This is a genomic window from Actinomadura vinacea (assembly GCF_039532545.1).
Lineage (GTDB): Bacteria > Actinomycetota > Actinomycetes > Streptosporangiales > Streptosporangiaceae > Spirillospora > Spirillospora vinacea.
Window position 1 is genome coordinate 1 of the sequence record NZ_BAAARW010000039.1, and the last position, 57,671, is coordinate 57,671.

46 protein-coding genes and 1 rRNA gene (1 of these 47 running past the window's edge) are annotated in these 57,671 nt (G+C 73.2%); 35 read left to right on the forward strand and 12 right to left on the reverse strand.

The features are described 5' to 3' along the window. The 3 genes from rrf to ABD340_RS41285 all read left to right on the forward strand — a co-directional run. Window positions 1–72 (forward strand): 5S ribosomal RNA (rrf, locus tag ABD340_RS48215); the annotation flags it as partial. A gap of 1,059 nt (window positions 73–1,131) precedes the next feature. Next, window positions 1,132–2,139, forward strand: a complete 1,008-nt coding sequence (locus ABD340_RS41280; RefSeq protein ID WP_344596818.1) for a prolipoprotein diacylglyceryl transferase — start codon at window positions 1,132–1,134, stop codon at window positions 2,137–2,139. Between the two features lie 221 nt (window positions 2,140–2,360). After that, window positions 2,361–3,530: an alkaline phosphatase PhoX gene (locus tag ABD340_RS41285; RefSeq protein ID WP_344596820.1), complete on the forward strand. Its 1,170-nt coding sequence runs from the start codon at window positions 2,361–2,363 to the stop codon at window positions 3,528–3,530. Between the two features lie 40 nt (window positions 3,531–3,570). Here ABD340_RS41285 and ABD340_RS41290 read toward each other — a convergent pair whose 3' ends face one another. Further along, the gene (locus ABD340_RS41290; RefSeq protein WP_344596822.1) at window positions 3,571–4,503 is read right to left on the reverse strand and encodes an MBL fold metallo-hydrolase; all 933 of its coding nucleotides are present in this window, start codon (window positions 4,501–4,503) and stop codon (window positions 3,571–3,573) included. Between the two features lie 103 nt (window positions 4,504–4,606). Here ABD340_RS41290 and ABD340_RS41295 point away from each other — a divergent pair, with 103 nt between their 5' ends. Continuing rightward, on the forward strand, window positions 4,607–4,951 hold the full coding sequence (locus tag ABD340_RS41295; RefSeq protein WP_344596824.1) for a single-stranded DNA-binding protein: 345 nt from the start codon (window positions 4,607–4,609) through the stop codon (window positions 4,949–4,951). Here ABD340_RS41295 and ABD340_RS41300 read toward each other — a convergent pair. Together ABD340_RS41300 and ABD340_RS41305 are read right to left on the reverse strand one after the other, a co-directional pair. Then, on the reverse strand, window positions 4,926–5,327 hold the full coding sequence (locus ABD340_RS41300) for an NUDIX hydrolase (protein ID WP_344597523.1): 402 nt from the start codon (window positions 5,325–5,327) through the stop codon (window positions 4,926–4,928). The two genes, ABD340_RS41295 and ABD340_RS41300, sit on opposite strands and share 26 nt — an antisense overlap. 691 nt (window positions 5,328–6,018) lie before the next feature. Continuing rightward, window positions 6,019–7,299, reverse strand: a complete 1,281-nt coding sequence (locus ABD340_RS41305) for a DUF1015 family protein (RefSeq protein WP_344596825.1) — start codon at window positions 7,297–7,299, stop codon at window positions 6,019–6,021. Window positions 7,300–7,373: 74 nt separating this feature from the next. On the opposite strand from ABD340_RS41305, the gene ABD340_RS41310 reads away from it, so the two are divergent. The 3 genes from ABD340_RS41310 (at window position 7,374) to ABD340_RS41320 (ending at window position 10,026) form a co-directional block, all read left to right on the forward strand. Next, window positions 7,374–7,826: a tetratricopeptide repeat protein gene (locus tag ABD340_RS41310; protein ID WP_344596826.1), complete on the forward strand. Its 453-nt coding sequence runs from the start codon at window positions 7,374–7,376 to the stop codon at window positions 7,824–7,826. Window positions 7,827–7,847: 21 nt separating this feature from the next. Continuing rightward, entirely contained in the window at window positions 7,848–8,852 is a 1,005-nt protein-coding gene (locus ABD340_RS41315) for an HAD-IIA family hydrolase (protein WP_344596827.1), read from the forward strand. A gap of 94 nt (window positions 8,853–8,946) precedes the next feature. Beyond that, the gene (locus tag ABD340_RS41320; RefSeq protein ID WP_344596829.1) at window positions 8,947–10,026 is read left to right on the forward strand and encodes a glycerophosphodiester phosphodiesterase family protein; all 1,080 of its coding nucleotides are present in this window, start codon (window positions 8,947–8,949) and stop codon (window positions 10,024–10,026) included. An 877-nt stretch (window positions 10,027–10,903) separates the two neighbouring features. On the opposite strand, the gene ABD340_RS41325 is transcribed toward ABD340_RS41320, so the two are convergent. Continuing rightward, window positions 10,904–11,245, reverse strand: a complete 342-nt coding sequence (locus ABD340_RS41325) for an SCP2 sterol-binding domain-containing protein (protein ID WP_344596830.1) — start codon at window positions 11,243–11,245, stop codon at window positions 10,904–10,906. Between the two features lie 111 nt (window positions 11,246–11,356). Here ABD340_RS41325 and ABD340_RS41330 point away from each other — a divergent pair, with 111 nt between their 5' ends. From ABD340_RS41330 to ABD340_RS41380, 11 genes are all read left to right on the forward strand, one after another. Beyond that, window positions 11,357–11,632, forward strand: a complete 276-nt coding sequence (locus tag ABD340_RS41330) for a hypothetical protein (RefSeq protein WP_344596832.1) — start codon at window positions 11,357–11,359, stop codon at window positions 11,630–11,632. Continuing rightward, window positions 11,632–12,441, forward strand: a complete 810-nt coding sequence (locus ABD340_RS41335) for a TlyA family RNA methyltransferase (protein WP_344596834.1) — start codon at window positions 11,632–11,634, stop codon at window positions 12,439–12,441. The genes ABD340_RS41330 and ABD340_RS41335 overlap by 1 nt, the downstream gene beginning before the upstream one ends. Window positions 12,442–12,585: 144 nt before the next feature. Continuing rightward, window positions 12,586–13,530 (forward strand): NAD kinase, encoded by a 945-nt coding sequence (locus tag ABD340_RS41340; RefSeq protein ID WP_344596835.1) that lies wholly within the window; start codon window positions 12,586–12,588, stop codon window positions 13,528–13,530. Window positions 13,531–13,680: 150 nt separating this feature from the next. Next, on the forward strand, window positions 13,681–15,390 hold the full coding sequence (gene recN, locus ABD340_RS41345; protein WP_344596837.1) for a DNA repair protein RecN: 1,710 nt from the start codon (window positions 13,681–13,683) through the stop codon (window positions 15,388–15,390). Between the two features lie 439 nt (window positions 15,391–15,829). Further along, entirely contained in the window at window positions 15,830–17,002 is a 1,173-nt protein-coding gene (gene steA / locus ABD340_RS41350) for a putative cytokinetic ring protein SteA (protein ID WP_344597524.1), read from the forward strand. After that, entirely contained in the window at window positions 16,999–17,958 is a 960-nt protein-coding gene (locus tag ABD340_RS41355) for a copper transporter (RefSeq protein ID WP_344596839.1), read from the forward strand. Before steA ends, ABD340_RS41355 begins: the two co-directional genes overlap by 4 nt. 5 nt (window positions 17,959–17,963) lie before the next feature. Beyond that, the gene (locus ABD340_RS41360; RefSeq protein ID WP_344596841.1) at window positions 17,964–18,917 is read left to right on the forward strand and encodes a hypothetical protein; all 954 of its coding nucleotides are present in this window, start codon (window positions 17,964–17,966) and stop codon (window positions 18,915–18,917) included. Between the two features lie 320 nt (window positions 18,918–19,237). Next, window positions 19,238–20,845, forward strand: coding sequence for a murein biosynthesis integral membrane protein MurJ (murJ, locus tag ABD340_RS41365; protein WP_344596843.1), 1,608 nt, complete (start codon window positions 19,238–19,240; stop codon window positions 20,843–20,845). Between the two features lie 79 nt (window positions 20,846–20,924). Continuing rightward, entirely contained in the window at window positions 20,925–22,112 is a 1,188-nt protein-coding gene (locus tag ABD340_RS41370) for a glycosyltransferase family 4 protein (protein WP_425547527.1), read from the forward strand. 272 nt (window positions 22,113–22,384) lie between these two features. Continuing rightward, the gene (locus ABD340_RS41375) at window positions 22,385–23,422 is read left to right on the forward strand and encodes a TerC family protein (RefSeq protein WP_344596846.1); all 1,038 of its coding nucleotides are present in this window, start codon (window positions 22,385–22,387) and stop codon (window positions 23,420–23,422) included. A 108-nt stretch (window positions 23,423–23,530) separates the two neighbouring features. After that, window positions 23,531–25,732 carry an acyl-CoA dehydrogenase family protein gene (locus tag ABD340_RS41380; RefSeq protein WP_344596847.1) on the forward strand — a complete coding sequence of 734 codons (2,202 nt, stop codon included), beginning with the start codon at window positions 23,531–23,533 and terminating at the stop codon, window positions 25,730–25,732. Between the two features lie 47 nt (window positions 25,733–25,779). Here ABD340_RS41380 and ABD340_RS41385 read toward each other — a convergent pair whose 3' ends face one another. Continuing rightward, window positions 25,780–26,118, reverse strand: a complete 339-nt coding sequence (locus ABD340_RS41385; RefSeq protein ID WP_344596849.1) for a hypothetical protein — start codon at window positions 26,116–26,118, stop codon at window positions 25,780–25,782. 141 nt (window positions 26,119–26,259) lie between these two features. Here ABD340_RS41385 and ABD340_RS41390 point away from each other — a divergent pair, with 141 nt between their 5' ends. The 3 genes from ABD340_RS41390 (at window position 26,260) to ABD340_RS41400 (ending at window position 29,092) form a co-directional block, all read left to right on the forward strand. After that, complete coding sequence (locus tag ABD340_RS41390) at window positions 26,260–26,748, forward strand: hypothetical protein (protein ID WP_344596850.1); 489 nt, start codon at window positions 26,260–26,262, stop codon at window positions 26,746–26,748. Between the two features lie 8 nt (window positions 26,749–26,756). After that, window positions 26,757–27,641, forward strand: a complete 885-nt coding sequence (locus ABD340_RS41395) for an AAA family ATPase (RefSeq protein WP_344596851.1) — start codon at window positions 26,757–26,759, stop codon at window positions 27,639–27,641. A gap of 71 nt (window positions 27,642–27,712) precedes the next feature. Continuing rightward, window positions 27,713–29,092: a vWA domain-containing protein gene (locus tag ABD340_RS41400; RefSeq protein WP_425547528.1), complete on the forward strand. Its 1,380-nt coding sequence runs from the start codon at window positions 27,713–27,715 to the stop codon at window positions 29,090–29,092. A gap of 13 nt (window positions 29,093–29,105) precedes the next feature. On the opposite strand, the gene ABD340_RS41405 is transcribed toward ABD340_RS41400, so the two are convergent. Beyond that, complete coding sequence (locus ABD340_RS41405; RefSeq protein ID WP_344596854.1) at window positions 29,106–30,500, reverse strand: MFS transporter; 1,395 nt, start codon at window positions 30,498–30,500, stop codon at window positions 29,106–29,108. A gap of 109 nt (window positions 30,501–30,609) precedes the next feature. On the opposite strand from ABD340_RS41405, the gene ABD340_RS41410 reads away from it, so the two are divergent. Continuing rightward, the gene (locus ABD340_RS41410; protein ID WP_344596856.1) at window positions 30,610–31,110 is read left to right on the forward strand and encodes a winged helix-turn-helix transcriptional regulator; all 501 of its coding nucleotides are present in this window, start codon (window positions 30,610–30,612) and stop codon (window positions 31,108–31,110) included. Window positions 31,111–31,165: 55 nt separating this feature from the next. Next, a complete protein-coding gene (locus tag ABD340_RS41415) occupies window positions 31,166–32,758 on the forward strand; it encodes an adenylate/guanylate cyclase domain-containing protein (protein WP_344596858.1) in 1,593 nt (530 codons plus the stop codon). Window positions 32,759–32,761: 3 nt separating this feature from the next. Here ABD340_RS41415 and ABD340_RS41420 read toward each other — a convergent pair whose 3' ends face one another. After that, a complete protein-coding gene (locus ABD340_RS41420; RefSeq protein WP_344596859.1) occupies window positions 32,762–33,538 on the reverse strand; it encodes a hypothetical protein in 777 nt (258 codons plus the stop codon). Window positions 33,539–33,629: 91 nt separating this feature from the next. Then, complete coding sequence (locus ABD340_RS41425) at window positions 33,630–35,081, reverse strand: DHA2 family efflux MFS transporter permease subunit (RefSeq protein WP_344596860.1); 1,452 nt, start codon at window positions 35,079–35,081, stop codon at window positions 33,630–33,632. Window positions 35,082–35,173: 92 nt separating this feature from the next. Here ABD340_RS41425 and ABD340_RS41430 point away from each other — a divergent pair, with 92 nt between their 5' ends. Beyond that, a complete protein-coding gene (locus ABD340_RS41430) occupies window positions 35,174–35,842 on the forward strand; it encodes a TetR/AcrR family transcriptional regulator (protein ID WP_344596861.1) in 669 nt (222 codons plus the stop codon). Window positions 35,843–35,939: 97 nt separating this feature from the next. Here the strand turns inward: ABD340_RS41430 and ABD340_RS41435 are convergent, their stop codons facing one another. Together ABD340_RS41435 and ABD340_RS41440 are read right to left on the reverse strand one after the other, a co-directional pair. Further along, window positions 35,940–36,464 carry an ATP-binding protein gene (locus ABD340_RS41435; protein ID WP_344596863.1) on the reverse strand — a complete coding sequence of 175 codons (525 nt, stop codon included), beginning with the start codon at window positions 36,462–36,464 and terminating at the stop codon, window positions 35,940–35,942. A gap of 223 nt (window positions 36,465–36,687) precedes the next feature. Next, the gene (locus ABD340_RS41440) at window positions 36,688–37,353 is read right to left on the reverse strand and encodes an MBL fold metallo-hydrolase (RefSeq protein WP_344596865.1); all 666 of its coding nucleotides are present in this window, start codon (window positions 37,351–37,353) and stop codon (window positions 36,688–36,690) included. Between the two features lie 209 nt (window positions 37,354–37,562). On the opposite strand from ABD340_RS41440, the gene ABD340_RS41445 reads away from it, so the two are divergent. Together ABD340_RS41445 and ABD340_RS41450 are read left to right on the forward strand one after the other, a co-directional pair. Continuing rightward, window positions 37,563–38,090 carry a hypothetical protein gene (locus tag ABD340_RS41445; protein WP_344596866.1) on the forward strand — a complete coding sequence of 176 codons (528 nt, stop codon included), beginning with the start codon at window positions 37,563–37,565 and terminating at the stop codon, window positions 38,088–38,090. A gap of 3 nt (window positions 38,091–38,093) precedes the next feature. Further along, the gene (locus tag ABD340_RS41450) at window positions 38,094–41,873 is read left to right on the forward strand and encodes a tetratricopeptide repeat protein (protein WP_344596867.1); all 3,780 of its coding nucleotides are present in this window, start codon (window positions 38,094–38,096) and stop codon (window positions 41,871–41,873) included. 26 nt (window positions 41,874–41,899) lie between these two features. Here the strand turns inward: ABD340_RS41450 and ABD340_RS41455 are convergent, their stop codons facing one another. Continuing rightward, window positions 41,900–42,643, reverse strand: coding sequence for a maleylpyruvate isomerase family mycothiol-dependent enzyme (locus tag ABD340_RS41455; protein ID WP_344596869.1), 744 nt, complete (start codon window positions 42,641–42,643; stop codon window positions 41,900–41,902). A gap of 95 nt (window positions 42,644–42,738) precedes the next feature. Between ABD340_RS41455 and ABD340_RS41460 the strand changes: the two genes are divergently transcribed. The 7 genes from ABD340_RS41460 (at window position 42,739) to whiA (ending at window position 52,696) form a co-directional block, all read left to right on the forward strand. Further along, window positions 42,739–43,566, forward strand: a complete 828-nt coding sequence (locus ABD340_RS41460) for an MBL fold metallo-hydrolase (RefSeq protein ID WP_344596871.1) — start codon at window positions 42,739–42,741, stop codon at window positions 43,564–43,566. A 304-nt stretch (window positions 43,567–43,870) separates the two neighbouring features. Continuing rightward, window positions 43,871–46,708, forward strand: a complete 2,838-nt coding sequence (gene uvrA / locus ABD340_RS41465; RefSeq protein WP_344596872.1) for an excinuclease ABC subunit UvrA — start codon at window positions 43,871–43,873, stop codon at window positions 46,706–46,708. Window positions 46,709–46,973: 265 nt separating this feature from the next. Next, window positions 46,974–47,501 carry a Rieske (2Fe-2S) protein gene (locus ABD340_RS41470; protein ID WP_344596873.1) on the forward strand — a complete coding sequence of 176 codons (528 nt, stop codon included), beginning with the start codon at window positions 46,974–46,976 and terminating at the stop codon, window positions 47,499–47,501. A 168-nt stretch (window positions 47,502–47,669) separates the two neighbouring features. Then, a complete protein-coding gene (gene uvrC / locus ABD340_RS41475; RefSeq protein ID WP_344596874.1) occupies window positions 47,670–49,691 on the forward strand; it encodes an excinuclease ABC subunit UvrC in 2,022 nt (673 codons plus the stop codon). After that, window positions 49,688–50,566, forward strand: coding sequence for an RNase adapter RapZ (rapZ, locus tag ABD340_RS41480; protein WP_344596876.1), 879 nt, complete (start codon window positions 49,688–49,690; stop codon window positions 50,564–50,566). The genes uvrC and rapZ overlap by 4 nt, the downstream gene beginning before the upstream one ends. A 105-nt stretch (window positions 50,567–50,671) precedes the next feature. Then, window positions 50,672–51,655 carry a gluconeogenesis factor YvcK family protein gene (locus tag ABD340_RS41485; protein WP_425547519.1) on the forward strand — a complete coding sequence of 328 codons (984 nt, stop codon included), beginning with the start codon at window positions 50,672–50,674 and terminating at the stop codon, window positions 51,653–51,655. 60 nt (window positions 51,656–51,715) lie between these two features. Then, window positions 51,716–52,696, forward strand: a complete 981-nt coding sequence (gene whiA, locus ABD340_RS41490; RefSeq protein WP_344596877.1) for a DNA-binding protein WhiA — start codon at window positions 51,716–51,718, stop codon at window positions 52,694–52,696. A 13-nt stretch (window positions 52,697–52,709) separates the two neighbouring features. Here whiA and ABD340_RS41495 read toward each other — a convergent pair whose 3' ends face one another. After that, on the reverse strand, window positions 52,710–54,581 hold the full coding sequence (locus tag ABD340_RS41495) for a heparinase II/III domain-containing protein (RefSeq protein WP_344597527.1): 1,872 nt from the start codon (window positions 54,579–54,581) through the stop codon (window positions 52,710–52,712). Between the two features lie 290 nt (window positions 54,582–54,871). Between ABD340_RS41495 and ABD340_RS41500 the strand changes: the two genes are divergently transcribed. After that, on the forward strand, window positions 54,872–56,695 hold the full coding sequence (locus ABD340_RS41500; protein ID WP_344596879.1) for an asparagine synthase-related protein: 1,824 nt from the start codon (window positions 54,872–54,874) through the stop codon (window positions 56,693–56,695). Window positions 56,696–56,887: 192 nt separating this feature from the next. After that, window positions 56,888–57,671, forward strand: partial view of a type I glyceraldehyde-3-phosphate dehydrogenase gene (gene gap / locus ABD340_RS41505; RefSeq protein WP_344596880.1) — the 5' portion only. Its footprint extends 221 nt past the window's final position; only the first 784 of its 1,005 coding nucleotides appear in the window; the start codon lies at window positions 56,888–56,890; the stop codon falls past the right edge of the window.

Consider the following 57,671-nt stretch of genomic DNA (forward strand, 5'->3'; position numbering starts at 1 on the left):
CCGGAAGTTAAGCCCTCCAGCGCCGATGGTACTGCATGGGAGACTGTGTGGGAGAGTAGGACGCTGCCGGACATTTATTGATCGAGGGTCGCCCCGGTTTCTTGGGGCGGCCCTCGACGTGTGTCTTGGACCTGTCAAAATGGGTGGAACAGGTCCACGGAACCACCGAGAACAGTGACGGACGTGATGAGCGCGGAAGACGACGGCCGCAGCGACGACAACCGCGAGCGGCGCGGCAGGGACGGGGGACGCGGTGCGTCTCCCCGTCGCGGGGGGAACGCCCGTGGTGGCGGCCCCGGCGGTTCGGGGTACCGCAAGAGCGGTGGCCCGCGCGACCGTGGCTCTCAAGGCAACCGTGGTGGCCACCAGGGCGCTGCCGGTGGAGGCGGGCGGCCGCAGCAGGGCGGCGGTGGCGAGCGCGGTCGCTCGTTCGGCGCGGGCCGTTCTGGGTCGGGCGGCGGGTGGAAGAACCGGCCGGACCAGAAGAAGGATGACCGCCGTTCGGAGCGTCCGTTCAAGCGCTCGGGTGAGCGTCGAGGACCAGGAGCATCGGAGTCCGGTTCGCAAGAGCGGGAGTTCCGCTCGAGAGGTTCACGGGATTCACGTCCTTCAGGGGGTTCTCAGGCAGGGGGTTCCCAGGGGGAGCGCCGGTTCTCATCGCGTCCACAAGGCGGCAAGGCGCCTGGCGGTCCCAAGGGGCGTGATGGGGGCCCGCGCAGGGACGACCGTTCCCGTCCACCGCGTGATGACCGTTTCCGCCGCGAGGGCCAGGCGGGTCGCGCTGACCGCGATGGGCGTCCGCGCCGTGATGAGCAGACGGCACGTGGCGATCGTCCGCGTCGTGACGACCGGACGAGCCGTGACGAGCGCTTCCGGCGTGATGATCGTTCGCCGCGGGACCGCTTCCCCGGTAAGGACCGTCCCCGTCGCGATGACCGCGCGGGACGTGGCGAGCGTCAGGGGCAGGGTGCCGGTGGGCGCCGGTTCGAGGGGCGTGGGCCGAAGCGGCCGCAACAGGGCCCTGGCGGGCGTTCCTTTGGGCCGCCCCGTGACCGTTCAGGGCGCGGGGAGCGAGTCCAGGCCGAAGAGCGGCCGGCGCCCAAACACGACGATCCGCTGCTGCCCGACGACGTGACGGGTGAGGAACTGGATGTCGAGGCACGCGCGGAACTGCGCACTCTGCCGAAGGATCTCGCCGGGCGTGTGGCACGCCACCTGGTGATGGCGGGGCGGCTTGCGGAGGAAGAGCCCGAGACCGCCTACCGGCACGCCAAGGCGGCGCGCCGGCTGGCCTCGCGGGTGGGCTTGGTGCGTGAGGCGGCCGGGCTTGCCGCCTATCACGCGGGGGAGTGGGCGGAGGCCCTTGCCGAACTGCGTGCCGCGCGTCGCTTGAGCACCAGTGAGGACGCCTACCTTCCCGTCATGGCGGACTGCGAGCGCGGCTTGGGGCGCCCCGAGCGGGCGCTGGATCTAGTCAAGGCCCCTGAAGCCAAGAGGCTGGACCAGGCGGGCCGCGTAGAGTTGCGGATCGTCGAATCGGGGGCGCGGCGTGATCTGGGACAGGTCGACGCGGCCGTCGTAACGCTGCAGGTACCTGAGCTCAGGGACCGCAGGCTACGTCCGTGGTCGGCCAGGCTGTTCTACGCGTACGCCGACGCCCTCGCCTATGCGGGACGCACGGACGAGGCCTCCGAGTGGTTCGCGCGGGCCGCGGCAGCCGACCGAGATGGTGAGACGGACGCGGCCGAGCGCTACGCGGAGCTGGAGGGCCTGCACATTCTCGACACCGAGGATGGGGAGGCCGAGGAACGCGACGACGTTCCAGGCGACTCGGCCGACTCCGGGGCGGCGGACGCGGCGACCGCGGTCGAGGAGCCTGAAACCGAGGTCGACGGTGCCGCGTCCGATGAGGACCCTGCCGAGGACGCCGCTCCGACGAGCATCGCGTTCAAGGCGGCCGAGCCCGAAACGGCTCCAGAAGTCTCCTCTGGAGCCCCGGAGGACTCCGCTGAGGGGGCGTTGTCCGGCATGAAGGCTCCGGAGGCGCCGGCGCTCTTCCTGGAGCCGCAGGCGGCCGACGAGCCCGACGAGCCCAGCGGACCCGAGGAGCCCGGCCGGCAGGATCCCGCCAAGGACTGAGGTTTCACCACGACGAGTACGAGCCCGCCCGCCGGAGTTCCGGCGGGCGGGCTCGTTTTCGCGTGCTCGGAGACCTGGGAGCGGCGCGGCAGGCCCGGTGGGCACCTTGACGAATGTAGCGATTCGCCCGATATTCACATGAATGTGCCAATCGGGGGGTGAGGGAGTCATCCAGGTGTGATCGATTCCCCATGGTCCTGGACGATCGCGTGAGGAGCGTCATGTCCGCCCCCTTGAATCGACGCACATTCCTTAGGGCCACGACCATCGCCGGTGGAACGACCGCCTTCTCGGGCGCGTTGTGGCATCAGGCGTTCGCCGGACCGGCCCAACCGGGACCCGGCCCCTACGGGCCGCTTCTCGCCGCCGATGGGAACGGCCTCCGACTACCCAAGGGCTTCACCGGCCGGGTTGTTGCGCGTTCCATGCAGCGCGTGCCGGGCACCCGGCACACCTGGCACCCCGCTCCCGACGGCGGCGCCTGCTTCCGCGACGGGGACGGCTGGGTCTACGTGAGCAATTCCGAGGTCCCACTGGTAGGAGGAGCATCGGCCGTGCGCTTCGCCGCCGATGGCACCGTCAATTCCGCGTACCGCATCCTGAACGCAACGACGCTCAACTGCGCTGGAGGTGCCACCCCGTGGGGCACATGGCTCTCCTGCGAGGAGCACGACTACGGGTTGGTGTACGAGACCGACCCCATGGGCAACAGAGCGGCGCGCGCCCACCCCGCGATGGGGCGCTTCAAGCACGAGGCGGCCGCCTGCGACCCGGAACGCCAGGTCGTCTATCTCACCGAGGACCAGCCCAACGGATGCCTCTACCGCTTCCGCCCCACCACCTGGGGCGACCTGTCCGAAGGCGCGCTTGAGGTGCTGCTTGGAACGGACACGGGCCCTGTCCGCTGGGCGCAGGTGCCCAACCCGCGTCTTTGGATCACCCCTATCCGCGACCAGGTGCCGGGCGCCATGCGCTTCAACGGAGGCGAAGGCTGTTACTACGCGGGCGGGATCTGCTACTTCACGACAAAGGGTGACAACCGGGTGTGGGCCTACGACGCGGCAGCCGAACGCCTCGACCTCACTTACGACGACGACCTCGTCACCAATGGGGAGCCTCCCCTGACCGGAGTCGACAACATCACCGGTGCCTTCTCGGGCGACCTGTACATCGCCGAGGACGGGGCCGACATGGAGATCAACCTCATCACCCCGGACGGCACGGTCACGCCGTTCCTGCGCGTCCTCGGCCATGACGAGTCCGAGATAACCGGCCCCGCCTTCTCACCTGACGGCACCCGCCTCTACTTTTCCTCCCAGCGTGGCAAGAGCGGATTCGCCGCGGGCACGGACGGTTACACCTACGAAGTGGCCGGCCCCTTCCGGCGCTGACCCCCTGGCCCCATGGACACGCGGATACCGTGGCCGGGGCTCAGGCGTGCTGGTCCAACGAGTGCATGATTCCCGCGACGTTGGCTTCGGCGCTGCTGAGCACCTCGTACTTCGCGCTCAGTTCCGGGTCGGCCCCCTTGCGCGTCACCGCATAGCGCTCGTGGGTGCGGTCACGGACCATCGCCACCGCATGGTCCAGGTCGAGGCCCAGGTCCCGTGCATCGCGCACCGCGTCCACCCACACCCGCAGTTCCTCGGCCGAACGCTCGAGCGTGCCGTCCACCTCGGACACGGGGCCGAAGTGCGCGAACAGCAGGCGCTGCGGGCCCAACTCCTGGAACTTCCGCAGCGACTTGAGCGCCGCGTCCAGGTCGAAGTCCGGCGGTGGCGTGGCGGGCCGCACGTCCTGCGTCTCGGGGATGTACACGCCGGCCGCGTCACCCACGTACAGGTCACCGCTTTGGGAGTCCAGCAGCCCCACATGATGCTTGGCGTGGCCGGGGGAGTGGTACGACTCCAACCGGCGCCCTCCACCCAGATCGATCACGCCGGTGTCCTCGACCGCGCGGATGCGGGCCGCCTCGGTCGGCTTCAGCTCCCCGAACAGCGTGTCCAGGCTGTCGCCGTACACCATGCGGGCACTGCGCATCAGCCGCTCCGGAGAGGCAAGGTGGCGCGCCCCCTTCTCGTGCACGACGACCTCTGCCTCGGGATACATCCCGGCGATGTCTCCCACACCACCCGCGTGGTCCAGGTGGATGTGCGTGACGACCACCGTCGCCAGATCGGCCGCCCCCACCCCCAGCTCACTCAACGCCTGCCGTACCACGGGAGCGGAACCCGCCGTTCCCGGCTCCACCAGGCAGGGCCGGTCGGACAGGATGAGGTACCCGGCCGTGATCCCGGTGTAACCCGCCATCCGCGTGTCGATCTCGTAGACGCCGTCGCCCAGGGGGTTGATCGTGGTGTCCATTCCGCGATCATCTCGCGCCCCTGACCGAGTTATCCACAGTTCGCGCCGGGCCTTCCGCGCGGCCCGGCGATCAGGAAACGTGGACGTCGTCGAGAGGAGCGCCATGCATGTCAACGCAGTCACCCTGGTCGGCCGGCTCGCCGAATTCCCGTCCCGTCGCGCCCTGCCCGCCGGCGGCGACGTGGTGTCCTGGCGGCTGATCGTCGACCGCCCGCGCGAGGGGGACGGGCGGCGCACGGTCGACGCGATCCGCTGCGCCGCCTTCGACCGGCGGATCGGCGACCGCACCGCCACCTGGCGACCAGGCGACCTGATCGAGGTGCGGGGCTCGCTCCGCCGCCGCTTCTGGAAAACGGACGCCACCCGGCTCGGCCGCTACGAGGTCGAGGTGCACGAAGCCGAGACGGTCGAGTTCAGGCCGTTCAGTCCAGCCGGCCCGTCCCCTTGAGATCGTCGAAGATCAGCTGATCGACGGGCGCGACCCGCGACCGGTCCGCGTAGGAGAGCCACACCACCTCCGCGATCTCGCTGGAGGCCGCCGGTGTCCCCTGGTAGTCCGCCGTGTAACAGCTCATGCGCACCGTCACGCCCGCCCGATGCCCGTGCGCCTGTGCCTCCCACACCCCGAGCGGCTCGGCGCTGCCGGGCAGGATCTCCACCGCCAGTTCTTCCCTGATCTCCCGCACCAGCGTGTCGAGGTCGCTCTCCCCGTCCTCCCGCTTTCCGCCAGGAAGGTAGAACACGTCCTTGCCGCGCGACCTGGTGCTCAGGACCTTCCCGCCCTCCAACCGAACCCACGCCACCTTGTCGATCAAGCACCCCACCTCCAACGCCAACCGATCTTACGCATCATGCAACCCGAGCCCATCTTCCCTGCACATCCGCACTGACTTCCCCGTGTGCACTGGGTGCGCTGCCCGCGCAGGCCTCCCTGCTTCACTGGCTTCCCTGTCCGCGCAGGCTTCCCCTGCACGCTTGCGCAGGCTTTCGGCACCCGATCCTCTGGGCGCCACCTGATCTCCGGGACGGTGGTTCATCGGCGGGGCACAGCCCAGGGCCAGCCCTGGGAAGCGGTCCAGCAGCCTGGCGAATGCGATGTGGGCTCGTGGCGCCGGCGCCACGCCCGGCGGCGTTGGTGCGGCGCCCGCCTACGCGATCTTCGAGACGGGTTCATCCCCGGGCACGGTGACGGTCGGGTCGGGTCGGGGCACGGGTCCGCGCATGCGGGATGGGGGCTTGTCGGGCCTGGTCGGTCTGCCCCGCCGGCGAGGGGTCGGCGGCGGACGAGTAGGCCGACCGGATTACGGTGCTCGACCTGGACCGGACCGCCGACGGCGATCCGGTCCCCGCGTGGCTCGGCGAAGGGGTCGCCAGGTGATCGAGGTCGAGGAGGTGACCGTACGGGTCGGCCACCGGGCTGGACCGTGGTGTCGCTCACGAGGACGAGGTGGTGGCTCTGGCCAGCCCCAACGGCGCCGGGAAGTCCACGTGGTCTGGAATGTTCGGTCGAGGTGATCAGGGGGTGTCTATCAAGCGGAGCACCAGGCCTGTGCGGGGTTTGGGGCCGAAGGAGGTGGATTTGCGGGGGACTCGTTCGCCCTCGGCGGCCACGGCCAGGACATCCTCGACTCTGAGAGGGGTGAGGACGACCGCGGTGCCGTTCGTACGGCGGGCGCGGTCCAGGGCGGCCTCGGGGTCGTCGTGGACCACTTCCACGCTGTGCTCGTCCTCGGGTACTTCCCAGACCTTCCTGATGAGCAGGTGGTCCAGGATCGCGGTGTCGAGGTTGCGCCAGCGGGCGGAGTGGGTCGCGGGCAGGGCGCGTTCGAGGAGGGTGGGGTCGGGGTCGGTGAGCAGGTACAGGGAGTCGCCGCCGCCCAGGAGAAAAGCGGGGCCGGGAGTGTCGCTCAGTGCGGAAAGGGCGTCGGGCCAGGCGAGTTCGGTCGTGCGGAATATGCCGTCGGCGCGTTGGAGGGCGACTTCGGGAGGAAGGTGGGGCAGGACGCGGTGGATGGCCCCCAGGTGGGGCGGGTAGCGCTTGGAGTCGACCAGGAGGGCGAGGCCGTGGTTCCAGGCCGGTTGGCGGTGGCGGGCCTGGAGGGCTCGGTAGGTGGCGTACCGGTGGTGGCCGTCGGCGATCAGCGCCTGGCGCGGGCGCAGGTCGGCGGCGATCCGGACGTGCAGGGCCGGGTCGGTGATGCGCCACAGGCGGTGCTGCTGGCCGTCGGCGTCGAACTCCATGAGCGGAGGCCGCTCGGCCGTGGCGTCGATGATCTGGGCGGTGTCGCCGTCGCCCGCGTAGACGAGGAAGATGGGCTCCAGGTTGGCGCGGGTCTCGTTCATCAGCGCGAGGCGGTCGAGCACCGGCCCCGGGTAGACGTTCTCGTGCGGGAGGACGACCTTGTCCGCCTCGGCGCGCAGGCCGAGGGCGCCGATCAGGCCGCGCTGCCCGGCGGTCTCGTACAGGTACAGCGCCGGGTCGGGGTCGGTGACCAGGGTGCCGCCGGCCAGCCACCGGCGGAGAGTGGCGGCGGCCTCGGCGTAGTCGTCGGGCAGGGTGATCCGGACGATGTTGCGGGCTTCGCCGGCCTTCAGGCGTTCGACCTGGTCGCGGTCCAGGAGGTCGTACGGCGGGCTGGTCACGGCGGCGGGATCGATCCCCGGGGCGAAGCGCACGCCGCGGAACGGCGCGAGCTCCAGACCGGCGCCCGAGCGCGGGGCACCGGTCCCGAAGATCCTGGCGCTGAATTCCTCCGGTCCCAGACCGGAGGGGAGGTCGCCGTCCACCATGGGCATGCTAATCAACGAGGGATGCGAGCCGGGAGGGGTGGGTACGGATTGTAGTGATCAACGTCCTAGGGGAGGTCCACATGGATGTTCAAGGATCGGGCCGATCGGACGATTCCCCGGGCGAGGATCCCCGCGGCGCCCATTTCGACCCCGCCGGACCGGACGGCGGGGTGTACGAGTGGTACACGCGCGGACTGCGGCTGCTGAGATCCGGGAGCGCCGCGGCCGCGGTGCAGCTGCTGACGCGGGCGGCCGCCGCCGAGCCGGGGTCGCGGTCCGTCCGGGAGGCCCTGGCCCGTGCCCAGTACGGGGCCAGGCGGTTTCAGGAGGCGGCCGACAACTTCCGGTGCATCGTCGAGGACGATCCGGCCGAGGACTACGCCCTGTTCGGGCTGGGGCTGTCGCTGAGCCGCCTGGGCGAGTTCGAGCGGGCGGTCGAGCCGTTGGCGCTCGCGGCGGCGATGCGGCCGGAGAACAGGGACTACGCCAAGGCGCTCCGCCATGCCCGGGCCACCCTCGAAGCCCGAAGATGATCTTCTCGTACGATGGCGGCGATGAAGAGTTGTGACCGGCCGCTGAGCGAGGCCTACGACGTCGCGCTGCTGGATCTCGACGGTGTCGTCTACATCGGCCACAGGCCGGTCCCGGCGGCCGCGGAGTCGCTCGCCAAGGCGCGTGCCGCCGGGCAGCGGCTCGCGTTCGTCACCAACAACGCCTCCCGCACGCCGTCGGCGGTGGCGGCCCTGCTGACCGACGTGGGCGTCCCGGCGACGGCGGGCGACATCGTGACCTCGGCGCAGGCCGCCGCGCGACTGCTGGCCGAGAGGCTGCCGGCAGGGTCCAAGGTGCTGGTCGTGGGGGGCATGGGGTTGCGGCAAGCGCTGTACGCGCAGGGGCTTCGCCCGGTCTCCACCTCATCCGAAGGCCCCGCGGCGGTCGTCCAAGGATTCGACCCCAGGCTGTCGTACGGGCTTCTGGCCGAAGGGGCCTCGGCGGTACGGAACGGGGCCTTGTTCGTCGGTTCCAACGGCGACCTCACCATTCCCGGTGGCGACGGACCGCCCCAGCCCGGCAACGGAGCTCTGCTCAAGGTCATCAGTTCCGCCACAGGCGTGGAGCCCATCGTCACGGGCAAGCCCGAGCGGCCGCTGCACCATGAGTCGATCCTCCGTACGGGGGCGCAGCGGCCCCTGGTCGTGGGGGACCGCCTTGACACCGACATCGAGGGCGCCCACAACGGGGGAGCCGACAGCCTGCTGGTGTTCACCGGCGTGACCGGTCCCATGACGGCCCTCACCGCACCCTCTCATCAGCGTCCGACCTACCTTTCGCATGACCTGTCGGGCCTGCTCGTACCGCATCCCGGAGTACACGCCGACGGCGACCGATACCGGTGCGAGGGCTGGACGGCGCACTGGGAGGGCGACCGGGTCGAGATCTCGGGCGAAGGCGAGGCCTTCGACGGGCTGAGGGCTCTGGCCGCCGCTGCTTGGCGGGACGAGACGTCCCCCGATCCCGAAGCGCTGCGCGGTGCCCTGGAACGCCTCGGGCTTGGCTGAGTAGCCGCGCTGTTAGGGCACACGTCGTCTCGCGTTGGCCCGGCGGCCATGAGTGAGTGGTGATCTCTCCTGAGTTGTCTTGGGAGAGGTACTCATGAGGCGTTTGGTGCTGGTGGGCTTGGTGGCCGCGGGGATCATCGGGGCCGCATCCCCCGTTTCCGCGACCGAACCCACGTCAGGTGGGCCCACATCGACGAAGAACACGTCCGGCGAGCGCAAGGCGTTCGACCTGCAGGCCCACAGGGGCGGGCTGGGCCTGGTCGTGGAGAGCACGCTCCCCGCCTTCGGCAACGCCCTGGAACTCGGGGTCAGCACCCTGGAACTGGATGTGCAGATCACCGAAGACGGGCAGGCCGTCGTCACCCACGACCGCCGTATCAGCGACCGCAAGTGCAGTGACACCGCGCCCGCGGTGCCGAACGACCCCGAGTTCCCCTACGTCGGCAAATACATCAACACCCTGACGCTCGAGCAGGTCCGCACCATGGACTGCGGTTCCCGGACGCTCTCGGAGTTCCCGGGGCAGCGGGCCGTCCCAGGCGCGAAGATGCCCCTGCTGCGCGAGGTGTTCGGGCTGGTGCACCGCTACCGGGCGTACGGCGTCAAGCTCAACGTCGAGACCAAGGTCGAGGCAGGCGCTCCCCACGAGACGGCGCCGCGCGAGCAGTTCGTCCAGGTGACAGCGAAGGAAGTGCGGCGCGCGCGGCTGCTGCGCCAAGTGACGATCCAGAGCTTCGACTGGGGCGCGCTCATGCGGATGCGCCAGGTCGAACGCCGGCTGCCGCTGGTGGCGCTCACCAACTACGACTTCCTGCAGACCGGTCAGCCGGGCAGGTCGCCGTGGCTGGGCGGCATCGACATCGACGATTTCGGGGGCGACCCGCTGAGCGCGGTCAGGTCGTTCGGCGCCGACGCGTTCTCGCCGGTCCACGGCTTCCCGCAGAACGGCAAGATCACCGACCCGGGCTACCGTCCGTACGTGACCAAGAGCATGGTCGACCGGGCCCACCGCCTGGGCCTCAAGGTCGTTCCGTGGACGGTCGACGACGAGGCCACCATGGAGAAGCTCATGGACGACGGCGTCGACGGCCTCATCACCGACTACCCCGACCGCCTGCGCGCCGTCATGGAGAGGCGAGGCATGCGCCTGCCCCGCCCGTACACCGTGCGCTGATCCCGTTGATCCCACTGCCCCGGAAGCCGGGGTAGGGGCCGCGGGCTCAACGTCCACCCGACGGTCGAGACAGAAGATCAGTCGCCGGTCCACCGGGCGGAGCGCCGCGCCGTGGAAGGCGGTTCGCGCGGTTCGCACAGTTCGCGCCCGACGCCTTCCAGGTCCGAATGAAGGCACCCGTCGGCGTCGGGCCGGCTGGCCGAGCACCAGCCGGCCCCTCGTTGCCGGCGTCGAGCGGCCTGGTCCGCGGGGCCGGTTCGACCCGGCTGTGTGTGGTGGAGCCACGGAGCATGGCGCTCAGCGTCGGCGGCACGGGTCGCTGAGCCGTATCGCCTGCGGCGGCTCGGCGACCGTGCCACGCGTCCGTACATCCGCTGGACGGTCCCAAGCGGGCCGTTGATCAGAATTTCGGCCGGCTGGGGTCGCTCGAGTATTTCATGCCCCTGGAGTTCTGTTGGCGTCGTGCTCCGCATTTCGGTGGACGGCTGGATGTGTTTTTCTGGTATTGGCCACCTGTTCGTCGCTGGATGGCGATCGAGTGCGTGCGGCGCGGACTTCGGATGGGTGAAGCATCCGCTGAACTGTGCTGGAAGGCCATTCCTTGTGAGTCTTGTCGAACTTTCGTTTAAACGTTGCCTGACAATTCTTCGGTTGGCCGGTGCCGCGTCCATGTCCTGTGATTCTGAAGCTTTTTAGGGGGCGGGGTGCCTTCGAAAAGGAGGGTCCCGAACGATCGCCTAGGAAAATCGGGTGAGCGGATGATGCGGTTCGGTGCCCGGGAGTCCGTATGGCGATGTCGGGCCGGCCTTTACGAAATTCGGCAGCGGTCCGGCGCGCCGAACTCGCGCCTCAGCCGTTCCGCGCGGGGAAAAGGGGCTCAGAGCAGTTTGCGGAGGCGGAGGAGGTCGAAGATGCTGGCCTCGATCTTGAGACGTCCCGTGGCCCACGCCTTGGCCGGGTTCAGCTCGTCACGGGCCAGGGCCACCAGGTCGTCGCTGCCCACGGTGAGGCGGACCTGCGCGCCCGCCGGGTCGTCGGTGCGTTCGAACGGGTCGAGCCCGCCCGCGTGGATCCGGGTCAGGTACGCCACCCGCAGGTCGGTGATCCGGCAGCTGATCGTGCGCTCCACCACGTGCTCGGCGAGCCTGTCGGACTCCACCTCCGCGAGGCGCTCGGAGATGCGGTCGAGCGCGCCGCGGCACTCCTCCTCGTTCGCCATGATCAGGCCGTTCCCCGTTCGGTCGACAACGATGTCGTGATGGGACGGTAGCGTTCTGACTGGGCCCGAAGCGACTCGTGGCAGGGGACAGGGCCCTTCTGGGAGGTAGACGTGATGTCCGACGAGGCCGTACCGGCGCCGGTCCCGCCCGGTCCCGGGCCGCGTCCGCGGCAGGCGGCGGTCCGCGAGCCGACCGGTGACGGGCGGGTGGACGAGGCGCTGGCCCGGCTGGACGAGCTGGACGCCGCGCCGGTCTCCGCCCACGTGGAGGTGTTCGAGGACGTCCACCGGCGGCTGCAGGAGCTGCTGGCCTCCGCCGGCCAGGACGACCCCGGCGTGCCGGGGCCTCCGGCCGGGGGCGCGCCGCCGTGGCGGGGGGCCGGCTGATGAGCCGCCGGCGGCTCGACGCCGAGCTGGTGCGGCGCGGGCTGGCCCGGTCGCGCGAGCACGCCGCCGAGCTGATCGCCGACGGGCGGGTGCGGGTCGGCGGGCAGACCGCGGGCAAGGCGGCGACCCAGGTGGAGGCCGGCGCGGCGATCGTGGTCGACACCGCCGACACCGGGCCCGAGTACGTCTCGCGCGGCGGGCACAAGCTGGCCGGGGCGCTGGAGGCGTTCGCCGATCTCAAGGTGGCGGGCCGGGTCTGCCTCGACGCGGGGGCGTCCACCGGAGGGTTCACCGACGTGCTGCTGCGCGCCGACGCCGCGCACGTGTACGCGGTCGACGTGGGCCGCGGCCAGATCGCCTGGTCGCTGCGTACCGACGAGCGGGTGACCGTCCTCGAACGGGTCAACATCCGCGACCTGACGCCGGAGACGCTCGGGCAGCCCGAGGCGGCCGCGCCGGATCTGGTGGTGGGCGACCTGTCGTTCATCTCGCTGCGCCTGGTGCTGGAGCCCGTGCTGCGCTGCGCGGCGCCCGGGGCCGACTACGCGCTCATGGTGAAACCGCAGTTCGAGGTGGGCAAGGAACTGGTCGGGGCGGGCGGTGTCGTCCGCGACCCGGAGCTGCGGGCCGATGCGGTGCGCGGCGTCGCGGCGCACGCGGCCTCGCTGGGGCTCGGGGTGCTGGGCGTGACGGCGAGCCCGCTTCCCGGTCCGGCGGGGAACGTCGAGTACTTCCTGTGGCTGCGGGCGGGTGCGCCGCCGCTGCGCGAGCCGGATCTGGGCCGTGCCATCGAGGAGGGGCCGCGGTGATCCTTCGTGCCGGGGCGGACGTAGAAGCGGGCGTGGACGTTATAGGGGACGTGATATTCCGAGCATGTGATCCGCGCGCGGGAGACGCGGCGGTGAGGGCGCGGCGGGCCGGCACGGCCGGTGCGGCCGCGGGACGGCGGGCACATGGGTGAGCGGTCGGTACTGGTCGTCACGCACACGGGGCGGCGGGAGGCGGTCCGCAGCGCGCAGCTGGTGATCGAGCGGCTCAGCGCGGCGGGCATCTCGGTACGGGTGCTGGAGGGCGAGGCCGAGGCCATCGGCTGCTCCGGCGTGGACGTGCGGCCGGGCACCGCCGCGGCGGCCGAGGACGCCGAGGTGGTGATGGTGCTGGGCGGCGACGGGACGCTGCTGCGGGCGGCCGATCTGGTTCGTCCGGCGGGCACCCCGCTGCTCGGCGTGAACCTCGGCCACGTCGGGTTCCTGGCGGAGGCCGAGCGGGAGGATCTCACCGCCACCGTCGAGCGGGTCGCCGCGCGCCGCTACGACGTCGAGGAGCGCATGACGATCGACGTGGTGGTCCGGATGAACGGCGGCATCGCCGGCACCACGTGGGCGCTGAACGAGGCCACCGTGGAGAAGGCCGAGCGGGAGCGGATGCTGGAGGTCGTCGCCGAGATCGACGGCCGCCCGCTGTCGAACTGGGGCTGCGACGGCGTGGTGTGCGCCACCCCGACCGGTTCCACCGCGTACGCGTTCTCGGCGGGCGGGCCGGTCGTGTGGCCGGAGGTGGAGGCGATGCTGGTCGTCCCGATCAGCGCGCACGCGCTGTTCGCCCGGCCGCTGGTGGTCTCGCCGCGTTCGGCGGTGGCGATGGAGGTGCTGCCCGGCACGCCGCGCGCGGTGCTGTGGTGCGACGGCCGCCGCACCCTCGACCTGCCGCCCGGCGCGCGGGTCGAGGTGCGCCGGGGCGCGCACCCGGTGCGGCTGGCCCGGCTGCATCTGACCCCGTTCACCGACCGGCTGGTGACCAAGTTCGGGCTGCCGGTGACGGGCTGGCGCGGCCGGGCCCGCAAACCGGCCCCGCCTCCCGAGGGCCCGGAAGCGGGGGGAGACGGTAGCGTCCCGTAGGGTGCCCGCGCCCGGGATGATCCGGGCGCGGAGCGGTGACCAGCGGCGACGCGGGCGAGGGGGGCCGGATGCGGGCAGGGGCGATAACCTCACCTCCGAGGCGCTGAACCGGGATCTGTTTTGCGAGGGGTTGTGACGCTGGTGCGTCCGATGGTCGATGAGGTGCGGATCCAGGGCCTCGGTGTGATCGACGAGGCCGTGCTCGATCTGTCCCCGGGGTTCAACGTCGTCACCGGCGAGACCGGGGCGGGCAAGACCATGGTGGTCACCAGCCTGGGGCTGCTGTTCGGCGGGCGCGCCGACCCGCAGCGGGTCCGGCCGGGTGCCGAACGGGCCACCGTCGAGGGCCGGATCGTGGTCGACTCCGGCGGCCGGGTGGCCGAGCGGGTCGAGGAGGCCGGCGGGGAACTGGACGAGGGCGCGCTGATCGTCACCCGTTCGGTGTCGGCGGAGGGCCGGTCCCGGGCCTACCTCGGCGGCCGGTCCGTCCCGGTCAGCCTGCTGATCAACCTCGCCGACGAACTGGTCGCCGTGCACGGCCAGTCCGACCAGCAGCGGCTGCTGCAGGCGGGCCGGCAGCGCGGTGCGCTGGACCGCTACGCGGGCGACGCGCTGACCAAGCCGCTGCGCGGCTACACCGCGGCCTACGAGCGGCACCGCCAGGTGTCGGCGCTGCTGGAGGAGCTCACCACCCGGGCGCGGGAGCGGGAGCAGGAGGCCGAGCTGCTGCGGTTCGGCCTGGAGGAGATCGAGAAGGTCGAGCCGAAGCCGGGCGAGGACGTGGAGCTGGCCACCGAGGAGGAGCGGCTGGGGCACGCCGACGCGCTGCGCGGCGCCGCCGACACCGCGCACGAGGCGCTGCTGGGCGATCCGTCCGCGGCGTTCGAGGCGGCCAACGTGGTGAGCCTGCTCGGCACGGCCCGCAACGCGCTCGACGCCGTCCGCGACCACGATCCCGCGCTGGCCGCGCTGGCCGACCGGCTCGCCGAGGCCGGCTACCTGGTCTCCGACGTCGCCACCGACCTGGCCTCCTACGCCGAGTCGGTGGACGCCGACCCGGCGCGGCTGGCGGTCGTCCAGGAGCGGCGCGCCGAGCTGACCGCGCTGACCCGCAAGTACGGCGGCGGGGAGACGCTGGAGGAGGTGCTGGAGTGGGCGCGGCGGTCGGCGGCCCGGCTGACCGAGCTGGAGGGCGACGACGACCGCATCGAGGAGCTGCGCGCCGAGCACGGGGAGCTGGCCGGACGGCTGGAGGCCGAGGCCGCCGAGCTGACCGCGGTGCGCACCAGCGCCGCCGAGCGGTTCTCCCAGGCCGTCACCGAGGAGCTGACCGCGCTGGCGATGCCGCACGCCCGCGTCCATGTGGGGGTCAACCCGACGGGCGAGTACGGCCCGCACGGCGCCGACGAGGTCGAGGTGCGGCTCGCCCCGCACCCGGGGTCGCCGCCGCTGCCGCTGCACAAGGGCGCCTCGGGCGGGGAGCTGTCGCGGGTGATGCTGGCGATCGAGGTGGTGTTCGCGGGCGCCGACCCGGTGCCGACCTTCGTTTTCGACGAGGTGGACGCGGGCGTCGGCGGCAAGGCGGCGGTGGAGATCGGCCGGCGGCTGGCGCGGCTGGCGCGCAACGCCCAGGTGATCGTGGTCACCCATCTCCCGCAGGTCGCGGCGTTCGCCGACCAGCATCTGCTGGTGGAGAAGTCCGACGACGGCACCGTCACCCGCAGCGGCGTGACGGCGCTCGACCGCGAGGAGCGGGTGCGGGAGCTGTCCCGGATGCTGGCCGGCCTGGAGGATTCCGAGCTGGGCCGGGCGCACGCCGAGGAGCTCCTCGAACTCGCCGCCCAGGAACGGCGGACCTGACGCCGCCGCGGCCCAGGAGAACGAGGCGGGCCGCCGAACGCAAGAGTGGCGGGGCGGTGATTCCGGTCACACTGGGGGCGTCGCCGCCTGCGAAGCAAGCGAAAACCACAGAGAGTGCACGAACGGACACGCCTGGCCGATCGTCGTTACCGGTGTCGCCCCCCGTGCTCTGGCAGGATGTCAAACGATGAATGATCCGTCTCCGACCACCGAGCGGCCTGCCGAGCCGTCCGGCGAGCCGTCCGCGGAGCCGTCCGGCGAACAGGCGGCCGGGCGGCCCGCCGAATCGTCGGCGGCGCCGCCGGCGGACGCGTCCGAGGCGCCCTCGGGCCCCCGGACGCCCCTCGCGGGCCAGGCGGCCGGTCCCGGGGGGCGCACGGCGTCCGAGGACCTTTCCGCCGCGCGCCGGGCGTGGCCCGTGCTGCGGTTGCCGCGGGTGCTGCCGCTGCGCAGGGGCCGTGAGGACGCCCGCAACGGGGTCAGCGCCACGGCGCGGCTCGACCGCCGCACCAAGAACCTCACCAAGCGGCTGCAGCCCGGCGAGATCGCTGTGATCGACCATGTCGACCTCGACCGCGTCAGCGCCGAGGCGCTGGTGTCGTGCGAGGTGGGCGGCGTGGTGAACGTGGCGCCCAGCATCTCCGGGCGCTACCCCAACCTGGGGCCGCAGATCCTGGTGGAGGCCGGGATCCCGCTGGTCGACGACGTCGGCCCGGACGTCTTCACCCGGCTCCGCGAGGGCGAGCAGGTCCGGATCGAGGACGAGGTCGTCTACCGCGGCGACGAGGTGGTCGCCAAGGGCACCGCGCAGAACGCCGAGAGCGTCGAGGCGGCCGTGGTCGAGGCCAAGGCGGGCCTGTCGCACCAGATCGAGGCGTTCGCCGCCAACACGATGGAGTACATCAAGCGCGAGCGCGACCTGCTCATCGACGGCGTCGGCGTGCCGGACGTCACCACCCGGATCGAGGGCCGGCACGCGCTGATCGTGGTGCGCGGCTACCACTACCGCGAGGACATCGCCGCGCTGCGCCCCTACATCCGCGAGTACCGCCCGGTGCTGATCGGGGTGGACGGCGGCGCGGACGCGCTGCTGGAGGCCGGCTACCGGCCCGACATGATCGTCGGCGACATGGACTCGGTCTCCGACGACGCGCTGACCTGCGGCGCCGAGATCGTGGTGCACGCCTACCGGGACGGCCGGGCGCCCGGCCTGAAGCGGGTGCACGAGCTCGACCAGGAGGCGGTGGTGTTCCCGGCCACCGCCACCAGCGAGGACATCGCGATGCTGCTGGCCGACGACAAGGGCGCCTCGCTGATCGTGGCGGTCGGCACGCACGCCAACATGGTGGAGTTCCTCGACAAGGGCCGGGCCGGGATGGCCAGCACGTTCCTCACCCGGTTGCGGGTGGGCAGCAAGCTGGTCGACGCCAAGGGCGTCAGCCGGCTCTACCGCAGCCGGATCTCGACCGGCTCCCTGCTGTTCCTGGTGCTGGGGGCGTTCATCGCGATGACCACCGCGGTGTCGATGTCGCCCGCCGGGGACGTCATCCGTCCGCTGCTTGCCGACCGCTGGCACGCGTTCCTCTTCTGGCTGACCGGACTTTTCACGTGATCGATTTCCGTTATCACCTCGTCTCCATCGTCGCGATCTTCCTGGCGCTGGCGCTGGGGATCATCCTGGGCTCCACCACGCTGTCGCAGCAGGCGGTGACCAAGGGCCTGCAGCGGCAGACCTCGGCGCTCGCCAAGCGCAACGACGAGTACCGCCGCACGCAGCTCCGGCTGGAGGCCCAGGTGGAGGGCGATGAGAACTTCGCCCGCACGATGGGCCCGCAGCTGGTCGCCGAGCGGCTGAAGGGCCAGTCGCTGGTCTTCGTGGAGACGCCGGGCGCGAGCAACGACAGCATCGAGCAGCTGAGCAACCTGGCCAAGAGCGCCGGCGCCGCGGTCACCGGCCGGGTGACGATCCAGAAGAAGTTCCTGGACGACAACCAGGTCGGCACCGTCGACGAGCTGGCCGGGCAGCTCAAGCCCGGCTCGATGGCCTTCCCGCCGGGCGCGGGCGCGTACGAGAAGGCGGCGGCGGTGCTGGCCGGCGCGGTCGTGACCAAGGACGCGGCCAAGACGGGGCGGGAGGACGGCTCCGCGGCGGCGGTCCTGGCCGGTTTCCGGCAGGCGGGTTACGTCACCACCAGCGGGAAGCCGGGCCAGCACGCGACGCTCGCGGTGATGATCGCGCCGTCGTCGCAGTACGCCTACGAGGGCGGCGACACCGACAACAAGGCGCTGCTGGCCTTGGCCGCGTCGCTGGACGGCGCGGGCCGGGGCGCGGTCCTGGGCGGCCCGTCGACCGCGGCGCAGGAGGGCGGGCTGGTCGCCGCGCTGCGCGACTCCGACACCGACAAGGCGGTGTCCTCGCAGGACACCGTGGACACCGCGTCCGGCCAGGTGGTGACGGTCCTGGCGTTGCAGAACGAGATGGGCGGCAAGGCCGGCCGGTACGGGACGGGCTCGGGTGTGAACGGGTACCTGCCGTCGCCGGTGCCCGCCGCCGGAGGGAACGGGTGACCCCCATGATCCGACCGACGGTCCGGGTGCTGGCCGGCGCGGCGCTGGGCGCCGTGGCCGCGCGGAGCGCCTATCGCGCGCTGGTCCGCCGCCCGCCGGGGCTGAACGGGCTGCCGGGCGAGGAGGCCTGGGGGCGCACCAACCACCGCGGGGAGCCGGTGACGCTGCTGGAGGGGCCCGCGTTCGTGGCGGGCGCCGCGGCGGCGGGGCTGCTGGCGCCCGGGGCGGGCGGCCGGGTGCGCTTGGCGGCGCTGCTCGCCGGGGCGGGCGCGGGCGTGCTCGGCGGTTACGACGATCTGGCGGGTTCGGCCGGCTCGCGCGGCTTCAAGGGGCACCTGGGCGCACTGGCGCGCGGGGAGGTGACCAGCGGCGCGGTGAAGATCCTGGGCATCGGCGCCACCGGGCTGGCCGCCGCCGCGATCGCCGGGTCGCCGGCCCCGTCGCGTGCCGGGCGGGCGTTCGACACGGTGCTGGACGGCGCGATCGTGGCCGGGAGCGCCAACCTGATGAACCTGTTCGACCTGCGTCCGGGCCGGGCGATCAAGGTGGGGCTCATCACCGGGGTGCCGCTGGCGCTGACCTCTTCGGGGTCGGCGGTGGTCGCGGCCCCGCTGGGCGCGGCGACCGCGCTGCTGCCCGAGGACCTGGGTGAACGGGCGATGCTCGGCGACACCGGCTCGAACGCGCTCGGTGCGCTGCTGGGGCTGGCCGCGACCCGGCTGGCGCGCGGGCCCCGGCTGGCGGTGCTGGCGGGATTGGCCGGGCTGAACGCCGCGAGCGAGTTCGTCAGCTTCACCAAGGTGATCAGGGAGATCCCGGCGCTGAACTGGGTCGACATGCTGGGCCGCCGGCCTCCGGAGGTGCCCGCGGCGGGTGCGGTTCCGGCCCAGCCCGGTCCGGTGGACGCCGCGGCCGGGACGGGCGCGGACGCCGGCCCGCTTGGCGACCCCGCCCCCTGAGAGGTCCCGAAGACGCTGAGACGCAGGCCGGACGCGTCCCGGAATCGCCCGAATCGGAGACACGCCCCCGAAGAGGGCGCGTGCGACCCCTCCGCCTCTGAGATCATCTGCCTCTGAGACCTCCCGCTCCAGGGCCCCGGCGGACGGCGTGCTCCATCGCGCGTGCCGGCTCCGGCGGCTCCCCGCGCGGGGTCCCTGCCGGCCGGCCCCTTCCGGCCGGCAAGAACCGAGAACCTCCCGACCGCCCGTCCGAACGCCAGTTGTGAGCCCCGAGACCCGTGACCCCGACCGACCCGCCGCCATCCCCCCCGGGGCCTGGCATGACGCCGCGGCTGCGCCGGCTGACCGGCGGGCTCGCCGGAGCCGCCGTGATCATCGGTGTGATCACGGTGCTGTCCCGGCTGGCCGGGTTCGGGCGCACCTACGCCTTCTCGCAGACCGTCACCACCTCCTGCCTCGGCCAGGCCTACTTCACCTCGACGCAGCTGCCGAGCATCGTGTACGAGATCGTGGCGGGCGGCGCGCTGGCCGGGATGGTCGTCCCGGTGCTGGCGGGTCCGGCCGACCGCGGCGACCGCGAGCAGGTGCGCCGGATCGCCTCCGCGCTGCTCACCTGGATCGTGCTGCTGATGGTGCCGCTGTCGGCGCTGCTGGCGGTGCTGTCGCGGCCGCTCATGGGCCTGCTGGTGGGCGGCGACCTGCAGGGCTGCTCGCGGTCGGCGATCGTGTCGGTCGGCGCCGACATGATGGCGATCATGGCGCCGCAGATGGTGATGTACGGGGTCGCGGTCGTGCTGTACGGGCTGCTGCAGTCGCATCGCCGGTTCGTGGCGCCGGCGCTGGCCCCGCTGATGTCGAGCCTGGTGGTGATCGGTGCCTACCTGGCGTACGCGCCGCTCGGCCGCGGCTTCGAGAACGACCTGGCCGGGCTGCCCCGCTCGGCCGAGCTGACGCTGGCGGTCGGCACCGCGCTCGGCGGCGTCGCGATGGCGGTCACCGCGGGCGTGGCGGCGTGGCGGCTGCGCCTGGGCCTGCGTCCCACGCTGCGCTTCCCCGACGGGGTGGCGCCGCGGGTGCGGCGGCTGGCGGTGGCCGGGCTGGCCACGGTGGTGGCTCAGCAGCTGTCGGCGCTGCTGGTCGTCCGGCTGAGTTACGCGGGCACCGGCGGTGCCCTCGCCAACTACCAGTACGCCTGGGCGCTGTACCTCCTGCCGTGGGCGATCCTGGCCGTGCCCATCGCGACCAGCGCGTTCCCGATGCTGTCGGCGCGGCTGGAGGACGCCGCCGAGTTCGACCGGATCACCGCGTCCACCACCCGGGCGGTCATCCTGGTGTCGTGCGCGGGCGCCGCGGTGCTGGCCGCGGTCGCCGTCCCGGCGGCGGCGGTCTTCAACCCGGGGCAGGCCGGGCAGCAGGAGGTGCTGTCCCGTGCGGTGCTCGCCTTCGCCCCGGGCCTGCTGGGGTACGGTCTGGTCGCGCACCTGCAACGGGTGCTGTTCGCCTGCCATCGCGGCAGGATGGGTGCCATCGCCATCGTCACGGGCTGGCTGGTGGTGATGGCCGCCGACGTCCTCCTGGTGCTCGCCGCCGGACGGGACTGGGTGGTGGCGGCGTTGGGCCTGGGCAACGCCGCCGGGATGACCGTGGCGGGGGCGCTGCTGATCGCCACGGTGGTACGTGCCCGGGGGCGGGCGGCGGTACGCGGTGTACCGCGCGCGCTCGCCGCCGGGATCGCCGGGGCCGCCGCCGGAGGGGCCGCGGGCGACGCGGTGGCGGCGCTCCTCGGCACGGGAGGCCAGATGCTGAACATCGGTATCGCGGCACTGGCCGCCCTGGTCGCCGCGGCGGTGTTCGCGGCGTTGGCGTTCGTGATCGACGGCCGGGATCTGCGGGCCGTCCTGAGCCGGAAGGTCGCGCGTAATGACTGATCGATCCGTTGCCGGGCCGGAGCCGGCCGCCGAGCCGGGGGACCCCGGGGCGCCGGTGGACGACGACGGGCTGAAGGGCCTGCGGGTGGCGCTGGTGCTGGCCACCAGCGCGGGCGGTGTGGGACGGCACGTGCGGTCGGTGGCGTCCGGTCTGGCCGCGCGCGGCGCCCACGTGGTCGTCTGCGGGCCCGCCGAGACCGAGCGGACGTTCGGCTTCGAGCGGGGCGGGGTCCGGTTCGCGGCGGTCGACCTGGCCGACCGGCCGCGGCCGGTGAGCGACGCCAAGGCGGTCGCGCGGCTGCGCACGCTGCTGCGCGGCGCCGACGTCGTGCACGCGCACGGGATGCGCGCGGGCGGTCTGGCCGCCGCGGCCTGCGCCCGGGTCGCCACCGGCCCGCTGCGCATGGCCCGGGGCGGCGGGCCCCCGCTCGTCGTGACGCTGCACAACGCGGTGACCATGGGCGGCCGGACCGCGGTGGCGTACGGGGCGCTGGAGCGAGTGGTGTCGCTGGGCGCCGACGAGGTCCTCGGCGTCTCGCCCGATCTGGAGGACCGGATGCGGGCGCTGGGCGCCCGTTCGGTCGGGCACGCGCTGGTCCCGGCGCCGGTGCCGCGCTCGCAGCCGAGCCCGACGGTGCGCGCCGACCTGCGCGCCGAGCTGGGCGTCGGGGAGCGCCCGCTGATCCTGACCGTGGGCCGGCTGGCCGCGCAGAAGGGCCTGTTCACGCTGCTGGACGCGGCGGAGGGCTGGAAGCGGCGCACCCCGCCGCCGCTGGTCGCGATCGTCGGCAACGGTCCCCTCGAGGACGAGCTGCGGGCCCGGATCGATCGGGACGAGCTGCCGGTGCGGCTGCTGGGGCGGCGCGGGGACGTCCCGGCGCTGCTGGCGGCGGCCGATGTCACGGTGGTCCCGAGCGTGTGGGAGGGGCAGCCGCTGATCGTCCAGGAGATCCTGCGCACCGGGCGGCCGCTGGTCGCCACGCGGGTCGGCGGCGTCCCGCAGATGGTCGGTGCGGTCCACGGCGGCGGTATCGGGGGGGAGGACCGGCCGGTGCGGGGGCCGGAGAGCGAGGCGGCGCTGCTGGTGCCGCCGGGCGACCCGGCCGCCCTGGAGCGGGCGGTGAGCCGCGTGCTGGACGATCCGGCGCTGGCGGTGCGTCTCGGGGCGGCCGCCGCGGAGCAGGCGATGTCGCTGCCCGTCGAGTCCGACGCGGTGGACCAGCTCGCGGAGATCTACCTGCGTCTGGTCTCGTCCGCCGGGCACTGAAGCGGGTGCCGGGTCGGCGCCGAGGGTGGGGAATGTCAGGCCCTTAGACGGCGGCGTGCGCGTTCCGGTTCAGGTCTCCGCGGAAAAATTTTGGGAATCTTGGAACGCGTCCGGTGCGCCCCGCGTTTCAGGAGGTAGTGGAGGGGAGTATCCCTGCGCGGTGGTCTCGTCAGCACGGCCGGTCCGTACCGGCCCGGGATCATCGGCCCGCACCATGCTCTCAGGGCGGGAGAGACCTCCGGCGTTGAGCTATGCCGCCGGAGGCGTTTGCCGTGCACGTTGCACCATGGGTGTGGGCCCTGACCCTGATCGGGATCCTCACCGTCATCATCTTCGACCTGCTGGTGATCCACCGGGGTGACACCCGGGAGTTCACCACCCGCCGGGCCGCGTTCTGGTCCACCGTCTACATCGGCCTCGCGGTCCTTTTCGGGCTGGGGGTCTGGGCCTTCTCCGGAGGGCGGTACGCCGCCGAGTACTTCGGCGGGTTCGTCACCGAGAAGAGCCTGAGCGTCGACAACCTCTTCGTCTTCATGGTGATCCTGACCCGGTTCGCGGTGCCCAAGCACGCCCAGCACACGGTGCTGATGGCCGGGATCCTGATCGCGCTCGTGCTGCGCGGCCTGTTCATCGCGGCGGGCGCGGCGGCGCTGAACGCCTTCACCTGGGTCTTCGTCATCTTCGGCGTGTTCCTGATCTGGACCGCGATCGGGCTGGTGCGCGGCGGTGACGATGACGAGGTCAAGGAGAACTTCCTGCTGCGCTGGGTGAAGCGGGCGCTGCCCACCAGCGACGACTACGAGGGCAACAAGATCATCACGCGCCGGGACGGGCGCCGGATGGTCACCCCGCTGTTCGTGGTGATCATCGCGATCGGCTCCACCGACGTGATGTTCGCGCTCGACTCCATCCCGGCGATCTTCGGTCTCACCACCGAGCCCTACCTGGTCTTCACCGCCAACGCCTTCGCCCTGATGGGTCTGGTGCAGCTGTACTTCCTGCTGGGCGGGCTGGCCGAGAAGCTGGTCTACCTCAGTCACGGGCTGGCGTTCATCCTGGGCTTCATCGGGGTGAAGCTGATCCTGCACGCGCTGCACGAGTACGGCGTGTCCTGGGCGCCGGACGTGCCGATCTGGCTGTCCCTGTCGGTGATCGCCGGCACGCTGGTCGCCACCACGGTCGCCAGCCTGGCAGTCGGCCGCCGCGACGGGGCCGGCGCCGCGACGCCCGCGAAGACGCAGGAGGCCGCGGCCGCCGGGGCGGGCGGCGACGAGGACGACCCGCGCGCGCTGGAGTCCCGCGAGGTGTGAGTCATCACGAATTCGGCACGGCTGTCGCCTGAGACGTAACTCACCCCCGCACCGAACCCGAATCCTGTTCTAGAATCGGTTCGTCAATGGGGCTGAGAGAGGTGACGCATGGCCATCGGGCTGACCGAAGAGCATGAGGCACTCGCCGAATCGGTGCGCGGGTTCGCCGAGCGCAACGTCACGGCGGCGGTCGTACGGGCCGCGCTGGACGCGGACGAGGAGACCCGTCCCGGCTTCTGGTCGGCCCTGGCCGAGCAGGGGCTGCTCGGGCTGCATCTGGAGGAGGAGCACGGCGGGCAGGGCTACGGCCTGCTGGAGCTGGCCGTGGTGCTGGAGGAGCTGGGCCGGGCCGCGGCGCCCGGCCCGTTCCTGCCCACCGTGCTGGCCAGTGCGGTGGTGAACGCCTCCAGCAACGCCAAGGCTCGCGGGGAGCTGCTGCCCGGTCTGGGGGATGGCTCGCGCACCGGCGCGCTGGCGCTCGATGGGGAGCTGACCGGCCGTCGCGAAGGCGACCGGCTGGTGGTCAGCGGCATCGCCGCCACGGTGCTGGGCGCCGCCCTCGCCGACGTGCTGGTGCTGCCGGTCGTCCTCGACGGCGGCGGCCGCGAGTGGGTGGCCGTCGACGCCGCCGAGACGACCGTGACCCCGGCCGCCCAGAGCCTGGACCGCGTCCGCCGGGTCGCCGCGGTCGAGCTGGCGGACGTCGCCGTCACCCCCGACCGGGTGCTGGACGGCCTCACCGGCACCGCCGTCCGCGACCTCTCCGTCGCGTTGCTGGGCGCCGAGGCGGCGGGAGCGGCGGGCTGGTGCGTCACCACCGCCGCCGAGTACGCCAAGGTCCGCGAGCAGTTCGGCCGCCCGATCGGGCAGTTCCAGGGCGTCAAGCACAAGGCCGCCCGCATGCTGATCGCGCTGGAGCAGGCCCGCGCCGCCGTCTGGGACGCCGCCCGGGCGCTGGACGACCGTTCCGAGGACGCCTCGTTCGCCGCCGCCGTCGCCGGCGTCATCGCGCTGGACGGCGCCGGGCGGACCGCCCGCGACGCCATCCAGATCCTCGGCGGCATCGGCTTCACCTGGGAGCACGACGCGCACGTCTACCTGCGCCGCGCGCTGACGCTGCGGGCGCTGGCCGGGCCCGCCAAGGGCTACGCGGCCGACGTCGCCCGCCGCGCCCTGGCGGGCGGGCGCCGCGCGGTGGAGCTGGAGCTGGACGACGACACCCAGCCGCTGCGCGAGCGCATCCGCGCCGAGGTCGCCGAGCTGGCCGCGATCGGCGAGAAGGACGAGCTGAAGCGCACCATGGGCGACCGGGGCTGGACCGTCCCGCACCTGCCCGAGCCGTGGGGCCGCGGCGCCTCCCCGGTCGAGCAGATCCTCATCCAGCAGGAGCTCAGGGCGGCCAAGGTCAAGCAGCCGAACCTGGTGATCGGCGCCTGGCTGGTGCCCTCCCTGGTCGCCTACGCCACCGAGGAGCAGAAGGAGCGCTTCCTGCGCCCGACGCTGCGCGGCGAGATGGTGTGGTGCCAGCTGTTCAGCGAGCCGGGCGCCGGCTCCGACCTGGCCTCGCTGTCGATGCGGGCCGAGCGGGTCGAGGGCGGGTGGCGGCTCACCGGCCAGAAGATCTGGACGTCGGTGGCGCAGTTCGCGCAGTGGGGCTTCTGCCTGGCCCGCACGAACCCGGACGCGGCCAAGCACGACGGCATCAGCTACTTCCTGGTCGACATGAAGGCCGAGGGCGTGGACGTGCGGCCGCTGCGCGAGCTGACCGGCGAGTCGCTGTTCAACGAGGTGTTCCTGGACGGCGTCTTCGTCCCCGACGACCAGGTGGTCGGCGAGGTCGACAAGGGCTGGCAGGTGGCCCGCAACACCCTAAGCAACGAGCGGGTGTCGCTGTCGACCGGCGGCGGGCTGGGCATGGGCGTGCCCGAACTGCTGAGGTTCTTCGAGGGCGCCGAGCTGGACCCGATAGCCGAGGCGGAGGTGGGCGGGCTGGTCGCGCAGGGCCAGTCGATCGACCTGCTCGGGCTGCGCACCACGCTCAAGCAGCTCAACGGGGTGGAGCCCGGGGCCGAAGCGAGCGTGCGCAAGCTGCTGGGCGTGCAGTTCAACCAGGACGTGGCCGACTACTGCTGGGCCGCGCAGGGCACGGGGGCGGTCGTCGAGGCGCCGGGAGAGCGCAGCGGGACCGTCGCGCGGGCCATGCTGTTCTCCCGCGCGATGACGATCTACGGCGGCACCACCGAGGTGCAGCTCAACATCATCGGCGAGCGGCTGCTCGGTCTGCCCCGCGACCCCGAGCCCGGCAAGTGACGTGATCGCGCGCCGCGGCGGGCGGGCCTGCCGCCGCCCGCCGCGGCTCAGCGCGGGCGCCAGGAGTAGATGAGGTTGACCATGACGATGGCGGCACAGACCACCACCAGGCCCGGCATGCCGGCGTTGACGACACCGATCGCGGTCAGCGGGACGGCCGCGATCAGTGACACGATCGCCAGCGCGAGGTCGGAGCCGTGGCCGTTCCCCGGCTGGGCGGCGGGCGCCTTCCGCGGCGCCTGGACGGCGGACGCGCGGGCCGCCACGGTCTCCTCGATGCGGTCGACGAGCGTCTCGACGAAGGCGTCGTCGTAGTCGGGGCCCAGTTCCCGCCGGGCCGCCAGCGCCGCGGCCAGGTCGTCGCGCGGCAGGCGTGGAGTCGTCATTCTTCGGTTATAAGCAACAAGTCCCGCTCCTGGCGTCACCCTTGGGGACGAAACTCGCGATCGGCCGGTGGGACCACGCGGTCTGGAAGCTACCGCTCGGTTAAAATGCCGACCTCGTCCGCGAACCTCCCGGAGGTCAACGTGAGAGCACGGGTCCGCCCCACCGCCGCGCCCGCCCTCGCCTGCGGGGTGCTCGCCTCCGCGCTCGTCCTGGCCGGATGCGGCGGGGACGGCGACGACAAGGCACCCGCCGCGCCCGCCGCCTCCGGTGCGACGACCACACCGCCGGTCTCCGTGCCGTCCGCGCCCGCGAGCGTCCCCCCGGCCGCCGGGCAGCCCACCCTTCCGGCCGTGCCCAAGGTGAAGGCAGGCCAGGTCAAGCCGCTGGTCGGACGGTGGGTGAGCCCCGCCGGCGACTACTTCCAGTTCAAGGCCGACGGCACCGGCTCCTGGATGAAGGGCGGCCAGTCGCTCTGGAACGGCCAGGTGATCCCCGAGGGCAAGGGCCGGTTCCGCTTCTCCTGGCAGGGCGGCGACCCGAAGAGCGCCTCGTACTGGGGCGCCACGCTCACCGGCGGCAAACTGCTGTTCGCCGGGACCAACCAGACCTACACGAAGGCCAAGGGATGATGCTGGAAATGAACGCCGCGGGGGACGGGGAGGCGCTTTTCGCCTCGCCCGCCGATGTCGACCGGCGGCTCGCCGAGGTCGACTACCTGGCGGACGAGGCCATCGCGACCACGGTGTTCCTCGCCCAGGCGCTCGGCAAACCGCTCCTGGTGGAGGGGCCCGCGGGGGTCGGCAAGACGGAACTGGCCAAGGCGGTCGCCGCCGCCACCGGCGCCGAGCTGATCAGGCTGCAGTGCTACGAGGGCCTGGACGAGGCACGCGCGCTGTACGAGTTCAACTACAAGAAGCAGCTGCTGGCCATCCAGGCGGCCCGGGAGGATCGGGCCTGGCAGCAGACCCACGACGACATCTTCTCCGAGGAGTTCCTGCTGGAGCGTCCGCTGCTGGCGGCGATCCGGCGCACCGGGCCGACCGTGCTGCTGATCGACGAGGCCGACAAGGCCGACGTCGAGGTCGAGGGGATGCTGCTGGAGGTGCTGTCGGACTTCCAGGTGACGATCCCGGAGCTGGGCACGGTCGCCGCGGTCCGCCGCCCGTTCGTGCTGATCACCTCGAACGCGGCGCGGGAGCTGTCGGAGGCGCTCAAGCGGCGCTGCCTGTACCTGCACCTGGACTATCCCGAGCCCGAGCGGGAGCGGGACATCGTGCTGGCGCAGGTCCCCGGGATCGAGGCGGCGCTGGCCGAGCAGCTGGTCCGCACGGTCGGGACGCTGCGCGAGCTGGAGGTCAAGAAGGCGCCGTCGATCGCCGAGACCGTCGACTGGGCCCGCACCCTGCTCGCCCTGGGGCTGGACGAGCTGGACGAGGCGGCGGTGGCGCGCACGCTCGGCGTCGTCCTCAAGCACGTCTCCGACCAGGAGCGCGCCGTCAAGGAACTGGGACTGCGGGGCTGACCGTGGACGTTCGGGAGGGCGCGGCGGGCCCGGCGGGGCGGCGGTCGCTGGTCGACCGGCACACCGGCTTCATGGCGGCGCTGCGCGAGGCGGGGATGCCGGTGTCGGTCGCCGAGGGCCTGGACGCGGTGCGCGCCATGCAGGTGATCGACCTGGTGGACAGGGACGCGCTGCGCGCCGCGTACGCGGCGACGCTGGTGAAGCGGCCCGCGCACCGGCCGACCTTCGACACCCTCTTCGACCTGTGGTTCCCCGCGGCGCTAGGGGACGGTGCCGCGCACGCGGCCGGGCTGGAGACGGACACAGCGGCGGCCCGCCGCGCGCAGCGCCATCCGGGGGAGCGCCGTCCGCCGCCGCCGCTGGACCCGGAGGTGCAGGCGCTGCGCCGCGAGCTGTTCGACCTGCTGCTGTCGGGCGATGACCCAGGGCTGCGGCAGTTCGCCCGGACGGCGGTGGCCGAGTACGGGCGGACGCCGGGCCAGGAGTCGTGGTTCTCCTCCGGCGTGCTGCGCGCGATGTCGCCGGAGACGCTGATGGCCGGGTTGCTGGACGCGGTGCTGGCCGGCCAGGAGCGCGGCGGCATGGCCGAGCGGGTCGCGCGGCGGACGTTCCGGTCCCGGATCTCCCGTTTCGGGGATCTGGTGGCCACCGAGGTGCGGCGGCGGATCGCCGAGGACACCGGTGTGGAGCGGACCGCGCGGCTGGCCGTCCGCCCCCCGCTGGAACGGCTCGACTTCGGCCGTGCCGCCCGCTCCGACCTGGCCGCGATGCGCCGCGAGGTCTACCCGCTGGCGCGGCGGCTGGCGACCCGGCTGCAGCAGAGGCAGCGCGCCGGGAACCGGGGCCGGCTCGACTTCCGGCGGACCGTGCGGGCGTCGCTGGGCAGCGGCGGGGTGCCGCTGACCACCCACCACCGGCCGCGCCGCCCGCACAAGCCGGAACTGGTGGTGCTGTGCGACGCCAGCGACTCGGTGTCGGCGTTCGCGCACTTCACGCTGCTGCTGACGTTCGCGCTGCGGGAGCAGTTCAGCAAGGTGCGGGCGTTCGCGTTCATCGACACCACCGACGAGATCACCCGGTTCTTCGCGCCGGGCGTGGACGTGGTGGACGCGATGACCCGGCTGGCCCGGGAGGCCGACCTGGTCTGGATCACCGGGCGCAGCAACTACGGCCACGCGATCAAGGTGTTCGGGGAGCGGTACGGCGACGCGGTCACGTCCAAGACGTCCCTGCTGGTCCTGGGGGACGCCCGGTCCAACTACGGCGAGCTGTCGCTGCCGGTCCTGCGGGAGCTGGCGGGCCGGGCGCGGCACGCGTACTGGCTGAATCCCGAGCCGCGCGCGCAGTGGGACACCGGCGACTCGGCCGCCTCCCGCTACGGGGAGATCGTCCCGATGCACGAGTGCCGCAACCTGGCCCAGCTCACCGGGTTCATCGAGGAACTGGCCTGAGGGCCCGGGGACGTCAGTCCCGTTCCCGGACCAGGGCGGCGAAGACGGCCCCGAGTACGGCGACGGCGCTGCAGACCAGCATCGCGATGTCGGCGCCGTGCGCGAACGCCTCGGCGGGGCTCGCGCCGCCGCCCGACCCGGTGACGATCGTGCCGACCAGCGCCACCCCCAGCGAGGCGCCGATGTAGCGGGCGGTGTTGTTGGCGCCCGAGCCCATGGCCGCCCGTTCGGGCGGGACGCTCTCCACCGCCAGCCGCGCCAGCATGGCGTTGCCCAGGCCGCTGCCGAGCCCTGCCACGATCAGGCCGGGGACCATCCGCCACCAGTGCTCGCCGGGGGAGAAGCCCAGTAGCGCGAGCTGGCCCGCCGCGTTGAGCGCCAGCGCGGCGGCCAGCAGCCGTCCCGCCGGGAGCCGTGCGGGCAGCCGCCGGGCCTGCGCCGCGGCCACGAACGACAGCCCCGACCAGATCGACAGCAGCAGCGCCGCGTCCAGCGCGCTCATGCCCAGGACGACGGCCAGCACCGTGGGCACGTAGCTCATCACGCCGATGATCCCCAGCCCGGTGACCAGCGCGCCGACCACCGACAGCAGGAAGCGGGGCCGCCGGAACAGGGCGAGGTCGAGCATCGGCGCGCGGCGGCGGGCCTGCACCGCCACGAACGCGCCCAGCAGCGCGGCGGCCAGCGCCAGCAGCCCGGCGACCTCGGGACGGCCCCAGCCGGCCCGGCCCACGGTGATGGCCGTGAGCAGTGCCGCGATTCCCAGGCTCATCGTGATCACGCCGGGCACGTCCAGGCCGCGGCGGTGCTCGGCGCGCGACTCGCGCAGCGTCCGGGCGGCGACCGCGGCCAGCAGTGCCGCCGCGGCGACCGTGGCCCAGTACCACGCCCGCCAGCCGCCCAGGACGCCGAGCCCGGCGGCGGCGATCGGGCCGGTGGCGATGCCGAGCCCGAGCATGGCGCCCCAGATGCCGGTGGCGTGGGAGCGCCGCGGGCCGGGCGCGAAGGTGGCGCCGATGATGCCCAGCCCGGCGGCGATGAGCGCGGCGCTGGCCGCGCCCTGCACGATCCGGCCGGCGACGAAGACGGCGGTTGTGGGCGCGACGGCGCAGCCCGCGCTGGAGATCGCCAGCAGCACGGCGCCGATCACGAACACCCGCTTGCGGCCGTGGTCGTCGGCCAGGCTGCCGACCGCCAGCAGCGCCGCCGCCAGGCCGAGGCTGATCGAGCTCATCAGCCAGATCTGGGCGGTGGGGCCGGCGCGCAGCCCGGCGGCGGTGTCGGTCAGCATCGCCAGCGGGGCGGTGTAGTTCATCAGGGCCAGCAGGGTCGCGGCCGCGGGCAGGGCCAGTGCGGCGGTGGTGCCGGACGGCATCGTCCGCGAGGTGCGGCTGATCGCCAGCGTCATCCCGTCTCCGTCTCTCGATCACTCTAAGTTCAATGAACGAACTGCGTTGTGCCGACGGTAGCACGCTCAAGTTCGTTCAATGAACCACGCGGCGGGTAATCTGGTGCGCATGGCACTCGGCAAGGACTACGTGCGGCAGGACTGCTCGCTGGCCCGCGCGCTGGAGGTCGTGGGGGAGCGCTGGACGCTGCTGATCGTCCGGGACGCCCTGTACGGGGTGCGCCGCTTCGGGCACTTCCTCGCACACCTGGAGATCCCGCGCGCCGTCCTGTCGGCCCGCCTCCAGGCGCTGGTGGAGGCGGGCGTGCTGGAGAAGCGGGGCGGCGACTACGTGATCACCGACACCGGCCGCGACCTGTGGCCGGTGGTGCACGCGCTGGCCCGCTGGGGCGACCGCAACTACTCCGACCAGGGGCCGTGCCGGCTGTTCCTGCACATCCCCTGCGGCAAGCGGATCGACGCCGACGGGGCCTGCCCCGCCTGCGGCCGCGTCGTGCCGCTGGAGGAACTGGAGATGCACCCCGGCCCGGGCCTGGACCCCGCCCGGGACGACCCGATCAGCGTGGCCCTGCGCACGCCGCACCGCCTGCTGGAGCCCATCGCGGTGTGATCGCCCACCGCGCGGTCCTTCAGCGGGCGGCGGCGAGCGGATAACCTGCACGCCCATGAAGACCGACGCGTCCGACGGCGTGGCCGCACCGCTCCGCGGCCGCCTGCTCGGGCCCGTCCGGCGCCTGGTCGACGGCCGGCCCGGCGACTCCCCGGCCCGGATCGCCCGCCGCGCCCGGATCCTGGTCACCGTCGCGACCGGCCTGGCCAATCTGGGCGGCGCGCTGGTCGTGCTGCTGTTCACCGTCGTCGTGCCCGACCCCGGCACGGCCGTCTCCGACCGGCTGCGCGTCATCAATCTCGCGGTCTTCACCGGCTATGTGATCGCGGCCGTTCCGGTCGGGCTCGTGCTGGGCGAGCGGTTCTTCCGCCGGGTGCGGCGGCTGGTCGTCCGGCACCGCGCCCCCGACGAGCACGAGCGCTCGCTGCTGCTGTACGGCCCGCTGCGGCTGATGTCGGTGCACCTCACGCTCTGGGGGATCGGCACGGTCGGCTGGGTGCTGATCAACCTGCCGTTCTCCGCCCTGCTGGCGGTCAAGCTCGGCCTCACCAGCCTGCTCGGCGGCCTCACCACCTGCACCGTCGTCTACCTGCTGACCGAGCGGCTGCTGCGGCGCGCGGTCACCACCGCCCTGGCCACCGGGATGCCCGGCCGGACGGGGCTGCCCGGGGTGGTGGCGCGGTCGGTGCTGGCCTGGGCGCTGGGCACCGCGGTGCCGATCCTCGGGCTGATCGTGCTGGCGACCGGCTCCTTTCTGATCGCCGAGGTCACGCTGCGCGACTTCGCGGTGGCGGTGCTGGCGCTCGGCGGGACCGCGCTGGTCGTCGGCCTCGGCGTCACCTACGGCGCGGCCCGCGCCATCGCCGACCCGGTGGAGTCGGTGCGGCTCGGCCTGGCCAGGGTCGAGGGCGGCGACCTGGACGTGCAGGTGCCGGTCTACGACGCCAGCGAGGTGGGACTCCTGCAGGCCGGCTTCAACCACATGGCCGCCGGGCTGCGCGAGCACGCCCGGCTGCAGGACCTGTTCGGCCGCCAGGTCGGCGAGGACGTGGCCCGGGTGGCGCTGGAGCGCGGCATCGACCTGGGCGGCGAGCTGCGCGAGGTCGCGGTGGTCTTCGTCGACATCGTCGGCTCCACCCGGCTGGCCGCCGACCGGCCGCCCACCGAGGTGGTCAAGCTGCTCAACGACTTCTTCGCCGTGGTGGTGGAGGCGATCGGCGACCACGGCGGCTGGATCAACAAGTTCGAGGGCGACGCCGCGCTGGCCGTCTTCGGCGCCCCGCTCGCGCTGGACGGCTCGGGCGCGCGGGCCCTGGCGGCGTCCCGCGAACTGGCCGGGCGGCTGCGCCGGGAGGTGCCCGCGCTGAGCGCCGGCATCGGGGTGTCGGCGGGCGAGGCCGTCGCCGGGAACATCGGGGCCGAGGAACGCTTCGAGTACACCGTCATCGGCGATCCGGTGAACGAGGCCGCCCGCCTCACCGACCTGGCCAAGGGGACGGAGGCGCGCGTGCTCGCCGCGGGCTCGCTCGTCGAGCGGGTCCGCCGGGAGGGACACGAGGACGAGGCGCGGCACTGGGCACTCGGCGGGGAGGTCACGCTGCGCGGCCGCGCCGGACCCACCCGCCTGGCCTCACCGCGCGTTCCCTAGGGACTAGGGGACCGCGCCGATCGTGGCCTTGCGGAGGGTGGTGTAGTACGGCGACTTCTTGAAGCCGGGCCCCGTCTCCTCGCCGATGTAGACGTCGGCGTGGTGCTCGCCCCCGTAGCCCGGCCGGAACAGGTCGGTGACCGTCCAGGTCACCGCCTGGAACCGGGCGCAGATCTCGCGCGCGACCGGACGGCCCTTCCAGTCCCGGCCGCACTCGGCGATCTGGAACCGCTGGCCGCGGGCGAGCACGTCGCGGTCGGCCGCCGCCGACGACCACGCCTTGAGCGGCCGTGCCGCCGAGTCGCGGGTGCTGTCGTCCAGCCACCAGCCGACGCTGTGCGACCAGTTGAGGTAGCGCCCGCGGTGCGACCCGGTGGTGATGCGGCCGCTGCCCTCGGTCTGGATCTCCTTGAGGAAGCCCTCGGGGTAGGAGCCCAGCGGCGTCTTGCCCCGCTTGCAGTGCAGCCGGGGGCAGCCGCGCAGCTCCTTGAGCCGTCCGCCGTGGAACGACTGGACGACGGTGTAGTAGGTGGTGATCCGCCAGGACGCCGGCTTGCCCAACGGCGCCGGGGGACGGCTCTGCCCGGCCGGGGCGCTCGGCGGTGCCGCCGAAGGTGGTGCGGAGCCCGGACCGGCCTGCCCGGATGCCGGAGGGGTGGCCGTCGGCGGCGGCACGTCCAGGGCACCGGTCGAGGCCGTGGACCGGGTGCCGCATCCCGCGACGAGCACGCACATCACGAGAACGACGGCGCCCGAAGGCGTCGGAGCCCGCAGCCGCATCGCATCCCTCCCGGCGCAAACGGACACCATCGTGCCATGCGGTACCGCCGCGCCGCCCGCCTCCCGCACGGGCGGCGCGGCGCCGCCCGGCTCAGCCGCGCCGCGCCTCCTCCGCTGAAGCCTTCTTCGCCGCCGCGGCGGGCTCCGGAGCCTCGTACGACGGCCGTCCGGGAAGCGCGAGGCCGGCGACCGCGAGGACCGCGGCGGCGATCACCATCCACCAGAACGCGGTCCCGAACGCCTCGGCGGGACCGCTCCCGTCCGCCATGCGGTGCTGGAGGAGCAGCGTGACGACCGTGACGCCGAGCGCGGCGCCGATCTGGTTCAGGACGTACAGCGTGCCGGTGGCGCTGGGCGTCGACTCGGCGGGCACGGTGCGGTAGACCGAGGCCATCGTGGGCGCGCCCACGAACCCGAGCGCCAGCCCGGTGAGGACCGAGCAGGCCGCCAGCACCGCCATGTTCCCGTCCGTTCCGGCCTGGGTGTAGGCCAGCGTGCTCAGCGCGATGACCGCGCCGCCCGCCGGGACGAGCGTCCGGGCGCCCACCCGGTCGCTGAGCCGGCCTGCGATCGGCATTCCGAGGAACGCGCCGACCCCCTGCGGGACCAGCAGCAGCCCCGCGGCGAGCACGCCGTGGTCGCGGACCTGCTGGTAGTAGAGCGGGATCAGGAACAGCAGCGCGAACAGCACGCCGCCGACCAGCGCCATGACGGTGACGCTCGCCGCGTACGGGCGGATCGCCAGCAGCCGCAGATCGACCAGCGGCGGGACCTTGCTCCGGAGCGCGTGCACCGCGTACGCGGCGATGAGGAGCAGGCCCAGCACCAGCGCGACGACCACGCGGGGTGCCCCGAACCCGGCCGTCGCGGCCTGCGACAGCCCGTACATCACCCCGATCGCGCCGGGGCTGAGAAGCAGCACGCCGACCACGTCGAACGGTCCGCGCCCCGCCCCGTCGGGGACCTCCGCCGGGACGACCCGGACCGCCAGCGCGATGGCCAGCACCCCGATCGGCAGGTTGACCAGGAACATCCACTGCCAGGCCAGATGCGCGTTGATGAGACCGCCCGCGACCGGGCCGAGGATCGGGCCGAGCGTCATCGGGATCGACATCAGCGCCATCGTCCGGCCCGCGCGCTTGGGCCCGGCGGCCCGTGCCAGCACGGTCAGCATCGTGGGCTCGAGCAGCCCCCCGCCCAGGCCCTGCACCACGCGGAACGCGATGAGCGCGCCCGCGTTCCAGGCCAGCGCGCACAGCAGGGAGCCGGCCGTGAACAGCGCCAGCCCGGCGAGCCAGACGCTCCGGCCGCCGTAGCGGTCCACCGCCCAGCCGCTCACCGGGATCGCGGCGGCCAGGGTCAGCATGTACGCGGTCGCCGTCCACTCGATGGTGTCGAGCGGGGCGTCGAAGTGCCGGGCGAGCGTGCCGATCCCGACGTTGACGATGGTGGCGTCCAGCAGCGCCATGAACCCGCCGAGCATCATCACGCCGATCAGCCGTGCGAGCGGGCCGTCGATGCGCTCGCCGTCAGGGTTCGCCATGCCGCGACCTCCTTCTCGTCCAAGTTTCTGTGCCAGTTCAGCGAACTGAACTAATCAGTTCAAGTTTTGGAACGGCACGGTAGCATGACCGCATGAGCGCAGGCGACATCGCGGCGACGCGGGAGGAGCGCCGGCCCCGGGGCCGGCTGGACAAGCGGCAGGCGATCATGGACGCCGGGCTGCGGGTCTTCGCCCGCGAGGGCTACGAGCGGGCGAGCGTGGACGCGATCGCGGCCGAGGCGGGGGTGGCCAAGCCCACGATCTACAACCACCTGGGCGGCAAGGAGAACCTGTTCCGGGAGGTCATGCTGGGTCTGGCCCGCGCCGCCAACGCCAAGTTCCTGGCCGCGCTGGAGTCCTTCCCCAGCGACCCGTCCGGGCCCGCCGAGCTGCGCGAGCAGCTGCTGGCCGTCGCGCCCCGGCTGGTCGACTGCTACCACGAGCCCGAGTCCTGGGCGCGGCAGCGGCTGCTTTACGCCGAGTCGGGACGGTTCCCCGACCTCTTCCCGGCCGTCCTGGCGGCGGGCACCGGGCAGGGGCTGGAGGTCCTGGCCGGACGGCTGGCGCGGCTGGCCAACGCCGGCCATCTGGAGATCGCCGACCCGGTCCGCGCGGCCGGGCAGTTCCTCGCCCTCCTCACCCACGAGCTGCCGGGGCTGTCGCAGCTGGGCGAACGTCCCATCGGCGACGATGTCCTGGCCGGGGTGATCGAGGCGGGCATCGACACCTTCCTGCGCGCCTTCTCCCCGCGCCCCGCCTGACGGGACGCGTTCCGGGCCGGAGGGCCCCGCGAGGGTTCCCGGCACCTCGGCGCGAACCTGGCCGGGACCGCGGCGGCGGCCCGCTGGTTCGCCGGACTCAGCCGAGCTTGATGGCGCGCAGGCCGTCCGCCTCGGCCCGGTTCAGCAGGGAGACCGTCGCGGCCGGCGGGACGGCGCCGTCCCGGGCCCGCCGCACCAGTGGCCGCCAGCGGCGGCAGTGCCGGGCGAAGGTCACCGCGGTCACCACCCGGCCGCGGGCGACCTGCCCCGCCAGCGCGGTGCCCGGGTCGACGTCGATCAGCACCAGGTGCACCCGGGCGCCGTGCCGCCCCGCCAGCCATGAGAACAGGTGCAGGATGTGCGGCCAGGTGCCGCGCGTGTGCGCGACCACGCCCTCGCCGCGCAGCACCGCCCGGGCGATCCACCACACGTGGGTGGCGTTCACCAGCGGGACCCAGGCGCGGACGGGCAGCGGGCCCAGCCGCAGCGCCCAGCGGTTTCGGGCCTGCCGCGAGTCGATCACCCAGCCGCCGTCGATCGGGACCGGGCCGGTCTCGTCGCCCCGCAGCCGGTACACCCGTTCCAGCAGCGTGCTCTTGCCGGCGCCGGGCAACCCCGCCACCAGCACGAGCGAACCGGCGGGGTAGCGCAGCTCGGCGCCCGTCCCGGATGCCGCCTTCTTGAGTTCGCGGATTATGCCTCTCCTGGTCTAGAGCCCGAAATCACTGCTGGTCGGAAGAACGAACACCTGTGACCAGTGGTTCCGGTAGCGCTTTCAGGAGGCTCGCGTGGCACTCAAGAACGGAGCGGCGACAGCGCGAGGGGGCCGTGCGGGAGGCGCCGTGTCACCAGCCGCGCGAGCGCCACTCGGGCAGGCTGGGGCGCTCCCGCCCGAGCGTGGAGTCCTTGCCGTGGCCCGGGTAGAACCAGGTGGCGTCCGGCAGCCGGTCGAAGACCCGCTCCTCGACGTCCGACAGCAGCTGCTTGAACCGGGCCGCGTCGCCCCAGGTGTTGCCGACCCCGCCGGGGAAGAGGCTGTCGCCGGTGAACAGGTGGGGACGGTCGGCCAGCTCGCCGCCCGCGTCGTACAGCAGCGCGATCGAGCCGGGCGTGTGCCCGCGCAGGTGGATCACCTCCAGGGACGCCTCGCCGACCCGCACCGTGTCACCGTGCTCGACCGGCTCGGCGACCGGCTCCGGCAGCGCCTCCACGTCGAACGGGTGCGCCACCACCGGCGCGCCGGTGGCCTGCACCACCTCGCTCAGCGCCATCCAGTGGTCCTGGTGCCGGTGCGTGGTGACGATCCGGGCCAATGGGCCGTCGCCGACCAGCTCCAGCAGCCGGGGCGCCTCGTTGGCCGCGTCGACCAGCAGCCGCTCGCCGGTGGCGGTGCAGCGCAGCAGGTAGGCGTTGTTGTCGTACGGGCCCACCGCCACCTTGGTGACCGTCAGGCCGGGCAGCTCGCGGACGTCGGGCCCGCCCCCGACCTCGACGTTCCCCGTGTAGCTCATATGCGCCTCCCGCTCGGGCTCCGCCAGTGATCCTTCGCTGGACCATTGTCCCCCCTCGGCCGCCCTCTGATCATCGAGGCCCCGGGAAAGCGGCCATGGCCTGGAATGAGTCACATGACCCAGCGCAAGAGTGCCGTTCCCGACGGAACCCACTGGCGCCCTGTCCCACTATCGACTTGGATGATCAGGACTCGACCCAGGAGGGCGTATTGGCCACGGTTTTCCGTTCCGGTGTGCCGCGTCACGACCGGCCCGACCAGCCGCCCCCCGAGACGTCCGAGGAACTGCTCGGGCGGGCGTGCACACTGCTGCGGCTCTGCGGGCAGGACGCCGCCATCGCCGCGGTGCTGCTCGTCCTGGTCGCGGCCGGAGTCGTCACCCGGCTGGCGTACGGGGGCCGGCCGGAGCCGGTCGCGCTGCTGCCGCTGCCGGCCTTGGCGGCCTCGTTCGCCACCTCGGCGGGCCTGGCCGTCCGGTCGCGGCGCACGCTGGTCACGGCGCTGGGGTCGGTGCGGGCGGCCACGGGGGCGCCGCTCGAGCCGGGCGTGCCCTGGACCCCGGCGGGCCTGGCCACCGCGCTCGACCCGCGGGTGCGCGACGGCGAGCTGCGCCTGCTGCTGGGCGCCGCGCACCGCTGCTGCGACCTGGCCTGGCGGGCGGTGGTGTGGGGAGTGCTGACCGGCGTGCTGTTCGTCCTGTGGACGGCGGTGGCGGCCGCGGCCGGCGCGGGCGGGTGACCCGTGATCGACAACGATGTGCGGCCGGGCAGCTTCTGGGAGCGGCTCGGCGCCACCGATCGGCAGGCGCTGCGCGCGATGGGACGGCGCACCGACGTCCCGCCCGGCGGCCTGCTGTGCCACCAGGGCGTGCCCGCGCCCGGCGTGTACGTGGTGTTCAAGGCGCGGGCGGGCGGGGCGACCGACGTGGTCGCCAAGGAGTTCGTCGACTCCAGCGAGGGCGACGAGGCGATCGTCGATCTGGTCGGGCCGGGCGACCTGGTCGGGGCGATGGCGCCGTGGGGGCATCCGCAGCGCGCCAACGTGGCCGCCTTCGACCACCTGACGGCGCTGCGGCTGGACCGGCAGAAGTTCGGCAGCCTGCTGGCCGCCAACCCCCAGGTGGCCGAGGCGATGATGCACGCACTGGCGCGGGGCTCGGCGTTCGTCGGGCGGCGGCACGCGGTGCGCCTCGCCGAGCACCAGCAGCGCCTGGCCTACCACCTGCTGGAGCTGGCGTACCGCTTCGGGCGGCGGACCGCCCGCGGGGTGGAGGTCCCGCTGCGGATGAGCCAGGCGGAACTGGCCAACTGGTCGGGCATCTCGCGGGAGACGCTGGTGCGCTGGTTCCGGCTGTGGCGCTCGCGCGGGATCCTGGCCCGCCGGGCGCGCCCGCTGACCATCCTCGATCCCGACGGGCTGCGCCGCGCCGCCGGCCCGTGGTGGGACGACTGGCCAGGCCATCCGACGATGGAGCCGCCGCCGGGCGCGGGCCCGGCCGAACTGGAGTCCGGCGGGCCGGCGGCCGCGCCGGCCGGGGGGGCGATCGCGGCCCGCGCACCGGTGCGGCTGGAGCCCCCGGCCGGGGCGCCCGCGGCGCTGCGGCTCCCCGCGCCCAAGCCGTCCTTCACCGGCCGGACGGTCAGCCTCGGCAAGCTCGACCTGCTGGTCTCGCAGTCGCCGATGCCGCGCGCCGTGCTCGTCCAGGGCATGGCGGGCGTCGGGAAGACCACCCTCGCCGTGCACTGGGCGCACCGGGTCGCGGGCCGCTTCCCGGACGGCGTGATCTTCATCGACCTGCGCGGGACGGCGGCCGCCCCCGCCACCCCGGCCGAGGCGATGGGCCAGGCGCTGCGCGGCGCCGGGGTGCCGGGCGACCAGCTGCCCCGCACCGAGGACGAGCTGGAGGCGCAGTGCCGCGCGCTGCTGGCCGGGCGGCGGACGCTGCTGATCCTCGACGACGCGGCCGACACCGCGCAGATCCGCCCGCTGGTCGCGGCGGCGAACGCGGGGCTGGTCGTGGCGACCACGCGGTGGCGGCTGCCGGTGCTGCTGCCCGGAGCCGACGTGCGGACCCTCGAACTGCGCGAGATGGCCGCCCAGGAGGCGGTCGACCTGATCGCGGCGGTGCTGGGCCGCGACGACGAGCGGATCCGGGAGGAGGACCGGGCGCTGGCCAGGCTGGCCCGCGAGTGCGGCTTCCTGCCGCTGGCCCTGGCGATCATGGGCGCGCGGCTGGCCGACAACCCCGGCCGCTCGATCGCCGACACGGTGCGCGAGCTCGCCGACCGGGACGCCCCCATGATCAGCCCCACCTTCGACATCGCCTACCGGGGGCTGCGGCGCGAGCAGCGTGGCGCGTTCCGGCTGCTCGGGCTCATCGCGGGCCCGGACTTCACGCCCAAAGCGCTCGCCGCCCTGCTCGACGGTCCCGTAGACGAGGCGCGGGAGTACTTGGAGGGACTGCGGCAGGCTCATCTCGTCCAAGACGTCGCACCTGGCCGGTACCGCATGCACGACTTGCTCCGCGAGTTCGCTCGCGAACGCGGTCTGAGCGAGGACACCGACAGCGAGCGTCTTGCCGCCCAACGCCGTCTGCTCGCCGGGTACCTGGCCGAAGCGCGCCATACGGGCCGGCAGCTGAGCCGAAGGCGGCGCCGCGCGCTTGACAGGGAGAGCAGCCCCGGCCCAAGCGGGGAGCAGCCCGCGGCCGCGGCCAGGACGCTCGCCCTCTCCTGGTTCGAGACGGAACGGCGCAACCTGGTCGCGGCGGTGCACCAGGCCGCGCGGTTGGGCCTGCACCGTACGTGCTGGGAGTTGGCGGACGCCCTGTTCGACTTCCAAGGGTTTCGTCGCTACAGCCAGGACAACATCGACGTGCACCAGGCCGGCCTCAGGGCCGCCCGTACCGAGGAGGACTGGCTCGCTGCCGCCGTCATGCTGCACAACCTGGCGGTGGCCCATTTCGAGTTGGGCGGGCCGGTCCAAGCCATCGGCTACGGCGAAGACGCCCGGCGGGGTTTCCGTTCCGTCGACCCGCCAGACCGCTTCGGCGAGGCCGTCGCCCAGGCGACCCTGGCGGACGTGCACGCCTCCCTGGGGCGCTACCTGACCGCGATCGAGCACGCACGGCGCTCCCTGGCCATTCATGAGTCCCTGGGGGACGGCGGCGGCGTCGCCAAGGGACACCAGACCCTCGCGACCGCGCATATCGGTCTCGCGGACTATGACACCGCCCTGAACCATGCCGGCGAGGCCCTCGACATCCGGCGCGAGATCGGGGACACGACCGGCGTGGCCGAGACCCTGCTCACCTTGGCGCGGGTTCACCGCAGGCGCGGAGCCGTACATGAAGCCGTTTCGCACGCCCTGGAGGCCCTCTACATCAGGCAGGACTCGGCCGACCGGCACGGCGCGGCCCAGGCGCTCAACGAACTGGCCCGCATGAACGCGTCACTGGGCCTGCGCGATCTGGCGTTGCGTGACGCAGAGCAGGCCCTGCGCACCTACCAGGCCCTGGGCGCCCGCCATGGCGAGGCCCAGGCACTGACCACGCTCGCGATGCTGATGAGCGACGCCGCCCGGTTCGCGGAGGCGTTCACCTACTGCGGCCAGGCCCTGCGCCTGCACCGCGAGATCGGCGACCGCTCCGGCGAGGCGGAGACCCTGGCCCAGACCGGCATCGCGCACTGGCGGCTGGGCCGCTACCGCGAGGCCCGCGAGCACCTGGCCCGCGCCCTGGAGATCCGCCGCGAGATCGGCGACCAGCACGGCGAGGCGCACGACCTGGAGCACCTGTCGATGGTCATGCGGCGGCTCGAACGCGACCAGGAGGCGTTCGTCCTCGGCCTGGAGGCGCTGGACCTGTGGCAGCGGCTCGGCGCCAAGGGCGGCCTGGCCGGCACCCTCGGCAGCCTCGCGCGCACCTACCTGCGGCTCGACCTCTACGAGGAGGCCGAGCGGGCCGCCAGGCTGGCCCTGACGATCCGGCGCGAGAACGGCGACTGGTACGGCATGGGCGTCGGGATGGACACCTTCGCCGCGGTGCTGCGCCGCGGCGGCCGCCCCGAGGAGGCGCTGAAGATCGAACTGGAGGCGCTGCGCGTGCTGGGCGAGGTCGGCGACCGGCACAGCGAGGGCACCGCGCTGGTCCACCTCGGCGAGATCTACCTGGAGCTGGACCGGGCCGGCGAGGCGCTGGAGACCGGGCGGCGCGCCCTGGACCTGGCCACCGAACTCGGCGACACCCGCGAGCAGGCGATCGCCCTGCACACCATGGGCGGCGCCTGCCGCAAGCTGGGCCGGGACTCCCGCGCCGTCGAGCACTTCCTGGCCGAGATCGCCATCCGCCGCGACACGGCCGACCACCGCGGGCAGCGGGCCGCGCTGGAAGGGCTGCGCGGGTCCTATCTGGCCCTGGGCGACGACGCGGGGGCCGCCGACTGCGCCCGCCGGATCCGCGCCATCGACAACTGGCTGGCGTCCGACGGCCCGGACGGGGAGGAGCCGGGCGAGACCCGATAGTCAGCGGGAAGCTCAGAGCGGGAAGCTCAGAAGGCACCGGGCTCGAGCGGCCAGGGCGGCGGGACCGGCAGCGGGCCCTCCGGCCGGGCCGCCAGGCCCTCGCCCGACGACCGGCCGGTCAGCCAGCCCAGCAGCGCCCGCGCCGACCCGGAGATCTCCGGCCCGGCGCCGCCGAGGTCCGCGGCGTCCGCCGTGTCGGTGGCGACCAGCCGGTGCCCGTCCAGGCCGGCGCGCAGGCCGGGGGAGAGGGCCTCCAGGTCGGCGAGCGTCCCGGTCAGCGCCCAGTGCACGTACGAGTCGGGCCAGTCGGAGGGCCCGTAACCCGCGGCGAGGTCGACGTGATGGGTCTCGACCTCCTGCCAGCGCCGGTAGAGGACGAACCAGGCCGGATGCGGAAAGCCCGCCATCGCCCGGACGGTCGCCTCCCACGCCGCCTCCGGCAGCCGCGCGGCCTGCTCGGACAACCGCTCCCCGGCCGCGCGCACGTCCTGCGCCAGTTCCGCCGGGGAGCGTCCCGCGCCCGCCTCCAGAGCGGCGTTGCGGGCCTCGACGCTCGGGTACTGCGGGATCTCCACACCCGTCCGCGCCCATTCGAGCAGGTTCCACAGCGAGTCCGCGTTGCGGGCGATGTGGGTGGCCACATGGCCGCGCGTCCAGCCCGGAAGCGCCGAGGGGGCCCGCACGGCCTCCTCGTCCAGGCCCTCGACCGTCGCCACGACCCGTCCGGTGCCCGCCTCGACCTCCGCGAGGACCCGCCGCCGATCGCTCATCCCGTTTCCTCCTCCCGCGGGCCCGTCCCGGCCCCGCGCCTCATCGGGCCATCCTGCCCGGCGCCGGCCCGCGGCGCCGAGTGACAATGATCTCCATGAACCGACCCACGACCCGTCCCATCTGCGTGACCTGCGGCGTCCAGTACGCCGAACCCCGTCCGGACTGCCCGATCTGCGCGGACGAGCGGCAGTACGTCGGCTGGGACGGCCAGCGCTGGACGACCCTCGCCGAACTGCGCGCCGCCGGCCACCGGGGGCGGATCGCGCCGGAGGGGCCCGGCATCGTGGGCATCGGCGCCGAGCCCGCGACGGCCATCGGGCAGCGCGCCCTGCTGGTCCGCGCGCCGGGCGGCAACGTGCTCTGGGACATGATCACCTACCTGGACGACGACCTCGTCCGGGAGGTGCGCGCGCTGGGCGGGATCGCGGCCATCGCGATCAGCCACCCGCACTACTACGGCACCATGATCGAGTGGGCCCGCGCCTTCGACGCCCCGGTGCTGATCCACGAGGCCGACCGGGCATGGGTGGCCCGTCCCGACGACGCGGTGGTCTTCTGGAGCGGCGACACGCGGGAGATCGCCGACGGGCTGACGCTGATCAACGCCGGCGTGCACTTCGCCGGCGGCCAGGTCCTGCACTGGCGGGACGGCGAGGGCGGCCGCGGTGCCCTGCTTTCGGGCGACATCCTCCAGGTGGTGAGCGACCGGGACTGGGTGAGTTTCATGTACTCCTACCCCAATTACATTCCCGAACGGCCCCGCACCGTGCGCCGCGCCCTGCGGCTGCTGGAGCCGTACCCGTTCACCCGGGTGTACGGGGCGTGGTGGAAGCGGATCGTGCACGCGGACGGCAAGGAGGCCGTGCGCCGCTCCGCGGCCCGCTACCTGGACTTCGCCCTCGACGACGACCCGTCCGGCTGACGCCGCGGACCCGGGTTGTGCGGGGGCCAAGGCACGACGTGCCGAGACGTACCCTGAGAGCCCGGCGCAGTGACAGGCGAACGAGGCGGCCCGGCGCGTTCCGGTGGCGGCAGATCTTCGAACACGTGTACGGTTCGGGAGCGAAATGCGGCGGCCGTCGCCGCTGTTATGGACACGGGGAAGAGCATCGACCCCCATAACCGTCGGACCCCCTCGTAAGCCTGTCACCGCGCCAGACCCGTCGTCTGAGACCCGTCGCCGCGCCCGGAGGGCATCGAGCCCAGAAGAGGAACCGAGCAACGCCGTGCATGACCGACTCATCGTGCGTGGAGCGCGCGAGCACAACCTGAAGGACGTCTCGCTCGACCTGCCCCGAGACGCCATGATCGTGTTCACCGGGCTGTCCGGCTCCGGCAAGTCGAGTCTCGCGTTCGACACGATCTTCGCCGAGGGGCAGCGCCGGTACGTCGAGTCGCTGTCGGCCTACGCCCGGCAGTTCCTGGGCCAGATGGACAAGCCCGACGTCGACTTCATCGAGGGCCTGTCCCCGGCGGTGTCCATCGACCAGAAGTCGACCAGCAAGAACCCGCGCTCCACGGTCGGCACGATCACCGAGGTCTACGACTACCTGCGGCTGCTGTACGCCCGGATCGGCCACCCGCACTGCCCCGAGTGCGGCCGCCCGATCAGCCGGCAGGCGCCGCAGCAGATCGTCGACCGGGTGCTGGAGCTGGAGCAGGGCTCCCGCTTCCAGGTGCTGGCGCCGGTGATCCGCGGCCGCAAGGGCGAGTACCTGGAGCTGTTCCGCGAGCTGCAGTCCAAGGGCTACTCCCGGGCGCTGGTCGACGGCCGGATGATCCGCCTGGACGACCCGCCCAAGCTCAAGAAGCAGGAGAAGCACGACATCTCCGTGGTCGTCGACCGGCTCGCCGTGAAGGACTCGGCCCGGCAGCGGCTGGCCGACTCGGTGGAGACCGCGCTCGGCCTGGCCGGCGGCACGATCGTGCTCGACTTCGTCGACCTGCCCGAAGACGACGAGAACCGCACCCGGATGTACTCCGAGCACCTCTACTGCCCCTACGACGACCTGTCGTTCGAGGAGCTGGAGCCGCGCTCGTTCTCGTTCAACTCCCCGTACGGCGCGTGCCCCGACTGCACCGGCCTGGGCACCCGCATGGAGGTCGACCCCGAGCTGGTGGTGCCCGACCCGACGATGACGCTGGGCGAGGGCGCGATCCAGCCGTGGTCCAACGGGCACGTGAGCGACTACTTCCTGCGGCTGCTGTCGGCGCTCGGCGACGCCATGGGCTTCGACCTCAACACGCCGTGGGAGAAGCTGCCGGCCAAGGCGCGCAAGGCGATCCTCAACGGGCACGAGACCCAGGTCCACGTCCGCTACAAGAACCGCTACGGCCGCACCCGCTCCTACTACACCGCCTACGAGGGCGTGATCCCCTACATCCAGCGGCGGCACGCCGAGTCCGAGAGCGACTCCACCCGGGAGAAGTTCGAGGGCTACATGCGGGAGATCCCGTGCCCGTCCTGCGACGGCGCGCGGCTCAAGCCGGTGGTGCTGGCGGTCACCATGGGCGGCAGGTCGATCGCCGAGGTGGCGGCGCTGCCGATCGGCGAGTGCGCCAAGTTCCTGCTGGCCATGGAGCTGAGCGAGCGCGAGCGGCACATCGCCGAGCGGGTGCTGAAAGAGATCAACGCCCGGCTCGGCTTCCTGCTGGACGTCGGCCTCGACTACCTCAGCCTCGACCGCGCCTCGGCCACCCTGGCCGGCGGCGAGGCGCAGCGGATCCGGCTGGCCACACAGATCGGCTCCGGGCTGGTCGGCGTCCTGTACGTGCTGGACGAGCCGTCCATCGGCCTGCACCAGCGCGACAACCACCGGCTGCTCGACACCCTGCTGCGGCTGCGCGACATGGGCAACACGCTGATCGTCGTCGAGCACGACGAGGACACCATCCACGCGGCCGACTGGGTGGTCGACATCGGGCCGCGGGCCGGCGAGCACGGCGGGCAGATCGTGGTGTCGGGGACGGTCGACGACCTGATGACCTCGGAGAAGTCGCTGACCGGGGCCTACCTGTCGGGCCGCCGGGAGATCGCGGTGCCGGAGATCCGCCGGCCGCGGCAGCGGGGCCACGAGGTCACCGTCAAGGGCGCCCGGCAGAACAACCTGCAGGGCGTCGACGTGGCGTTCCCGCTGGGGGTGTTCACCGCGGTCACCGGGGTGTCCGGCTCGGGCAAGTCCACCCTGGTCAACGACATCCTCTACAACTCCCTGGCCAAGCAGCTGCACGGCGCCCGCACGGTGCCGGGCAAGCACCGCCGGGTCAACGGCGTCGACAAGCTCGACAAGGTGGTGCACGTCGACCAGTCGCCGATCGGCCGGACGCCCCGCTCCAACCCGGCCACCTACACGGGCGTGTTCGACCACATCCGCAAGCTGTTCGCGCAGACGACCGAGGCCAAGGTCCGCGGCTACCAGCCGGGCCGGTTCTCCTTCAACGTCAAGGGCGGGCGCTGCGAGAACTGCTCCGGCGACGGCACCATCAAGATCGAGATGAACTTCCTGCCGGACGTCTACGTGCCCTGCGAGGTCTGCCACGGCGCCCGGTACAACCGGGAGACCCTGGAGGTCCACTACAAGGGCAAGACGATCTCCGAGGTGCTGGACATGCCGATCGAGGAGGCCACGGTCTTCTTCGAGCCGATCAAGGCGATCCACCGGCATCTGCACACCCTCAACGAGGTCGGCCTGGGCTACGTCCGGCTGGGCCAGCCCGCCCCCACCCTGTCGGGCGGCGAGGCGCAGCGCGTCAAGCTCGCCTCCGAGCTGCAGCGCCGCTCCACCGGCCGCACGATCTACGTGCTGGACGAGCCCACCACCGGCCTGCACTTCGAGGACATCCGCAAGCTGCTCGGGGTGCTGAACGGCCTGGTCGACAAGGGCAACACGGTGATCGTGATCGAGCACAACCTGGACGTCGTCAAGACCGCCGACTGGATCATCGACATGGGCCCCGAGGGCGGTTCGCGCGGCGGCACGGTGGTGGCCGGCGGCACGCCCGAGGACGTCGCCAAGGTCGAGGCCAGCCACACCGGCCAGTTCCTCGCCAAGATCCTCGGCTGATCCCGCCCCGGCCGGGTGCGCACTCGCCGGGCGGGGAGGGCGGGCACGCGGGGCGGCCACCCGACCGTGGCCGCGGCGCTGGTGTGGAGTCGGTAGCCGCTCCTGCCCTGCGTCGTCGTGATACACCAGGTCAGACGGCATGCCCTCGGGTCGGTTCGGAGTTCGGAGGCTGCGGATTGAACCTTCAAACGCTGCGGTACGTGCTCCATGGTGACAACGGAGGCACGCGCAGCACGCAGTCGAGCGCGACACACGGAGGAGACCCATGGCACAGGCGCCCGCAGCGCGGACGGACGGCTCGGAACCGGAGAGCGGCGCACCGCCGGCTCCCGAGGAGGCCGCGGCGGCCGGCACGCCGGAGGGGAAGTCCCGCCGAGGGCTCCTGATCGGGGCCGGCCTCGCCGGCGTCGCGGGGTTCGCGGCCGCCTGCGGCGGCGGGGACGACGAGGGCGCCGCCGGGGGCGAAGCGAGCCCCTCCGGCAATGCCGGGAACGCCGGCGGCGGCGGCAAGGCGCTCGGATCGACCAGCGAGATCCCGGTCGGCGGCGGCAAGATCTTCGAGGCGGAGAAGATCGTCGTCGTGCAGCCGGCCCAGGGCCAGTTCAAGGCCTACAGCACGATCTGCCCGCACCGGCGGTGCCCGGTCGACGCGGTCGCCGGCGGCACGATCAACTGCCCGTGCCACGGCAGCAAGTTCAAGATCGCCGACGGTTCGGTGGCCAACCCGCCGGCGGACAAGCCGCTGGAGGAGAAGCAGATCACCGTCCAGGGCGACAAGATCATGCTCGCCTGAGCGGCCGCCGGCATCGGCCGAGGGGGTGAGCGGGACACGTGCCGGGGCCGTCTGGGCCCGGGGCCCGGCGCGCGTCCCCTCCCCCTCGCGCCCTCCCCGCACAAGATCACTCCGCGCGATCACCGCGGCCCGCGCCGGTTGTCGGCAGGGCCCACTAGGCTTTCGGATGTGGCAGACCCGGCGACCTACCGACCCGCCCCGGGGTCCATTCCGGACTCGCCGGGCGTTTACCGCTTCCGTGACGAGCACGGGCGAGTCGTCTACGTGGGCAAGGCCAAGAACCTGCGCTCCCGGCTCAACTCCTACTTCGCCGACTTCGCCGGGCTGCACCCGCGCACCCAGACGATGCTGCAGACCGCGGCCCGGGTCGACTGGACGGTGGTCGGCACCGAGGTCGAGGCCCTCCAGCTGGAGTACTCCTGGATCAAGGAGTTCGATCCGCGGTTCAACGTCCGTTACCGCGACGACAAGTCCTATCCCTATCTCGCGGTCACCCTCGATGAGGAGTATCCGAGGGTGATGGTGATGCGCGGCGCCAAACGCAAGGGGGTCCGCTACTTCGGGCCGTACTCGCACGCCTGGGCGATCCGCGAGACGGTGGACCAGCTGCTGCGCGTCTTCCCGGTGCGCACCTGCCGGCCCGGGGTGTTCAAGCGGCAGCGGCAGCTTGACCGGCCCTGCCTGCTCGGCTACATCGACAAGTGCTCGGCGCCGTGCGTGGGACGGGTCACGCCCGAGGAGCACCGGCTGCTCGCCGAGGACTTCTGCGACTTCATGGCCGGCGACACCGGCCGCTTCACCAAGCGGCTCGAGCGCGCCATGCGCGAGGCGGCCGCCGCGATGGAGTACGAGCGCGCCGCCCGGCTGCGCGACGACATCCGCGCGCTGGAGCGTGCGCTGGAGAAGCAGACGGTGGTGCTGGCCGACAGCACCGACTGCGACATGATCGCCTTCGCCGAGGACGAGCTGGAGGCGGCCGTCCAGGTCTTCTACGTGCGCGGCGGCCGGATCCGCGGCCAGCGCGGCTGGGTCGTCGACAAGGTGGAGGCGGTCACCACCTCCGATCTGGTGGAGCACTTCCTCATCCAGATCTACAGCGAGAGCGACTCGGTGCCGCGCGAGGTCCTGGTCCCGGCGCCGCCCCCCGAAGAGGCCGCGATGACCGAGCTGCTGTCGGAGCAGCGCGGCGGGCCGGTGCGGCTGCGGGTGCCCCAGCGCGGCGACAAGAAGACGCTGCTCGACACGGTGGCCCGCAACGCGATGGAGGCGCTCAAGCAGCATAAGACCCGCCGGGCCAGCGACCTGACCACCCGGAGCCGGGCGCTGCGGGAGATCCAGGACGCCCTGGAGCTGTCCGAGGCGCCGCTGCGGATCGAGTGCTACGACGTGTCCAACCTGCAGGGCTCCAACGTGGTCGCCTCGATGGTGGTGTTCGAGGACGGCCTGGCCCGCAAGAGCGAGTACCGCCGGTTCACGATCAAGGCGGTGGAGGGCCAGGACGACGTCCGCTCCATCCACGAGGTGATCACCCGCCGGTTCCGCCGCTACCTGGCCGAGAGCGAGAAGTACGGCGAGCTGGACGCGCTGGGCGGCGACCCCGACGACGCCGCCCACCAGCCGATCGACCCGGAGACCGGCCGTCCCCGCAAGTTCGCCTACCCGCCCAACCTGGTGCTGGTCGACGGCGGCCCGCCGCAGGCGGCGGCGGCGCGGCGGGCGCTGGACGAGCTGGGCGTCGACGACATCGCGGTCTGCGGCATCGCCAAGCGGCTGGAGGAGATCTGGCTGCCCGGCGACCCCGACCCGGTGATCCTGCCGCGCAACAGCGAGGGCATGTTCCTGGTGCAGCGGGTACGCGACGAGGCTCACCGGTTCGCCATCAATTTCCACCGGCAGCGGCGCTCCAAGGCCATGACGGTGAGCGAACTCGATAACGTTCCGGGGCTGGGACCGGCACGCCGGTCGGCCCTGCTGAAACATTTCGGATCGCTGAAGCGGTTGAAGGAGGCGACGCCCGAGCAGATCGCCGAGGTCCCGGGCATCGGCCTGCGCGGTGCGGAGCGGATCGCCGCGGCGCTGCACGGGGAGGCCCCGGCGGCAGCGCGCGACGACGGCGCCGCGGACCAGGACGCCGCGGACCAGGGCGCCGCGGACCAGCGGGCCGGAGATCACAGGGGGGAGCCGAGTTGACCACCGACACGCAGATTCCGGACATCGTCATCGTGACGGGCATGTCCGGGGCGGGGCGCAGCACGGCCGCCAAGTCGCTGGAGGACCTCGACTGGTTCGTGGTCGACAACCTGCCGCCGGGACTGCTGGCCACGATGGCCGACCTGGGCGGCCGGGTGAAGGACGCGGTGCCCCGCATCGCCGTCGTGGTCGACGTGCGCAGCCGCGCGTTCACCGCGGACCTGCACTCCTCGATCGCCGAGCTGGAGGCGCGCGGCGTCCACCCGCGGGTGGTGTTCCTGGAGGCCGGCGACGCCGATCTGGTACGGCGGTTCGAGAGCGTGCGCCGCCCGCACCCGCTGCAGGGCGACGGCCGGCTGGTCGACGGCATCGCCCGCGAGCGCGAGCTGGTCCGCGAGGTGCGCGCCGAGGCCGACCTGGTGATCGACACCAGCGGGCTGAACGTGCACGAGCTGCGCGCCAAGATCGTCGGCTTCTTCGGCAACGACACCGGCGAGTCCAGCCTGCGCGCGACCGTGGTGTCCTTCGGGTACAAGTACGGGCTCCCGGTCGACGCCGATCTCGTCGTCGACTGCCGGTTCCTGCCCAACCCGCACTGGGTGCCCGAGCTGCGCCCCAAGACGGGCCGCGACGCGGCCGTCCGCGACTACGTGCTGGGCCAGCGCGGCGCCAAGGAGTTCCTCGACGCCTACACCGAGGTGTTGCGGCTGCTCGCTGACGGCTACGAGCGCGAGGGCAAGCACTACGTGACCTTGGCCGTCGGGTGCACCGGCGGCAAACACCGTAGTGTGGCCATGGCGGAGCAGATCGCCGCCCGGCTGAGGGACGAGGGCATCGAGGTGCAGGCCTCGCACCGTGATCTCGGCCGTGAGTGAGGCGCCGGGGCGGCGCCCGGACGAGCGAGAGAGCGGCACGGTGGACCCTGAGGCGACGACGGGTGCGGTGACCGGGACGGCGGGGGCGGCGGCGGGGGCGCCGTGGTGAGCGCCTCCGGCGGCCCCGCGGTGGTCGCCTTGGGCGGTGGCCACGGCCTGTACGCCTCACTGTCGGCGCTGCGCGGCGTCACCGACCGGCTCGCCGCGGTCGTGACCGTCGCCGACGACGGCGGTTCCAGCGGGCGGCTGCGCCGCGAGCTGGGCGTGCTGCCGCCGGGCGACCTGCGGATGGCGCTGGCGGCGCTGTGCGGCGACGACGAGTGGGGCCAGACCTGGCGCGATGTCGTCCAGCACCGGTTCCGCAGCCAGGGGGAGCTGCACGACCACGCGGTCGGGAACCTGCTGATCGTGGCGCTGTGGGAGCTGCTGGGCGGGGATTCCGGCGGTTCCGGCCCGGCGCCGGGCGCCACGGTGGCCGGGCTCGACTGGGTGGGCCGGCTGCTGGGGGCGCAGGGCCGGGTGCTGCCGATGGCCTCGGTGCCGCTGGACATCGTCGCGGAGGTGCGCGGCGCCGACCCGTCCCGGCCCCACGAGGTGACCCGGGTGAAGGGGCAGGTGGCCTGCGCGAAGACGCCGGGCACCGTGCTGAGCGTGTCGCTGGTCCCCGGCGATCCGCCGGCCTGCCCGGAGGCGCTGGCCGCGGTCGAGGACGCCGACTGGGTGGTGTTCGGCCCCGGCTCGTGGTTCACCAGCGTGCTGCCGCACCTGCAGGTGCCCGAGCTGGCCCGCGCGCTGGTGGCCACCCGGGCCCGCCGGATCGTCGCGCTCAACCTGGCGCCGCAGCCGGGTGAGACCGACGACTTCTCCCCGCAGACCCATCTGGAGGTGCTCCAGGCGCACGCGCCGGACCTGCGCGTCGACGTGGTCCTGGCCGACCGCGGGGTGGTCGACGACCCGGTCGCGCTGGAGAAGGCCGTCGGTGACCTGGGCGGGCGGCTGGTGCTGGCGGACGTCGCCGCCGACGACGGCTCGCCACGTCATGATCCCGCCCGGCTTGCCCAAGCCTTCGTGAAGATTTTCCGTGACTGACTCCCGGCAGGGCCGTCATCGGCCACACTGCTGGGGAGTTCCTAGGGGGAGGGTTCATCTATGGCGATGACCGGCGTGGTCAAGGACGAGCTGAGCAGGCTGTCGGTGATGAAGCCGTGCTGCCGCAAGGCGGAGGTGTCGACGCTGCTGCGCTTCGCCGGCGGCCTGCACCTGGTCAGCGGGCGGATCGTGATCGAGGCCGAGATCGACACCGGTTCGGCCGCGCGGCGGCTGCGCAAGGACATCGCCGAGGTCTTCGGCCACACCTCCGACGTGGTGGTGCTGGCCCCGAGCGGGCTGCGCAAGGGCAACCGCTACGTGGTCCGGGTGTTCCGGGAGGGCGAGTCGCTGGCCCGGCAGACCGGTCTCATCGACAACAACGGCCGTCCGGTGCGGGGGCTGCCGCGGCACGTGGTCGCGGGGGCGGCGTGCGACGCGGAGTCGGCCTGGCGGGGGGCGTTCCTGGCGCACGGGTCGCTGACCGAGCCGGGCCGGTCGATGTCGCTGGAGGTGACCTGCCCGGGGCCGGAGGCCGCGCTGGCGCTGGTCGGCGCCGCCCGCCGGCTGAAGATCCACGCCAAGGCGCGGGAGGTGCGCGGGGTCGACCGGGTGGTGGTCCGCGACGGCGACGCGATCAGCGCGCTGCTGACCCGGCTGGGCGCGCACGACAGCGTGCTGGCCTGGGAGGAGCGCCGGATGCGCCGGGAGGTCCGGGCGACCGCCAACCGGCTGGCCAACTTCGACGACGCGAACCTGCGCCGTTCGGCCCGTGCCGCGGTCGCGGCGGGCTCCCGGGTGGCGCGCGCGCTGGAGATCCTCGGCGAGGAGGCGCCCGAGCATCTGGTGAGCGCGGGCCGGCTGCGGCTGGAGCACAAGCAGGCGTCGCTGGAGGAGCTGGGCCAGCTGGCCGACCCGCCGCTGACCAAGGACGCGATCGCGGGACGGATCCGGCGGCTGCTGGCGATGGCCGACAAGCGCGCCCAGGACCTGGGCATTCCGGGTACGGACGCCAACCTGACCGCGGAAATGCTCGCACCCTGACCCACCGGGGGGGTCAGCCGGTGCGGGTGAGGGTGCCGTCCGGTGCCGCCGTGACGGCCAGCCGCCGTCCGGTGACCACGGCCTCGATCCGGTACGTGCCGTCCGGGCCGGGCGGGAAGGTCCGGACCGACGGCCGCGCGCCGTCCCGGACGGGCGCGATCACGGTGAGGATGCGCACGTCGGCGCCGCGGGCGGGCATCTTGACCACCGGCGCGGGCAGCCTGGTGCGGGCCTTCGGCATGATCCAGCCGCGTCCCTGCGGCGTGTCGCCCTTGAGCGTCACGGCCGGCGGGACGCCGGGCGCCGCGGCGTTCTGAGCGGTGCCGCCGGGCACGGGGACGGGGACGCGCAGGAAGTGGATGCGCACGCCGCCCGCCGTCGCCACCGCGTCCCCGCCGCGCGGGCGGGCCTCGAAGTCGGCCGGCAGATGCCAGAGCTGCTCGACCGTGAGCGGGACGGCCGAACGCACCTGGTCGAGCACCACGAGCGCGTCCGGGTCCGAGGCGGCAAGTACCGAGCGCGTCCGGGTGGCACCGGCGAACGCGGTGTCGGAGAAGCGGAAGAAGTCGCCGCCCTCGGCGAACCGGTGACCGGTCAGGGCGGTGGCGGCGTCGGAACGGAACGGGACGCCCCTGACGACCACGGTGTTCTGCGCGTCGGGCGAATGCAGCCAGTCGCGCCACCGCGGATCGCTGTAGCCCGTGTGGCCGCTCGGCACGAGCACGTCGCGTCCCTGGGCGTAGAAGGTGAGCGCCATGTGGTCGTCCTGGCCGTGGGCGTAACGTCCGGGCCCGAACCGCGCGGTGTAGGCCATCTCCTCCCTGTAGGGCCGGTCGCCGTCGCCCCAGCCCGAGCGGCCCATGACGTATCCGGCCTCGTACACGCGTGCCCGCGCACTGGGCTTGGCCCCGGCCCGGCCCTGGGAGAGCGCGTACCGGATCGCCCCCTGCCCCGGCTGGGAGACGCGCGAGACCGTGGACGCGTACGACTCGCCGATCTGGAGCAGGTCCCCGGCCGGGGTGGCCTGGAAGGCGATGAACTCGTCCATGAGGGAGTGCCTGCGGGCCAGATCGGGAGGGACGGGACGCCGGCAGGCGCGCATGACCTCGATGGCCCGCCGCCACCGCCCGCGGTTGTAGACCGAGTACTGCGTCGACTGCTCGTTGTTGGCGCCCTGGGCGTCGATGGCGGGACGGGCGCCCCCGGGCGGGCGCAACACCGCGTCCACCAGGCGCCCGTAGGCGACGCGCGCGAGGTCGTCGCGCCCGATGCGGCAGGCGGCGGCCAGCAGGATCATCGACTCGTCCGTGCCGTGGTTCCAGGGGCCCGACCAGTGGCGCGGCTCGGCGAGCCACTGCGCGTGCCGGACGATGGCCTCGTCCAGCCAGCCGTCGGAGAGATGGGCGCGCAGGCAGGCCAGGGTGGCGAGGCGGAACTTGGCGCCCTCCTCGATCGCCTCGCGGCGGGCGGGGCCGAAGCGGTCGGGCCGGGCGTTGTCGGCCAGCCAGTCGCGGGCGATGCCGGCCGCGAGGTCGAGCGCGGCGCGGTCGTGGCTGCGCCGGTACTCCTTGATCAGCCCGCCGAGCCATTCCAGCGAGTGCAGCCACAGCTGCCAGGTCCGGTCGCGGTGGGGGTCCAGTCCCCAGTCCACGTCGGTCCCGGTGGCGACCCGGACGGGCGGCGTTCCGGGGGAGCGGAACCGGCCGGCCTTGATCTGCGCCGCCGGATTGAGCCCGTCCAGGCCGTTGTAGCCCAGGCAGGGGCCCGGTGCGGACCGGGCGGGAGACGGCGCCGCGGCCCGCGGCGCGGCCACGGGTTCGGCGGGCGCCCGGCCGAGGCCGGGGATCGCGCACGCGGTGAGGCAGACCGCGGCCAGGAGCAGCACGCTCAACGGCATGGCGGGCCCGCGCCAAGATCGTGGGTGCACATCTCTGAAGACCCGCACGGCGGCGCGGAGGTTGCCCGGCCGGACCCTTCGACCGGGTGAAGGTTGGTTGAACGCCGGATGGCGCGCCGTGTCCGCGGGCCCCGCTCCCCAGGGGACTCCGAGTGGGTTCGCCCGGTTCTGCCCTGCTCGATGTCCAGCTCTCTGACCTGCGATGACGCACCGTACGGCCGTCGTGCTTTCATCGGAAGGCCACGCTCCCGTCGCCCGATTCCGGTTCCATCGGCGTCATGCGCGCCTACCTGGCCATCGCCGTGACCGATCGCACCGAGCGGATCCCGTCGCACGTGCTGGACGCCGCGCGTGCGGCGATCACCGTGGCGGTGCCGGTGCCGCGCGAGCGGTGGCGGATCGCCGAGTGGCGGACGCCGGACGCCGCCGTCGCGCTGCTCGCCTGGTCCAACGAGCCGGAGGGGGAGCCTTTTCCCGAGCCGCTGCTGGCCTCGGACGGCCGGGTCCTCGGCCACTGCGGCTACCTGGGCGGCCCGGACGACGCCACACGGCTGCTGGCCGCCGCCGACATGGGCGCACGCGCCGACGGCGTCGGCGGGTGCTTCTCCGCCTTCCGCGCCGACCCCGGCGGTTTCGTCGCGGTCACCTCGATCACCCGGACCTGCCCGGTCTACCACGCCGAGGCCGCCGGGCTGCGGTTCGCCGCGTCCCGGGCGCTGCTGGCGCACCTTCCGGCACGGGCCGCGCTGACCGGGTCGGTGCACCCCGAGCCCGCCTACGACGTGATGGCGTTGCAGGCGATGGTCCGGCACAGCTTCTTCGCCTCGGACGAGACACCGTTCGAAGGCGTTTCGGCGCTGCCCAACGCCGGCACCCTGACCGCCCGGATCGGCAGCCTGGCCATGGTGCGCGAGCGCGGGCTGCCGGAGGCGGGCCCGGCCCCGCGCGGCCGCCGCGAGGCCGCCGAACGGATCGCGCCGCTGGCGGAGGCGATGATGGCGGCGGTGCGCCCGTTCGCCCGGCATGACCGGCCGGTGCGGCTCGCGCTGTCCGGCGGCCGCGACAGCCGGCTGATCGCCGCCGCCTGCCATGCCGCCGGGGTGCCGTTCCTCGGCGCCACCCACGGCCTGGACGGCGACCCCGACGTGGTGATCGCCCAGCGGGTGGCCGCGGCGCTGGGCGTGGAATGCGAGGTCACCCTGGACCGGGAGGAGCACGGCGCGGTGATCACGCGGCATCCGGTGCGCCGCGCCCACGGCATCGTCCGCATGTGCGAGGGGATGAACTCCGCCTACGAGGGCGTCAACCGCTGGGCAGCCTTCGACCCCGAGCCGCGCAGCTCGGGCTCGGGCGGCGAGCGGCTGCGCGGCGGATTCCTCACCAACCAGGCGGACCTGAGCCCGGACGGCGTCCGCCGCCGGCTCAAGACGGTCTTCCTGGCGCAGGAGGACCTGCTCAGCCCGGAGGCCAACGCCATCGCCCGCAAGCGGTACGAGTACTGGTGCGCCCGGTACGAGGACGCGGGCGAGGAGGAGGGCGTCGAGATCCTCGACCGGCTGCACATGTTCTACAAGACCGGCCGCTGGCTGGCCGGGCCGCACACCGCCGCCCTGATGAACTGGGCGTACTACCACCCGTTCCTCGACAACCGGGTGGTGCGCGCCGCCCTCGCGCTGCCCGCCCGGTGGCGGATGAGCGAGGAGCCGGCGGCGATGCTGGTCCGGATGTTCGCCCCGGCGCTCCGCGACGTGCCGCTGCAGGGCGGCCGGTGGCGGTACGAGCTGAGCCGGCCCGGGCGCGTCCGCGAATGGCCGGGGTGGATGCGCCGCGCCACCCCCAAGGCGCACCGCGCCCCCGCCTTCAACTGGCGCCGCTCCTACGACGAGGCCACCGCCGACCTGCTGCGCGACCGGATCATGGCGGCGCCGCCCGACCTGTTCGCCCTCCTGGACGAGGAGAGGCTGAAGAAGCGGCTCGCCGAGGTCCCGCCGAGCCGGCCCCATCAGACCTGGAGCCTGCTGACCCTGACCACGCTGCTGTCGGGCGCCTGGCGGGAGCCCGAGCCGGTGCTGCCGGAGATCACCGTCCCGCGACCCGGCTAGATCGCGCGTCGGCCGTCCATGCTGATCACCACCCGTGCGGATGATTCCGGAACCGCCCTCGCATTCACCTCCGCCTATGGCCGGGTGAGGGCCGGGCATTAGATAGGGTCGGACGCGGGGCCGCAGTCGGCGGGCTAAAGCCCTCCCGACCCAGGTGAGACGCAGAGACGACGTAACGAGGAGAGCCGTTCCGTGACCATCCGAGTAGGCATCAACGGGTTCGGCCGGATCGGCCGCAACTTCTACCGCGCCGTTCAGGCGAGCGGGGCCGACATCGAGATCGTGGCGGTCAACGACCTGACCGACAACGCCACGCTCGCCCACCTGCTGAAGTACGACAGCATCCTGGGCCGGCTCGGCCAGGAGGTGAAGGCCACCGCGGACGAGATCGTGGTCGGCGGCAAGTCGATCAAGGCGTTCGAGGAGCGCGACCCGGCCAACCTCAAGTGGGGCGACGTCGGCGCCGACGTGGTGGTGGAGTCCACCGGCTTCTTCACCGACGCCACCAAGGCCAAGGTGCACGCCGACAACGGCGCCAAGAAGGTCATCATCTCGGCGCCGGCCAAGAACGAGGACGTCACCATCGTGATGGGCGTCAACGACGGCCAGTACGACCCGGCGAACCACACGGTGATCTCCAACGCCTCCTGCACCACCAACTGCCTGGGGCCGATGGCCAAGGTGCTGAACGACACGTTCGGCATCGAGAAGGGCCTGATGACCACCATCCACGCCTACACCCAGGACCAGAACCTCCAGGACGCGCCGCACAAGGACCTGCGCCGCTCCCGGGCCGCCGCGCTCAACATCGTGCCGACCTCCACCGGCGCCGCCAAGGCCATCGGCCTGGTGCTGCCCGAGCTGAAGGGCAAGCTCGACGGCTACGCCCTCCGGGTGCCGGTGCCGACCGGCTCGGCCACCGACCTGACCGCCACGCTCGGCCGCGAGACCACGGTCGAGGAGGTCAACGGCGCGC

Bases quoted from the DNA above. Each gene is read 5' to 3' on its own strand.
- ABD340_RS41400 (WP_425547528.1), top strand. From the start codon at position 27,713: ATGGCGGCGCTGCGCGAGGCGGGGATGCCGGTGTCGGTCGCCGAGGGC.
- ABD340_RS41360 (WP_344596841.1), top strand. From the start codon at position 17,964: ATGATCCGACCGACGGTCCGGGTGCTGGCCGGCGCGGCGCTGGGCGCC.
- recN (WP_344596837.1), top strand. From the start codon at position 13,681: ATGGTCGATGAGGTGCGGATCCAGGGCCTCGGTGTGATCGACGAGGCC.
- ABD340_RS41385 (WP_344596849.1), bottom strand. From the start codon at position 26,118: ATGACGACTCCACGCCTGCCGCGCGACGACCTGGCCGCGGCGCTGGCG.
- ABD340_RS41415 (WP_344596858.1), top strand. From the start codon at position 31,166: ATGAAGACCGACGCGTCCGACGGCGTGGCCGCACCGCTCCGCGGCCGC.
- ABD340_RS41305 (WP_344596825.1), bottom strand. From the start codon at position 7,299: ATGCCCATGGTGGACGGCGACCTCCCCTCCGGTCTGGGACCGGAGGAA.
- ABD340_RS41295 (WP_344596824.1), top strand. From the start codon at position 4,607: ATGCATGTCAACGCAGTCACCCTGGTCGGCCGGCTCGCCGAATTCCCG.
- ABD340_RS41470 (WP_344596873.1), top strand. From the start codon at position 46,974: ATGGCACAGGCGCCCGCAGCGCGGACGGACGGCTCGGAACCGGAGAGC.
- ABD340_RS41455 (WP_344596869.1), bottom strand. From the start codon at position 42,643: ATGAGCGATCGGCGGCGGGTCCTCGCGGAGGTCGAGGCGGGCACCGGA.
- ABD340_RS41420 (WP_344596859.1), bottom strand. From the start codon at position 33,538: ATGCGGCTGCGGGCTCCGACGCCTTCGGGCGCCGTCGTTCTCGTGATG.
- ABD340_RS41395 (WP_344596851.1), top strand. From the start codon at position 26,757: ATGAACGCCGCGGGGGACGGGGAGGCGCTTTTCGCCTCGCCCGCCGAT.
- murJ (WP_344596843.1), top strand. From the start codon at position 19,238: ATGACGCCGCGGCTGCGCCGGCTGACCGGCGGGCTCGCCGGAGCCGCC.
- ABD340_RS41460 (WP_344596871.1), top strand. From the start codon at position 42,739: ATGAACCGACCCACGACCCGTCCCATCTGCGTGACCTGCGGCGTCCAG.
- ABD340_RS41290 (WP_344596822.1), bottom strand. From the start codon at position 4,503: ATGGACACCACGATCAACCCCCTGGGCGACGGCGTCTACGAGATCGAC.
- ABD340_RS41440 (WP_344596865.1), bottom strand. From the start codon at position 37,353: ATGAGCTACACGGGGAACGTCGAGGTCGGGGGCGGGCCCGACGTCCGC.
- ABD340_RS41500 (WP_344596879.1), top strand. From the start codon at position 54,872: ATGCGCGCCTACCTGGCCATCGCCGTGACCGATCGCACCGAGCGGATC.
- ABD340_RS41310 (WP_344596826.1), top strand. From the start codon at position 7,374: ATGGATGTTCAAGGATCGGGCCGATCGGACGATTCCCCGGGCGAGGAT.
- whiA (WP_344596877.1), top strand. From the start codon at position 51,716: ATGGCGATGACCGGCGTGGTCAAGGACGAGCTGAGCAGGCTGTCGGTG.
- ABD340_RS41320 (WP_344596829.1), top strand. From the start codon at position 8,947: ATGAGGCGTTTGGTGCTGGTGGGCTTGGTGGCCGCGGGGATCATCGGG.
- ABD340_RS41410 (WP_344596856.1), top strand. From the start codon at position 30,610: ATGGCACTCGGCAAGGACTACGTGCGGCAGGACTGCTCGCTGGCCCGC.
- ABD340_RS41315 (WP_344596827.1), top strand. From the start codon at position 7,848: ATGAAGAGTTGTGACCGGCCGCTGAGCGAGGCCTACGACGTCGCGCTG.
- ABD340_RS41335 (WP_344596834.1), top strand. From the start codon at position 11,632: ATGAGCCGCCGGCGGCTCGACGCCGAGCTGGTGCGGCGCGGGCTGGCC.
- ABD340_RS41430 (WP_344596861.1), top strand. From the start codon at position 35,174: ATGAGCGCAGGCGACATCGCGGCGACGCGGGAGGAGCGCCGGCCCCGG.
- ABD340_RS41340 (WP_344596835.1), top strand. From the start codon at position 12,586: ATGGGTGAGCGGTCGGTACTGGTCGTCACGCACACGGGGCGGCGGGAG.
- ABD340_RS41405 (WP_344596854.1), bottom strand. From the start codon at position 30,500: ATGACGCTGGCGATCAGCCGCACCTCGCGGACGATGCCGTCCGGCACC.
- ABD340_RS41380 (WP_344596847.1), top strand. From the start codon at position 23,531: ATGGCCATCGGGCTGACCGAAGAGCATGAGGCACTCGCCGAATCGGTG.
- ABD340_RS41425 (WP_344596860.1), bottom strand. From the start codon at position 35,081: ATGGCGAACCCTGACGGCGAGCGCATCGACGGCCCGCTCGCACGGCTG.
- ABD340_RS41325 (WP_344596830.1), bottom strand. From the start codon at position 11,245: ATGGCGAACGAGGAGGAGTGCCGCGGCGCGCTCGACCGCATCTCCGAG.
- ABD340_RS41285 (WP_344596820.1), top strand. From the start codon at position 2,361: ATGTCCGCCCCCTTGAATCGACGCACATTCCTTAGGGCCACGACCATC.